Source organism: Staphylococcus pseudintermedius (assembly GCF_034042775.1).
Taxonomy (GTDB): Bacteria; Bacillota; Bacilli; order Staphylococcales; family Staphylococcaceae; genus Staphylococcus; species Staphylococcus pseudintermedius.
Map to the genome: position 1 here is coordinate 576,713 of NZ_CP120150.1, position 55,780 is coordinate 632,492.

Annotated in this window: 71 protein-coding genes and 1 pseudogene (1 of these 72 only partly in view); 61 read left to right on the top strand and 11 right to left on the bottom strand. The window is 38.9% G+C overall.

Annotated elements, in window-relative coordinates:
• Together P3U61_RS02375 and P3U61_RS02380 are read right to left on the bottom strand one after the other, a co-directional pair.
• Positions 1-433: the 5' portion of a sodium:solute symporter family protein gene (locus tag P3U61_RS02375; protein WP_014613174.1), read on the bottom strand. The gene continues 1,094 nt to the left of window position 1, outside the view; 433 of the gene's 1,527 nt are visible here — the first part of the coding sequence; it begins with the start codon at positions 431-433; its stop codon lies off the left edge, out of view.
• A gap of 141 nt (positions 434-574) precedes the next feature.
• Positions 575-1,456, bottom strand: coding sequence for an N-acetylneuraminate lyase (locus tag P3U61_RS02380; protein ID WP_014613175.1), 882 nt, complete (start codon positions 1,454-1,456; stop codon positions 575-577).
• 157 nt (positions 1,457-1,613) lie between these two features.
• Between P3U61_RS02380 and P3U61_RS02385 the strand changes: the two genes are divergently transcribed.
• From P3U61_RS02385 to P3U61_RS02400, 4 genes are all read left to right on the top strand, one after another.
• Positions 1,614-2,285, top strand: coding sequence for a FadR/GntR family transcriptional regulator (locus P3U61_RS02385; protein WP_014613176.1), 672 nt, complete (start codon positions 1,614-1,616; stop codon positions 2,283-2,285).
• Positions 2,266-3,129, top strand: a complete 864-nt coding sequence (locus tag P3U61_RS02390) for an ROK family protein (RefSeq protein WP_015729533.1) — start codon at positions 2,266-2,268, stop codon at positions 3,127-3,129. The genes P3U61_RS02385 and P3U61_RS02390 overlap by 20 nt, the downstream gene beginning before the upstream one ends.
• An 80-nt stretch (positions 3,130-3,209) precedes the next feature.
• Entirely contained in the window at positions 3,210-3,770 is a 561-nt protein-coding gene (locus P3U61_RS02395) for a biotin transporter BioY (RefSeq protein ID WP_015729532.1), read from the top strand.
• Positions 3,771-3,792: 22 nt separating this feature from the next.
• Complete coding sequence (locus P3U61_RS02400; RefSeq protein WP_131087677.1) at positions 3,793-4,566, top strand: GNAT family N-acetyltransferase; 774 nt, start codon at positions 3,793-3,795, stop codon at positions 4,564-4,566.
• A 77-nt stretch (positions 4,567-4,643) separates the two neighbouring features.
• On the opposite strand, the gene fdhD is transcribed toward P3U61_RS02400, so the two are convergent.
• Complete coding sequence (gene fdhD / locus P3U61_RS02405) at positions 4,644-5,441, bottom strand: formate dehydrogenase accessory sulfurtransferase FdhD (protein ID WP_015729530.1); 798 nt, start codon at positions 5,439-5,441, stop codon at positions 4,644-4,646.
• Positions 5,442-5,599: 158 nt separating this feature from the next.
• On the opposite strand from fdhD, the gene P3U61_RS02410 reads away from it, so the two are divergent.
• From P3U61_RS02410 to P3U61_RS02450, 9 genes are all read left to right on the top strand, one after another.
• Complete coding sequence (locus P3U61_RS02410) at positions 5,600-6,634, top strand: LacI family DNA-binding transcriptional regulator (RefSeq protein WP_140223492.1); 1,035 nt, start codon at positions 5,600-5,602, stop codon at positions 6,632-6,634.
• A gap of 42 nt (positions 6,635-6,676) precedes the next feature.
• Positions 6,677-7,843, top strand: coding sequence for a galactokinase (locus tag P3U61_RS02415; RefSeq protein ID WP_140223493.1), 1,167 nt, complete (start codon positions 6,677-6,679; stop codon positions 7,841-7,843).
• 15 nt (positions 7,844-7,858) lie between these two features.
• Positions 7,859-8,851, top strand: a complete 993-nt coding sequence (gene galE / locus P3U61_RS02420) for a UDP-glucose 4-epimerase GalE (RefSeq protein ID WP_096533492.1) — start codon at positions 7,859-7,861, stop codon at positions 8,849-8,851.
• A gap of 12 nt (positions 8,852-8,863) precedes the next feature.
• The gene (galT, locus tag P3U61_RS02425; RefSeq protein ID WP_065354085.1) at positions 8,864-10,363 is read left to right on the top strand and encodes a UDP-glucose--hexose-1-phosphate uridylyltransferase; all 1,500 of its coding nucleotides are present in this window, start codon (positions 8,864-8,866) and stop codon (positions 10,361-10,363) included.
• A 90-nt stretch (positions 10,364-10,453) separates the two neighbouring features.
• Positions 10,454-11,227 carry a molybdate ABC transporter substrate-binding protein gene (modA, locus tag P3U61_RS02430; protein ID WP_101457778.1) on the top strand — a complete coding sequence of 258 codons (774 nt, stop codon included), beginning with the start codon at positions 10,454-10,456 and terminating at the stop codon, positions 11,225-11,227.
• 9 nt (positions 11,228-11,236) lie between these two features.
• Positions 11,237-11,908: a molybdate ABC transporter permease subunit gene (modB, locus tag P3U61_RS02435; RefSeq protein ID WP_037542413.1), complete on the top strand. Its 672-nt coding sequence runs from the start codon at positions 11,237-11,239 to the stop codon at positions 11,906-11,908.
• Positions 11,909-12,514 (top strand): ATP-binding cassette domain-containing protein, encoded by a 606-nt coding sequence (locus P3U61_RS02440; protein WP_101457879.1) that lies wholly within the window; start codon positions 11,909-11,911, stop codon positions 12,512-12,514. It abuts the gene before it with no gap.
• Positions 12,515-12,805: 291 nt separating this feature from the next.
• Positions 12,806-13,810, top strand: a complete 1,005-nt coding sequence (locus P3U61_RS02445) for a ThiF family adenylyltransferase (protein WP_014613188.1) — start codon at positions 12,806-12,808, stop codon at positions 13,808-13,810.
• A gap of 15 nt (positions 13,811-13,825) precedes the next feature.
• Positions 13,826-14,326 carry a MogA/MoaB family molybdenum cofactor biosynthesis protein gene (locus P3U61_RS02450; RefSeq protein WP_014613189.1) on the top strand — a complete coding sequence of 167 codons (501 nt, stop codon included), beginning with the start codon at positions 13,826-13,828 and terminating at the stop codon, positions 14,324-14,326.
• Between the two features lie 259 nt (positions 14,327-14,585).
• Here the strand turns inward: P3U61_RS02450 and moaC are convergent, their stop codons facing one another.
• A complete protein-coding gene (gene moaC, locus P3U61_RS02455) occupies positions 14,586-15,071 on the bottom strand; it encodes a cyclic pyranopterin monophosphate synthase MoaC (protein ID WP_014613190.1) in 486 nt (161 codons plus the stop codon).
• Between the two features lie 70 nt (positions 15,072-15,141).
• Between moaC and P3U61_RS02460 the strand changes: the two genes are divergently transcribed.
• Genes P3U61_RS02460 through moaA form a run of 6 tightly spaced genes read left to right on the top strand, consistent with a single transcriptional unit; the run spans position 15,142 to position 19,222 of the window.
• Positions 15,142-16,401: a molybdopterin molybdotransferase MoeA gene (locus P3U61_RS02460; RefSeq protein WP_037542418.1), complete on the top strand. Its 1,260-nt coding sequence runs from the start codon at positions 15,142-15,144 to the stop codon at positions 16,399-16,401.
• On the top strand, positions 16,398-16,874 hold the full coding sequence (mobB, locus tag P3U61_RS02465; protein WP_101457264.1) for a molybdopterin-guanine dinucleotide biosynthesis protein B: 477 nt from the start codon (positions 16,398-16,400) through the stop codon (positions 16,872-16,874). Before P3U61_RS02460 ends, mobB begins: the two co-directional genes overlap by 4 nt.
• A 5-nt stretch (positions 16,875-16,879) precedes the next feature.
• Positions 16,880-17,338: a molybdenum cofactor biosynthesis protein MoaE gene (locus P3U61_RS02470; RefSeq protein ID WP_014613193.1), complete on the top strand. Its 459-nt coding sequence runs from the start codon at positions 16,880-16,882 to the stop codon at positions 17,336-17,338.
• On the top strand, positions 17,335-17,568 hold the full coding sequence (locus tag P3U61_RS02475; RefSeq protein WP_014613194.1) for a MoaD/ThiS family protein: 234 nt from the start codon (positions 17,335-17,337) through the stop codon (positions 17,566-17,568). Before P3U61_RS02470 ends, P3U61_RS02475 begins: the two co-directional genes overlap by 4 nt.
• A 9-nt stretch (positions 17,569-17,577) precedes the next feature.
• Positions 17,578-18,183, top strand: a complete 606-nt coding sequence (gene mobA / locus P3U61_RS02480; RefSeq protein WP_100007012.1) for a molybdenum cofactor guanylyltransferase MobA — start codon at positions 17,578-17,580, stop codon at positions 18,181-18,183.
• Between the two features lie 16 nt (positions 18,184-18,199).
• Positions 18,200-19,222 (top strand): GTP 3',8-cyclase MoaA, encoded by a 1,023-nt coding sequence (moaA, locus tag P3U61_RS02485; protein ID WP_037542424.1) that lies wholly within the window; start codon positions 18,200-18,202, stop codon positions 19,220-19,222.
• Positions 19,223-19,295: 73 nt separating this feature from the next.
• Here moaA and P3U61_RS02490 read toward each other — a convergent pair whose 3' ends face one another.
• The gene (locus P3U61_RS02490; RefSeq protein WP_096536404.1) at positions 19,296-21,167 is read right to left on the bottom strand and encodes a DUF8508 domain-containing protein; all 1,872 of its coding nucleotides are present in this window, start codon (positions 21,165-21,167) and stop codon (positions 19,296-19,298) included.
• 495 nt (positions 21,168-21,662) lie between these two features.
• Positions 21,663-22,109 (bottom strand): MarR family winged helix-turn-helix transcriptional regulator, encoded by a 447-nt coding sequence (locus P3U61_RS02495; protein ID WP_014613198.1) that lies wholly within the window; start codon positions 22,107-22,109, stop codon positions 21,663-21,665.
• Positions 22,110-22,282: 173 nt separating this feature from the next.
• Here P3U61_RS02495 and P3U61_RS02500 point away from each other — a divergent pair, with 173 nt between their 5' ends.
• Positions 22,283-23,050 carry a VOC family protein gene (locus tag P3U61_RS02500; RefSeq protein ID WP_014613199.1) on the top strand — a complete coding sequence of 256 codons (768 nt, stop codon included), beginning with the start codon at positions 22,283-22,285 and terminating at the stop codon, positions 23,048-23,050.
• Here the strand turns inward: P3U61_RS02500 and P3U61_RS02505 are convergent.
• Complete coding sequence (locus P3U61_RS02505) at positions 23,041-23,295, bottom strand: hypothetical protein (RefSeq protein WP_014613200.1); 255 nt, start codon at positions 23,293-23,295, stop codon at positions 23,041-23,043. The genes P3U61_RS02500 and P3U61_RS02505 overlap by 10 nt on opposite strands.
• A 116-nt stretch (positions 23,296-23,411) precedes the next feature.
• Here P3U61_RS02505 and P3U61_RS02510 point away from each other — a divergent pair, with 116 nt between their 5' ends.
• From P3U61_RS02510 to P3U61_RS02520, 3 genes are all read left to right on the top strand, one after another.
• Positions 23,412-24,692, top strand: coding sequence for a lipid II:glycine glycyltransferase FemX (locus tag P3U61_RS02510; protein ID WP_037542429.1), 1,281 nt, complete (start codon positions 23,412-23,414; stop codon positions 24,690-24,692).
• A gap of 218 nt (positions 24,693-24,910) precedes the next feature.
• Positions 24,911-28,063: an efflux RND transporter permease subunit gene (locus tag P3U61_RS02515; RefSeq protein WP_100007011.1), complete on the top strand. Its 3,153-nt coding sequence runs from the start codon at positions 24,911-24,913 to the stop codon at positions 28,061-28,063.
• A 203-nt stretch (positions 28,064-28,266) separates the two neighbouring features.
• The gene (locus tag P3U61_RS02520) at positions 28,267-29,424 is read left to right on the top strand and encodes an aminotransferase class I/II-fold pyridoxal phosphate-dependent enzyme (RefSeq protein ID WP_096636660.1); all 1,158 of its coding nucleotides are present in this window, start codon (positions 28,267-28,269) and stop codon (positions 29,422-29,424) included.
• A gap of 139 nt (positions 29,425-29,563) precedes the next feature.
• Here the strand turns inward: P3U61_RS02520 and mspA are convergent, their stop codons facing one another.
• Both mspA and P3U61_RS02530 read right to left on the bottom strand, forming a co-directional pair.
• Positions 29,564-29,881 (bottom strand): membrane stabilizing protein MspA, encoded by a 318-nt coding sequence (mspA, locus tag P3U61_RS02525; RefSeq protein ID WP_014613204.1) that lies wholly within the window; start codon positions 29,879-29,881, stop codon positions 29,564-29,566.
• Between the two features lie 69 nt (positions 29,882-29,950).
• The gene (locus P3U61_RS02530) at positions 29,951-30,121 is read right to left on the bottom strand and encodes an SE1832 family protein (RefSeq protein WP_014613205.1); all 171 of its coding nucleotides are present in this window, start codon (positions 30,119-30,121) and stop codon (positions 29,951-29,953) included.
• Between the two features lie 106 nt (positions 30,122-30,227).
• Between P3U61_RS02530 and P3U61_RS02535 the strand changes: the two genes are divergently transcribed.
• The gene (locus tag P3U61_RS02535; protein ID WP_096548263.1) at positions 30,228-31,136 is read left to right on the top strand and encodes an AEC family transporter; all 909 of its coding nucleotides are present in this window, start codon (positions 30,228-30,230) and stop codon (positions 31,134-31,136) included.
• An 81-nt stretch (positions 31,137-31,217) separates the two neighbouring features.
• Here P3U61_RS02535 and P3U61_RS02540 read toward each other — a convergent pair whose 3' ends face one another.
• Positions 31,218-32,078 carry a GNAT family N-acetyltransferase gene (locus P3U61_RS02540; RefSeq protein ID WP_014613207.1) on the bottom strand — a complete coding sequence of 287 codons (861 nt, stop codon included), beginning with the start codon at positions 32,076-32,078 and terminating at the stop codon, positions 31,218-31,220.
• A 140-nt stretch (positions 32,079-32,218) separates the two neighbouring features.
• On the opposite strand from P3U61_RS02540, the gene P3U61_RS02545 reads away from it, so the two are divergent.
• The 4 genes and pseudogenes from P3U61_RS02545 to P3U61_RS02560 all read left to right on the top strand — a co-directional run.
• Entirely contained in the window at positions 32,219-34,354 is a 2,136-nt protein-coding gene (locus tag P3U61_RS02545) for a DNA topoisomerase III (protein WP_063278957.1), read from the top strand.
• Positions 34,355-34,474: 120 nt separating this feature from the next.
• Complete coding sequence (locus tag P3U61_RS02550) at positions 34,475-35,809, top strand: NCS2 family permease (protein WP_014613209.1); 1,335 nt, start codon at positions 34,475-34,477, stop codon at positions 35,807-35,809.
• Positions 35,810-36,030: 221 nt separating this feature from the next.
• Positions 36,031-36,216 (top strand): hypothetical protein, encoded by a 186-nt coding sequence (locus P3U61_RS02555; RefSeq protein ID WP_233506538.1) that lies wholly within the window; start codon positions 36,031-36,033, stop codon positions 36,214-36,216.
• Positions 36,203-36,492: pseudogene (locus P3U61_RS02560) on the top strand (group II intron maturase-specific domain-containing protein); the annotation flags it as partial. The gene P3U61_RS02555 and the pseudogene P3U61_RS02560, both read left to right, overlap by 14 nt.
• 657 nt (positions 36,493-37,149) lie before the next feature.
• Here the strand turns inward: P3U61_RS02560 and P3U61_RS02565 are convergent.
• Positions 37,150-37,536 carry a hypothetical protein gene (locus tag P3U61_RS02565; RefSeq protein WP_014613210.1) on the bottom strand — a complete coding sequence of 129 codons (387 nt, stop codon included), beginning with the start codon at positions 37,534-37,536 and terminating at the stop codon, positions 37,150-37,152.
• 463 nt (positions 37,537-37,999) lie between these two features.
• Here P3U61_RS02565 and rpsJ point away from each other — a divergent pair, with 463 nt between their 5' ends.
• From rpsJ to truA, 33 genes are all read left to right on the top strand, one after another.
• Positions 38,000-38,308 (top strand): 30S ribosomal protein S10, encoded by a 309-nt coding sequence (rpsJ, locus tag P3U61_RS02570; RefSeq protein ID WP_014613211.1) that lies wholly within the window; start codon positions 38,000-38,002, stop codon positions 38,306-38,308.
• 27 nt (positions 38,309-38,335) lie between these two features.
• Positions 38,336-38,995: a 50S ribosomal protein L3 gene (rplC, locus tag P3U61_RS02575; protein ID WP_014613212.1), complete on the top strand. Its 660-nt coding sequence runs from the start codon at positions 38,336-38,338 to the stop codon at positions 38,993-38,995.
• 26 nt (positions 38,996-39,021) lie between these two features.
• On the top strand, positions 39,022-39,645 hold the full coding sequence (gene rplD / locus P3U61_RS02580; RefSeq protein WP_014613213.1) for a 50S ribosomal protein L4: 624 nt from the start codon (positions 39,022-39,024) through the stop codon (positions 39,643-39,645).
• Positions 39,645-39,920, top strand: a complete 276-nt coding sequence (gene rplW / locus P3U61_RS02585; protein WP_014613214.1) for a 50S ribosomal protein L23 — start codon at positions 39,645-39,647, stop codon at positions 39,918-39,920. Before rplD ends, rplW begins: the two co-directional genes overlap by 1 nt.
• A gap of 31 nt (positions 39,921-39,951) precedes the next feature.
• The gene (gene rplB / locus P3U61_RS02590; RefSeq protein WP_014613215.1) at positions 39,952-40,785 is read left to right on the top strand and encodes a 50S ribosomal protein L2; all 834 of its coding nucleotides are present in this window, start codon (positions 39,952-39,954) and stop codon (positions 40,783-40,785) included.
• Between the two features lie 64 nt (positions 40,786-40,849).
• Positions 40,850-41,128 carry a 30S ribosomal protein S19 gene (rpsS, locus tag P3U61_RS02595; protein ID WP_014613216.1) on the top strand — a complete coding sequence of 93 codons (279 nt, stop codon included), beginning with the start codon at positions 40,850-40,852 and terminating at the stop codon, positions 41,126-41,128.
• Between the two features lie 33 nt (positions 41,129-41,161).
• On the top strand, positions 41,162-41,515 hold the full coding sequence (gene rplV / locus P3U61_RS02600) for a 50S ribosomal protein L22 (RefSeq protein WP_014613217.1): 354 nt from the start codon (positions 41,162-41,164) through the stop codon (positions 41,513-41,515).
• Positions 41,516-41,538: 23 nt separating this feature from the next.
• A complete protein-coding gene (gene rpsC / locus P3U61_RS02605) occupies positions 41,539-42,192 on the top strand; it encodes a 30S ribosomal protein S3 (RefSeq protein WP_014613218.1) in 654 nt (217 codons plus the stop codon).
• Positions 42,193-42,194: 2 nt separating this feature from the next.
• On the top strand, positions 42,195-42,629 hold the full coding sequence (gene rplP / locus P3U61_RS02610; RefSeq protein ID WP_014613219.1) for a 50S ribosomal protein L16: 435 nt from the start codon (positions 42,195-42,197) through the stop codon (positions 42,627-42,629).
• Positions 42,619-42,828 (top strand): 50S ribosomal protein L29, encoded by a 210-nt coding sequence (gene rpmC / locus P3U61_RS02615; RefSeq protein ID WP_014613220.1) that lies wholly within the window; start codon positions 42,619-42,621, stop codon positions 42,826-42,828. Before rplP ends, rpmC begins: the two co-directional genes overlap by 11 nt.
• Before the next feature lie 25 nt (positions 42,829-42,853).
• Entirely contained in the window at positions 42,854-43,117 is a 264-nt protein-coding gene (rpsQ, locus tag P3U61_RS02620) for a 30S ribosomal protein S17 (RefSeq protein WP_014613221.1), read from the top strand.
• 28 nt (positions 43,118-43,145) lie between these two features.
• The gene (gene rplN, locus P3U61_RS02625) at positions 43,146-43,514 is read left to right on the top strand and encodes a 50S ribosomal protein L14 (protein ID WP_014613222.1); all 369 of its coding nucleotides are present in this window, start codon (positions 43,146-43,148) and stop codon (positions 43,512-43,514) included.
• A gap of 43 nt (positions 43,515-43,557) precedes the next feature.
• Complete coding sequence (rplX, locus tag P3U61_RS02630) at positions 43,558-43,872, top strand: 50S ribosomal protein L24 (protein WP_014613223.1); 315 nt, start codon at positions 43,558-43,560, stop codon at positions 43,870-43,872.
• Positions 43,873-43,897: 25 nt separating this feature from the next.
• The gene (gene rplE, locus P3U61_RS02635; RefSeq protein ID WP_014613224.1) at positions 43,898-44,437 is read left to right on the top strand and encodes a 50S ribosomal protein L5; all 540 of its coding nucleotides are present in this window, start codon (positions 43,898-43,900) and stop codon (positions 44,435-44,437) included.
• A 21-nt stretch (positions 44,438-44,458) separates the two neighbouring features.
• Complete coding sequence (locus tag P3U61_RS02640) at positions 44,459-44,644, top strand: type Z 30S ribosomal protein S14 (RefSeq protein ID WP_014613225.1); 186 nt, start codon at positions 44,459-44,461, stop codon at positions 44,642-44,644.
• Between the two features lie 30 nt (positions 44,645-44,674).
• Positions 44,675-45,073 (top strand): 30S ribosomal protein S8, encoded by a 399-nt coding sequence (rpsH, locus tag P3U61_RS02645; protein WP_014613226.1) that lies wholly within the window; start codon positions 44,675-44,677, stop codon positions 45,071-45,073.
• Between the two features lie 28 nt (positions 45,074-45,101).
• Complete coding sequence (gene rplF, locus P3U61_RS02650; protein WP_014613227.1) at positions 45,102-45,638, top strand: 50S ribosomal protein L6; 537 nt, start codon at positions 45,102-45,104, stop codon at positions 45,636-45,638.
• A gap of 31 nt (positions 45,639-45,669) precedes the next feature.
• The gene (rplR, locus tag P3U61_RS02655; protein WP_014613228.1) at positions 45,670-46,029 is read left to right on the top strand and encodes a 50S ribosomal protein L18; all 360 of its coding nucleotides are present in this window, start codon (positions 45,670-45,672) and stop codon (positions 46,027-46,029) included.
• A gap of 22 nt (positions 46,030-46,051) precedes the next feature.
• Positions 46,052-46,552 (top strand): 30S ribosomal protein S5, encoded by a 501-nt coding sequence (rpsE, locus tag P3U61_RS02660; protein ID WP_014613229.1) that lies wholly within the window; start codon positions 46,052-46,054, stop codon positions 46,550-46,552.
• A 16-nt stretch (positions 46,553-46,568) separates the two neighbouring features.
• Positions 46,569-46,748: a 50S ribosomal protein L30 gene (rpmD, locus tag P3U61_RS02665; RefSeq protein WP_014613230.1), complete on the top strand. Its 180-nt coding sequence runs from the start codon at positions 46,569-46,571 to the stop codon at positions 46,746-46,748.
• A 16-nt stretch (positions 46,749-46,764) separates the two neighbouring features.
• Positions 46,765-47,205: a 50S ribosomal protein L15 gene (rplO, locus tag P3U61_RS02670; RefSeq protein WP_014613231.1), complete on the top strand. Its 441-nt coding sequence runs from the start codon at positions 46,765-46,767 to the stop codon at positions 47,203-47,205.
• On the top strand, positions 47,205-48,497 hold the full coding sequence (gene secY, locus P3U61_RS02675; protein ID WP_014613232.1) for a preprotein translocase subunit SecY: 1,293 nt from the start codon (positions 47,205-47,207) through the stop codon (positions 48,495-48,497). The genes rplO and secY overlap by 1 nt, the downstream gene beginning before the upstream one ends.
• A 17-nt stretch (positions 48,498-48,514) precedes the next feature.
• The gene (locus P3U61_RS02680; RefSeq protein ID WP_014613233.1) at positions 48,515-49,168 is read left to right on the top strand and encodes an adenylate kinase; all 654 of its coding nucleotides are present in this window, start codon (positions 48,515-48,517) and stop codon (positions 49,166-49,168) included.
• Between the two features lie 166 nt (positions 49,169-49,334).
• Entirely contained in the window at positions 49,335-49,553 is a 219-nt protein-coding gene (infA, locus tag P3U61_RS02685) for a translation initiation factor IF-1 (RefSeq protein ID WP_001118443.1), read from the top strand.
• 31 nt (positions 49,554-49,584) lie between these two features.
• Positions 49,585-49,698, top strand: a complete 114-nt coding sequence (gene rpmJ / locus P3U61_RS02690; RefSeq protein ID WP_002509257.1) for a 50S ribosomal protein L36 — start codon at positions 49,585-49,587, stop codon at positions 49,696-49,698.
• A 23-nt stretch (positions 49,699-49,721) separates the two neighbouring features.
• Positions 49,722-50,087 carry a 30S ribosomal protein S13 gene (gene rpsM, locus P3U61_RS02695; protein WP_014613234.1) on the top strand — a complete coding sequence of 122 codons (366 nt, stop codon included), beginning with the start codon at positions 49,722-49,724 and terminating at the stop codon, positions 50,085-50,087.
• Positions 50,088-50,111: 24 nt separating this feature from the next.
• Positions 50,112-50,501, top strand: a complete 390-nt coding sequence (gene rpsK / locus P3U61_RS02700; RefSeq protein ID WP_014613235.1) for a 30S ribosomal protein S11 — start codon at positions 50,112-50,114, stop codon at positions 50,499-50,501.
• Between the two features lie 75 nt (positions 50,502-50,576).
• Positions 50,577-51,521 (top strand): DNA-directed RNA polymerase subunit alpha, encoded by a 945-nt coding sequence (locus P3U61_RS02705; protein ID WP_014613236.1) that lies wholly within the window; start codon positions 50,577-50,579, stop codon positions 51,519-51,521.
• A 16-nt stretch (positions 51,522-51,537) separates the two neighbouring features.
• Positions 51,538-51,906 carry a 50S ribosomal protein L17 gene (rplQ, locus tag P3U61_RS02710; RefSeq protein WP_014613237.1) on the top strand — a complete coding sequence of 123 codons (369 nt, stop codon included), beginning with the start codon at positions 51,538-51,540 and terminating at the stop codon, positions 51,904-51,906.
• A gap of 480 nt (positions 51,907-52,386) precedes the next feature.
• Positions 52,387-53,196, top strand: a complete 810-nt coding sequence (locus P3U61_RS02715; RefSeq protein WP_037542436.1) for an energy-coupling factor transporter ATPase — start codon at positions 52,387-52,389, stop codon at positions 53,194-53,196.
• A complete protein-coding gene (locus P3U61_RS02720; protein WP_199613445.1) occupies positions 53,193-54,059 on the top strand; it encodes an energy-coupling factor transporter ATPase in 867 nt (288 codons plus the stop codon). The genes P3U61_RS02715 and P3U61_RS02720 overlap by 4 nt, the downstream gene beginning before the upstream one ends.
• Complete coding sequence (locus P3U61_RS02725; RefSeq protein ID WP_014613240.1) at positions 54,049-54,852, top strand: energy-coupling factor transporter transmembrane component T family protein; 804 nt, start codon at positions 54,049-54,051, stop codon at positions 54,850-54,852. The genes P3U61_RS02720 and P3U61_RS02725 overlap by 11 nt, the downstream gene beginning before the upstream one ends.
• 15 nt (positions 54,853-54,867) lie before the next feature.
• Positions 54,868-55,671 (top strand): tRNA pseudouridine(38-40) synthase TruA, encoded by an 804-nt coding sequence (truA, locus tag P3U61_RS02730; protein WP_063284678.1) that lies wholly within the window; start codon positions 54,868-54,870, stop codon positions 55,669-55,671.
• Positions 55,672-55,780: the final 109 nt, after the last annotated feature.

A 55,780-nucleotide genomic window follows, 5' to 3' on the forward strand; every position in this document is an offset into this window, starting at 1 on the left:
TCGGTAAATAAATCACAATGGCTACACGGCCTAAATGAAATAATATAAATAGGACAGAACCTATCACACGTACTGCAGGGTTGAAGCGTGCTTCTAAATATTCATAAGCTGAAGTGATTTTAAGTTTTTTAAAGAATGGAATATAAAAATGAATGAGTAACGGAATAATAGCAACAATTGCGATGTTACCAGCTATGTAAGACCAATCCGTTAAATAAGACTTTTCTGGTGTTGACATAAACGTAATCGCACTTAAAGTTGTCGCATAAATAGAAAATCCAACGACCCATGACGGTAGACGGCCACTGGCTTTAAAAAAACTATCGGTATCTTTTCCTGCACGTTTCGTAAAATACGCCCCAACACCTAACATGATTAATAAGTATAGAATTAAAGCAATCCAGTTCCAAAAACCAAAGCCAATTGTTCCCATAAAAACAAACCCCTTTCAATGTTCAATATAAAGATTTTTTAGAAACCGCTTACAATATATAGCAAAGTAAAAGAGTGAAGCATAACTCTGTCTCTATTTATCGTTAGTACTTCACTCTTTTTAATTCAAAGTCTCATTATCTTAAAGTTGATATTGGTTGATCAATGTTTTCAATGCGTCGCGATGTGCTTCGTTAAACGGATGGAATGGTGCTTTTGGCACACCTGTATCAATCCCTTTTTCAGCTAAAATGGCTTTCAATGTTGGATATAAGCCCATGCTCAGCACCGTTTCGATAATATCATTCGTGTCATGTTGAATGCGATAAGCCTCTTCAACCGAGCCATTTTGAGCATGTTCAAAAATTTGACGAATGCGACGACCATTGACATTGAACGTCGAGCCGATTGCGCCATCAACGCCTGAAATCGCAGCTTGTACGAGCATTTCATCAAAACCAGAAAAAATCAACTTATCTGGGAAAGCTTGACGTAAGCGTTCGAGTAAATAAAAATCAGGTGCTGTATATTTGACGCCGATTACTTTATCGTTTTGGAAAAGCTCCTCAAATTGTTGGATTGAAATATTTACACCAGTTAATCCGGGAATAGAGTACACAATCATATTGTTTTGAGTCGCTTCAATAATAGCGAAATAATAGTCACGAATTTCTTCAAACGTGAATGGATAGTAAAATGGTGTAACTGCTGATAATGAATCATAACCGAGTTCTGTCGCATATTGACCCAATTCAATCGCTTCGTTTAAATCTAATGAACCGACTTGTGCAATTAAGCGAATATCGTCTTTTGCTTCATCTTTCGTAATGCGGAAAACTTCTTTCTTTTGTTCGGTATTCATTAAAAAGTTTTCGCCTGAGCTTCCGTTAACATATAAACCATCTAACTGTTGTTCGTCAATCGCGTTACGGATAATCGCTCTTAAACCTTGTTCTTTCACTTGTCCGTTTTCATCAAATGGGACGAGTAAAGCTGCATATAAACCTTTTAAATTTTCATGCATGGTACACCCTCCAATAAATCATCTGTTTGTAATATTGGTCTGACCAATTTATAATCTAATTGTAAGCGTTATCAATGAAGAGGTCAATATTTTTACAACGTGTCTCATCAATTATGTTAAACTGTACTAAACTGTACACAAGGAGTTAGTAAGGAGCATGGCAGAAATGTTAAGTCGTTCTGGTAAAAGTTTAAAGCAAACAGTCGTACAAAAGATTAAGGATTATATTATAGCAGAGTCATTACAGGTAGGGGATAAATTACCAACTGAACGCAAATTAGCCGAGTCGTATCAAGTGAGTCGCTCTGTAGTGCGAGAGGCTTTAAGTTATCTCGAAAACACTGGTGTGACTGAAAGTGTACAAGGGCGAGGCACATTAGTGAAAGCACAAGATATTACGCCACTGATTGAAGGGTTTTTATTTAGTTTTCAAGTCTCTCATGGTAATTTAAAAGATTTAATGATGTTACGGCTGACTTTCGAATTGGCAGCGATTGATATTATTGAACGTAAACAGGCACCATTAACTTCAATAGCGGAGTCACTTGTGGATGATGTGCAAGCGTTTAATGTATCTGCTGATCAAAAATTTCATGAAAGTATACTCACTGCAGTGGACTCATCATTATTTCAACAAATGAGTGCCGTGGTGCAAGCGTATTTTTATCAAACCCCTATCGAAACATCACACGAAGAAAATGTGCGGAGTATGACAGAACATCGTAATATTTATGAAGCATTGAAGGATGGAAATTTTTCGTTGGCTAAGGCATTGTTAACGCAACATCTCATGAGAGGGGCAGAGTTTTATGAAAAAAATAGCTTTTGACATTGGAGGGACTTATATTAAGTCAGCCATTATTGATGAAAATCGACAATTACAAGATTATGATAAAGTGCGTACACCCGTTAATGAAAATGACGCCATTATTAATTATGTTGAGGCAAGGTTACAACGTTATATTCAAGAACATCAACTACAAGCGGTCGCAGTAGGTATTTCAACAGCGGGGGCCGTAGATAGAAAGGCGCGTACGATTGCTTACGCCAACCCCAATATTTTGAATTATACAGGCACAAACTTTGTAGATAAACTAAGTGCCTATGTTCAAGAGCTCGTCGTCTATAACGATGTCGATGCAGCATTGTTAGGGGAGTTGGATGAAAGAGAAGTGGATTATGAGAGTGCGTTTTGTTTAACTTTAGGTACAGGCATTGGCGGCAGTTATTATCAACGCAATGTCGGATTATTAACGGGCATACGTCATCGTCCAAATCAAATTGGTTATTTATTATACGATCCAGAAACGAAGACACAATATGAACAGCGGGCCTCAACTGAAGCGTTAAAACAATTGTTAATGAGAGAAAACTATCCGCATCAAAATATTCAGCAACTGTTTGAAGAAGCGGAGAATGGAGACGCCACAGCACGACATTATATTCAGCAATGGGCGCGTGAAGTGGCACGAGGTATTGCGGAAATTCAAATTGTTTATGATCCGGAATTGATTATTATTGGTGGCGGAGTTTCTGCACAAGGTGACGTGTTATTACGTTATATTTTGCCGGAGTTGAAACGATATTTACCTGAAGATTACGGTCATGCCAAAGTTGAAGTCGCACAATTACAAAATCATGCCGCATTGCTCGGTGCAGTTGCTGAATTGTAAACAAGTATAGAAATCGTATTTACATTAATGCTATAATCTGGAATGAAATGTTTTTTATCATTTTTAGGAGGAAAAAGATTTTGAACACGAAATTTTTAGTTTATACAGCATTAATGACTGCCATTATCGCGGTCATGGGTTTTATTCCAGCTATTCCTTTACCATTTATCCCTGTACCGATTGTGCTCCAAAACGTTGGGATTTTTTTGGCAGGTATTTTGTTAGGACGCCGTTATGGCACATTAAGTGTTATCGTATTTTTATTACTTGTATTCATGGGTGCGCCATTGCTTTCAGGCGGACGTGGTGGTTATGGTGTCTTCGTTGGACCGAGTGTCGGCTTTTTAATCATGTATCCTATCGCCGCATTTTTAATTGGTTGGATGCGTGATAAATATTTTGAAACATTAGATTTTAAACGTACTTTTGCGATTATTGTTATCTTCGGGGTGGTGTTATTAGACTTAGTCGGTGCCATCGTGATGGGCTTTGTGATTCATATGCCATTGTCTAAAGCGATCTATTTATCATTAACATTTTTACCGGGTGACTTAGTTAAAGCAGCTATAGCATCACTCATTGCAATCGCACTGTTTAACAATCCTGTGGTGTCAAGAATTATGCAACAATTAGCAAAATAAACCTTGAAAGTAGGGGATGTAAATGGAAGTTCAGATGAGTGATATTTACAGTGAAGGGGATATTTATTCTAAAGATGACGACGTAACGATTTATATGACGCCAACGACACCTCTGACTTATGATAATAATAAGTGGGTATATCATCAAATGCCGGATGTGACTCAGTTTAAAGAAGATATGAAACGGCAACAATCACTTCATGCTGACCATGGTGTGTTGACACATCTCAAATTTGAATTTCCAGAAAACGTCAAACCGAACATAGATATCATGCAACTTTTACGTGCTGAAGGTTTTCAAGTCGGTAATCTTGAGCTGTATATGATTGAGGCAGCAGATTTACGTCAGTTGACTGGACCGAGTCTTGAGATAGAACCTGTGACAATAAAGAACATGGCAGATTACATGCACGTCTATGAGCCACTCTCTATTCAATTTGGCGCAGATTATATTAAAGAAAGTGCGCAGGCATTGCTAACGAATTTGAAAAAAGACACGCGTGCGCTCCAACCTTATATCGCTTATGAAAATGCACAACCTGTTGGCATTATGAATGTGATTGAAACGGAGCGAACGGTGGAACTGGATGGTTTTGCAGTAGCTGAAGCAGCGCGTGGACGTGGCGTGGGCTCACGGATGCAGGCGTTTATGGGGGAAATCGCGCGTGAACGTCCGGTCATTTTAGTTGCTGATGCTGAAGATACAGCGAGAGAAATGTATATGAAACAAGGTTATACATTTGTTAGTTTTCAGTATAGTGCCCTGAAGGAATTAACAGTTTCAGTATCGTATTGATGGGGGTACTCGCACATGACAACAGAAATGAAAATAAACAGGCGGATGGTGAGACAGCTCTCATCAGCGCCTGTTTTTTACATTTCTGCTTGTTTGACACGTTCTGGATGACTGTAAATGTTAAAGTAATCGTCACGCACGAAACCGATTGCAGTAATGTTTAGATCATGGGCAAGTTGCACTGCTAATGTCGTCGGGGCAGATTTAGAAATAATCATACCGACACCGATTTTAGCGGCTTTGATTAAAATTTCTGAGGAGATACGCCCGCTAAAAATGAGTACCTTATCCCGCACCCCAATATGTCGTTGAATACAGTAGCCGTAAAGTTTATCGAGTGCATTATGCCGCCCTATATCTTGACGATGAATGTAAAATGCATTGCCGTCACTAATGGCTGCGTTATGTAAGCCCCCTGTTGCTTTAAAGACACGACTTTGCGCTTGTAAACGTGCCATCATGCTTAAAATTTGAGAAGGTGTCAATTGAAGGTTGGACATTGATGTTTTCGCAATGGCGGCATCGTTTTGGAAATAAAACTCTCGGCTCTTCCCACAACATGAAGCGACAAGGCGTTTCGTTGAAAGTTGCACACGATCATGTATAGACGATGTGATTTCTACGTGCGCATACCCACGCCGTTCATCAATTTCAAGCGATTTTAACTCATCTCGCTTTAAAATGACCCCTTCAGAAGCGAGAAATCCGAGCACTAGTTCTTCCAATTGATTGGGGCTACAAATGACTGTCGCAAATTCTTCTCGGTTCACCATGATTGTGAGCGGCACCTCTGTCACATAATCATCTTCTGTTTCAAATAAAACACCATTTTCAAAACGTACAATCGGTTGGTTCGTTTTAAAGTCAGGACTCAATGGTACAACCTCCTTTCAAAAAACGTACAAATGCTTTTATGTATATTTCAATTTTAAACTTTCTGCAATGATATTAACAGAATTTGAAATATGAAGAGAGTTGAAAAGAAAAAACAAAAGAAGTAAACTGTAGTAAACAAATGAAGAGAGTAGGTTGAATGATGGCGAGTATTAGAGAGATTGCGAAAGAGGCAGGTGTAAGTCCTGGTACGGTGTCGCGTGTATTGAATGAGGATCCTTCGCTTTCTGTTGCAACAAAGACGAGACAGCGCATTATCGAAATTGCCAATGCACGTAATTATACAAAACAAAAGCGTCTGACACGGCAAATCCAAATTGTGACACATGCGTCAAAAGAAAAAGAAATGATTGACCCGTATTATCGAGAACTCCGATTAGCGATTGAAAAAGAAGTGAAGCATTTGAATTTAACGCTGAAGAAAACGATTCGAACGAATACATTGACGTCGATTGAACAACTGCAACAAGTGGAAAAGGCGGGGTCTGTAATTGTCATTGGACCATTTAAACAATCAGTGATTCAACAGCTTTATACATATAATGCACGGCTTATTTTAATTAATCAAATCGATGCACCGAACCATATCGATACGGTTTCTTCTGATTTATATGACAGCATGCAAGTGTTACTCGAATCACTTCAACAGCAACATGTCCGCAAAGTGGCATACGTTGGTGGAGAAACAAAGGTGCGTGATGTGGGTCAAACGCATGATACGGTTGCTGATGCGAGACAACGCGCCTATATTGATTGGTGTGCACAAACAAATGCAGAAGAACTTTATTATCCGTCAAATTGGGAGCGTCACAATGGCCTAGAAATAGGGCAACGAATTGCACAGTCTGGCGCGCTACCACAAGTCGTCATTACTGGCAATGATGTGCTTGCAGTAGGCGTATTGCAAGGGTTACAACAAGCGCAAATACGTGTACCTGAAGACGTACAACTAGTCAGCTTTAATGATTCTGAAATAACGCAATATACAGCGCCGATGATTTCAAGCGTTCGTATTCCTATTGAGGAGTTTGGCCGTCAAGCGGTGCGTTTAGCACAAGATCAAATGAAAGGACAACGTCAAGTCGCGATTCATATGCAGTTGAATACGTATTTAAACTATCGGGAAAGTTTTTTGAAAGCGGTCTCAGTTGACAGTCAAAAGGATAAACAGTAAACTGTATTTGTTGTTTACTATAAAGACTTTGGGGTGTGAGATATGCAAAACCTAACTCAAACATTTAAAAATATTTTTAACGGAGAACCAACATTGTCAGCTTTTGCACCAGGGCGTATCAATTTAATTGGCGAACATACAGATTACAATGGTGGCTTTGTATTTCCAGCAGCAATCGAATTAGGAACATATGGTGTTGGGCGTTTACGTGACGACCGTAAGATTCAACTTTACTCAGTGAATTTTGAATCAGCAGGTGTGATGGCGTTCGATCTAGACCATTTAGATTACAATGCTGAACATCAGTGGGCGAACTATCCAAAAGGAATGATTCGTTATTTAGTTGAGCAATTTCCGGAGATTAACCGTGGCTTTGACATCGTTGTTGAAGGTAACATCCCGAATGGCGCAAGTTTATCATCATCTGCGTCTATCGAGTTATTAACAGGACACCTTGTGACGACTTTATTCGGTATTGAAATGGAGCGCCTTGAACTCGTGAAAATGGGACAACGTGTCGAAAATGAATTTATCGGTGTGAATTCAGGGATTATGGATCAATTTATTGTCGGATTTGGTAAAAAGGACCATGCGATTTTGTTAGATACGAATACGTTAGAGTATCACTACGTACCGACAGAGTTTGGTGATTACAAAATCTCGATTATGAATACAAACAAACGCCGAGAACTTGCAGAGTCGAAATATAACGAACGTCGAAGTGAATGTGAGCGTGCATTAGCTCAATTACAAAATTATCTTGATGTGCAATCACTAGGTGAGATTTCAGTAGCACAATTTGAAAAATATGGAGACAAAATTGATGATGATGTGCTTCGACGCCGCGCGAAACATGCCATTTCAGAAAATGAACGTACAAAAAAAGCGTACGAAGTATTACAAGCACATGATTTCGAAGCGTTTGGTCAATTGTTAAATGCGTCTCATGCGTCACTAAAAGATGATTATGAAGTGACAGGATTAGAGTTAGATACATTAGCAGAAGCGGCACAACAAGTCGACGGTGTGTTAGGGGCACGTATGACAGGTGCAGGCTTTGCAGGATGTGCGATTGCGCTAGTACACAAAGATAAAATTGTTGACCTCGAAGCAAAGGTGACTAAAGTATATACGGAAACGGTAGGGTATGCACCGTCGTTCTATCATGTGGATATCGCAAACGGTGTACGTACTTTAGAGGAAAAATAAAGGAGTGTATGGAGTATGTCTATGCTTGTATTAGGTGGTGCGGGTTATATCGGAAGCCACTGTGTCGATCAATTAGTTGAAGCCGGTTATGATGTCGTTGTCGTTGATAATTTAGTCAAAGGACATCGTGAAGCGGTTCATGCAGATGCGCGTTTTTATGAAGGGGACGTCCGTAATCGCGAATTTTTAAATGACGTTTTCGAAAAAGAGGACATTGAGGGCGTGTTCCATTTCTGTGCCTATTCGTTAGTCGGTGAATCAGTAGAATATCCACTTGAATATTTCAACAACAATGTTTATGGATTGCAAGTGTTACTTGAAGTGATGCGAGAACATGATGTTCAACATATTATTTTTAGTTCAACAGCTGCAGTTTACGGGGAACCTGAAGCAGTTCCTATTGTTGAAACGTCACAAAAATTACCAACGAGTCCTTACGGTGAAAGTAAACTTGTGATGGAAAAAATGATGCGGTGGTGTCATGAAGCGTATGGTGTGAACTACGCTGCGTTACGTTACTTTAATGTTGCAGGGGCTAAAGAAAACGGTGCGATTGGTGAAGATCATCATCCAGAAACCCACCTCATTCCTGTTGTCCTTCAAGTCGCATTAGGTCAACGTGATGAATTGAAAATGTTTGGTGATGATTACGATACACCAGACGGAACGCCAATTCGAGACTATTTACATGTTACAGATTTAATTTCAGCACATATTTTGGCGTACGATTATTTAAAAGCGGGTGGTGAAAGTGGTGCGTTCAATTTAGGGACAAATCACGGATACTCAGTCAAAGAAATTTTAAATGCTGCACGCGAAGTGACGGGTCGAGACATTCCGGCAGTTGTTGCACCAAGACGTGCGGGTGATCCAAGTAAATTAGTCGCTTCAAGTGATAAAGCGAAAGCGTTATTGAAGTGGCAACCACAACATGATGATATTCATGAAATTATCCGTACTGCTTGGGAATGGCACCAAAAACACCCGAATGGCTACGAAAATGTCTAAAGGAGGTTCATTATGGCAAACGCAGCACATGTGTATCAATTTGCAGATGCTATTATTGCGTATGGTGACTATGAAGCGGGGGACCGTATTTATGTCGTCAACCAAATTTTGTCACGTTTAAAGGCAGACGATATTGCACTTTTAGACACTGAACATGACATTCAACCGCAAGCGCCGATTGAAATCGTGAATTTACTCATTGAAGATGCAATTGAGCGAGGAGCGTTTGAAGATATTTTGTCAGCGCGTGAACAGTTAGAAGCGACTTTGATGGATTTAATCACGCCGAAACCTTCGACAGTAAATCGTGAATTTTATAAGCGTTATCAACTTTCGCCAAAAGCAGCGACAGATTATTTTTATCAACTGAGCCATCTGAATCATTACATTAAAGAAGAAGCGATTGCGAAAAATATCGTTTATCACGTGCCGACAGCGTATGGTGATTTTGAGATTACGATCAATTTATCAAAACCTGAAAAAGATGCAAAACAAATTGAGCGAGAGAAAAATGCACCTGAGTCCTTTTATCCAAAGTGTGCGATTTGTATGGAAAATGAAGGCTACTATGGCACGATGACTTCTGCGGCACGTTCGAATCATCGTATTGTGCAAATGCAAATTAATGGTGAAGCATGGGGGTTTCAATATTCTCCGTATCTGTATTTTAATGAGCATAGCATTTTGTTATCTCGTGAACATACACCGATGTTAATCAATCAAGCAACATTTGAAAACTTGCTTGATTTCGTAAAGCAATTTCCACACTATACGATTGGATCGAATGCCGATATTCCTGTTGTTGGTGGTTCGATATTATCGCACAACCATTATCAAGCAGGACGCCATACTTTTCCAATGGCACTGGCACCAATCGAACGCGCCTTTGAATTAAAGGACTTTCCAACTGTACACGCTGGTATCGTCAAATGGCCGATGAGTGTCATTCGTTTAATGGCGACAGATACGGAACAGTTAATTGAGGCAAGCGAATGGATACGTCATCAATGGGAGAGTTACAGTGATGCGAGTGTGCAAGTGAAAGCGTATAGTGATTCAGGAGAACGTCATCATACGGTGACACCGATTGCGAGATTCCGTGATGGCCGATACGAAATGGATATCGTGTTACGTGATAATCAGCGTACAGAAGAGTTTCCGGACGGTCTATTCCATCCGCACCAAGATGTTCAACATATTAAAAAAGAGAACATTGGTTTAATCGAAGTGATGGGAACAGCGATTTTACCGGGACGTTTAAAAAATGAATTGCAAAATGTGATTGCATTTTTAAATGGCGATGAAACGGTAGACCTTGGTGTGCATACTGCATGGGCACAAGACATGAAAGAAGAGTATGACTTTGGTACGGATGATGCAGAAGCGATTGTGCGTCAAGAAGTCGGTTATAAATTTGAACGCGTCCTTCAAGATGCAGGGGTCTTTAAAAGAGATGAAGCGGGTCAAGTTGCCTTTCAACGTTTTATTGCAACGTTAAATGTTAAAAACTAAATAGGAATCGACTCAAAATACGTTCGAAATTTGATATACTGATTTCGAGCGTATTTTTAACGTAAAAAAGCAATTGAGGAGGTGCGACATATGAAAAGGTGGGTTGGCTTGTTAATGGTTATCGGGCTTTTCGCTGTCATTTTATCTGCGTGTGGGCAAAAAGGTACGCAGTCGGATGATAAAAAATCGACATCCGAACAACCATTGGTCATTTCTGCGGCAGCAAGTTTAACAGATGTAACGAAAGTATTAGAAAAAGAGTTCCACAAAGCACATCCCAACATTAGTGTGTCATTTAATTATGGTGGTTCTGGTGCATTACGTGAACAAATTGACAAAGGGGCGCCTGTGGACGTGTTCATGTCAGCGAATACGAAAGACGTCGATATGTTAAAAGAAAAAGGGAAAGTGCGACATACATATGATTACGCACATAACAAATTGGTATTAATCCGTCGCAAAGGCAGTGACATTCAAAGCATTGATCAACTGGGAGATAACGATCAGCTAGCAATCGGTGAGGTAAAATCCGTGCCAGCAGGGAAATATGCGAAAACCTATTTAGAAGATCAAAACAAGTGGTCATCAGTTGAAAATCATATCGTGTATGCGAAAGACGTGCGAGAAGTGTTAAACTATGTCAAGAAAGGAAATGCACAGCTCGGTTTTGTCTATCAAACAGATTTATACGTCGGTAAAACACCGCATGATGGCGTAGAAAAAGTTTTGGACGCGCCATTAAAGACACCAATTGTTTATCGCATGGGTACTGCGACTGATACTGAAGCGGCAAATGCTTGGTATGATTTTATGAAAAGTAACACTGCACAACGTATTTTAAAAGATTATCATTTTGAAAAATAGGTGATTGTTATGCCTGACTTAACGCCTTTTTGGATATCCATTAGAGTGGCTTTCGTGAGTACAGTTATCGTATTTATCCTTGGAATAACACTCGCACGTATCATGTATTATAGAAAATCGAAATGGACACATCTGATTGAAAGTATTATACTGCTACCTATCGTCTTACCACCGACCGTATTAGGCTTTTTACTACTCATGTTTTTTTCGGTGGACCATCCTGTGGGGCATCTCCTTACTGACATTTTAGGGATTAAAGTCGTGTTCACATGGGTTGGAGCTGTTGTGGCCTCAGTCATCGTCAGTTTCCCGCTCATGTATCAACATACGGTCCAAGGTTTTCGCAATATCAACCCGCGTATGCTGAATACTGCTCGAACGATGGGGGCTTCTGAACGAAAAATATTTTTCAAAATCACGTTACCTTTGTCGAAACGTGCCATCATTTCAGGAACGATGCTTGCCTTTGCACGTGCGATTGGTGAATTTGGGGCGACCCTCATGATTGCGGGATACATTCCTGGTAAAACCAATACGTTGCCGTTAGAAATATACTTTCTCGTTCAACAGGGTAGAGAACATCAAGCATGGCTATGGGTACTCGTTTTAGTGTCTTTTGCAATTAGTATCATAGGAACAATGAATATGATGAATCAAGAGCGTTATCGTGAGGTGGATTAATTGTTAAACCTTCAAATCAACATGACCATTAACGAACGTCACATCGGTATTCAAATTCAAAGTAATCAACCCAAAATTTATGCTATTCAAGGTGTGTCAGGGATTGGGAAAACGACTTTATTGAACGTCATTGCAGGTATTTGTAATCCAGATTATGGCAAAATTGAAATTAATGGACGTGTATTGACTGATACGGAGCAACAGCGACACGTTCCTATTCGCGAACGTCATATCGGTTATTTGTTTCAAGACTATCAATTGTTTCCGCATATGACCGTGTTGGACAATATTACCTTTATGACACGCTTGAACACACATATTGCAGATTTGATGAAACATTTGAATATCGAACATTTGAAGCATGTTTATCCAGAGCGTTGTTCGGGTGGGGAAAAGCAACGTGTCGCACTAGCAAGAGCATTAAGTATGCGCCCAGAAATATTATTATTAGACGAGCCATTTTCAAGTTTGGATGAAGGGACGCGCAAAGAAAGCATGGACTTGGTGAAGCAGGTTTTTGATGAGTGGCATATTCCAATCATTTTTGTGACACATTCGAAATGGGAGGCAGACACATTAGCTGATGAAGTCATTGTGATAGAATGAGACCCCCTGATGTCAACGTAGTACATGTGAAAATGTGGTAGATTTAGGAACTGCGAGGCTCAGTTGTTCAGATAAGACATCAACATAGTAGAAAATAAAAATCATTTTAAAAGCGGATCAAAGGCATGCTTGTAACTACTTTGGTTCGCTGCTTTAATATATAGGGAATCAGCACTTACGATTTCATCGTTTTACCTTGCGATGAATAGGGGAATCAGCCGTTTCAATCCGTTGAGTCCCTTTCGAAAAATCCGTATAATTGAAAATAGTATTGTGGAGAGGATTATGATGATGGGTGAAGAACGATATTCTAGGCAAGTTTTATACAAAGGAATAGGGCCGGGGGGGCAACAGAAAATCAATGCGAAAGCTATACTCATTATAGGTATGGGCGCATTAGGCACACATCTTGCGGAAGGATTAGTGCGCGCAGGAATCGGGAAGCTCATCATTGTGGATCGTGACTATATCGAGCATTCTAATTTACAACGGCAGACGTTATTTACGGAACGTGATGCGGATGAAAGTGTACCGAAAGTGATGGCCGCAAAAGACATGCTCCAAGCGATACGTCGTGATGTACACATTGAGGCTTACATTGCACATGTGGATCGTGATTTTTTAGAAACACATGTGCCGACAGTTGATTTAATTTTGGATGCGACAGACAATTTTGAAACACGCATGCTCATCAATGACGCAGCGTATTATTATCGGGTGCCTTGGATTTATGGCGGCGTCGTACAAAGTACCTATGTTTCAGCACCATTTATTCCTGGACAAACGCCTTGTTTTCAATGTTTAGTTCCACAAATACCCTCTCTCAACCTCACTTGTGATACGGTAGGGGTCATTCAACCAGCTGTCACGATGACGACAAGTTTTCAGTTGAGAGACGCCTTTAAAATTTTAACCGAGACTCCATTTGAACCTAAATTAACTTATGGCGATATATGGGAGGGGACACATTTTGCGTTTGGCATGCGACGGTTGCAGCGTGAAGCTTGCCCAACGTGTGGTCATCAACCGAGCTATCCGTATTTAAATGCACGAACGTCTACTTATGCCGCTTTATGTGGTCGCGATACGATACAATATCATCATCCAGAACTGACGTTTGAACGATTAAAGTCATTTTTAGATGCGCGAGAGATGCCCTACAAGTCCAACGGCTATTTATTACAATTTAAATTTGAAAATTCACGTATTGTCGCTTTTCAAGATGGTCGTCTGCTCATTCACGGTTTAAAAGATATTGACGCAGCACAAGTGATGATACATAAATTATTCGGCTAATGAAGGAGTGATTCCATGCATACGAACGTTAAACTAGAGCGACCTATCCGTTGTGCAGTATTGACCGTTTCCGATACACGAACGACTGAGACAGATAAAGGCGGTCAAAGCGTTCAAACATTATTACAAACGGCAGATTTTGAAGTGGAAATTCAACATTATATGATTGTTAAAGATGAACTGACTGCCATTCAGTCAACAGTGCAACAATGGCTTACGGGAGATGTCGATGTCATTGTGACGACTGGCGGAACAGGAATTGCACCGAGAGATGTGACGATTGAAGCAGTCACACCTTTATTAGATAAGGAAATTGAAGGATTTGGTGAGTTGTTTCGTTATTTAAGCTTTACAGAAGATGTCGGGACACGTGCCTTGTTATCTCGAGCTGTTGCAGGTACAGCGAAACGAACGTTAATCTTTTGCTTGCCAGGATCAACAGGTGCTGTAAAATTAGCGCTGAATCGACTCATATTACCAGAACTCACACATTTAGTTTATGAAATGAATAAATAAAGGCATGCCCTTATTGACAACTATTTTGAATGCTACAAATGCCACTATAGATACGTATTCCATCAAGAATCTCGCCCATTTTAGCAATTGAATATCAAAAACTGTAAATCAATTAGGGCAAACTTTTGAAAAGAAAAAACGACAAAAATTTCAGCCTAATCATATCGTATTTGATTTTTCATTCCATATAGCACTTTTCATTTAGCATAGTAAAGTTGCAAAAGTAATGATGTCCCGTCCGTTTACAGATGGATGCGATTTAGTCGGATGTGCGATTGAAGTCGGATTTACCGCCCGTTTTTTGAACCAGGTAAGTTTCACCGATGACCATTCCCTTATCAACGGCTTTACACATATCATAAATGGTTAACGCAGTGACAGAAGCGGCAGTTAAGGCTTCCATTTCCACACCGGTTTTGCCGTTTGTAGACACTGTCGTTGTAATGTGCAAAATGTATTGCTTTTCAGAAGTGTCCCAATCAAAATCGACATCAATCCCTGTCAGTGCTAACGGATGGCACATTGGAATAATAGACGACGTATTTTTAGCTGCCATAATCCCTGCGATTTGTGCGGTATTTAAAACATTTCCTTTTTTGTTAGTATTTTGCGTAATTTGTTCATAAATCGTGGTATTAACTTGAATGCTTGAACGTGCGATGGCTGTACGTTTCGTGACTTGTTTGTCAGAAACATCTACCATTTTTGCATGACCTTGTGCATTAAGGTGTGTAAATTCAGACATGTTATTCCTCCTTACTTGAATGCAAGGATAGTATAGCATGAATTTTTCATTTTGTTAGGAGTGGTTCATCATGCCAGTAGAAAAAAGACATCCTATCCCCGTGTCGGAAGCGATACAACGTGTTATGAAACAAAATATCGAGATGAAAACGACGACAGTGAACATCTATGAAAGTGAAGGTTACATACTCGCCGAAGATATCGTTGCCACATATGATATTCCGCGTTTTGATAAATCCCCTTACGATGGTTTTGCGGTGAGAAGTGTCGATACTGTCGGTGCTTCGAGTGACAACCGTATCCAATTTAAAGTAATTGACCATATCGGTGCAGGTAGTGTGTCGACGAAGCAACTTGAAGCAGGACAAGCCGTACGTATCATGACAGGTGCTGAAATGCCACAAGGTGCAGATGCCGTTATCATGCTCGAACAAACGGTGGAAACTGCAGAAGGTTTTACGATTCGTAAGCCGTTTGAGTCACTCGAAAATGTGTCAATAAAAGGTGAAGAAACTGCGACGGGTGATGTTGTTTTAACGAAAGGTCAACGGATTAATGCGGGCGTTGTTGCAGTTCTGGCCACTTTTGGTTATGTTGACGTTCCTGTATTTCAAAAACCGACAGTAGCCATCATTGCGACGGGTAGCGAACTCGTTGATATCGATGCTCCGTTAGAACCAGGTAAAATTCGTAATTCAAACGGACCGATGATTGATGCATTATTGCGTAAAGAACGTATTGAAGCTGAACTATATAAAATTCAACAAGATGACTTTGACAGTAGTTTAGCTGTCGTCAAAAAAGCATTTGATGAACACGATATTGTCATAACAACAGGTGGTGTGTCGGTAGGAGATTTTGATTATTTACCAGATATTTATAAGGCATTAAACGCTGATGTGTTATTTAATAAAGTTGCGATGAGACCAGGTAGTGTAACGACTGTCGCAGTATCAGAAGGCAAATATTTATTCGGCTTGTCGGGAAATCCTTCAGCTTGTTATTCTGGCTTTGAATTATTTGTTAAACCAGCAATGTACCACATGATGCATGCTGAAAAATGTTATCCAAGTATGGTGCGTGCGACGTTGATGGAAGACTTTAAAAAGGCGAATCCATTTACACGTTTTATTCGTGCCAATGTAGTACTCACAGGACGTGAAGCGACAGTACGTCCATCAGGTTTCAACAAGTCAGGTGCAGTTGTGTCCATTGCGCATAGTAATGCCATGATTGTTTTACCAGGAGGTACACGTGGATTTGAACAAGGTCATGACGTACAAGTGATATTAACATCATCAGAAGCGTATCAACGTGAGAGTAGCTTATGATTATACAAGTGGTAGGGTTTAAAGATGTTGGTAAAACCACGCTTATGGAAAAGTTAGTGGCATATGTGAAACGTTTAGGCTATGCTGTGGTAACGATCAAACACCATGGTCATGCTGGAGAGGACATTAAGTTGCCGGCTGACCATTTGGATCATATGCGCCATTTTAATGCTGGAGCGGATCAAAGTATTGTGCAAGGCCACCGGTATATTGAAAGTGTCCAAAGTGCTGATGAAATGCCGTTACGGACTTTAATTGATGAATGTGTTACCATTAAAAAAAGTATCATATTCGTTGAAGGTTACAAACATGAACATTACGATAAAGTGATTGTGTATCGCAATGAAGCAGAATATGCGCAACTTCAACAGTTGTCGAATGTGAAATTTGCAATTAAAAGAGATGCTACAACGTCAGATGAGCATGCGTTATTTGCGTGGCTCACTGAGTGGATAGAAATGAACGAAGGGTGATTGGGTTGAAACAATTTGAAGTGACAACACAACCGTTAGAACCAGAAAAATACCGCGCATACACATTAAATGAAAAACAAGGCGCGGTGGTTGTGTTTACAGGGCATGTCCGTGAATGGACGAAAGGTGTCCGCACAGAGTATTTAGAATATGAAGCGTATGTTCCTATGGCTGAAAAGAAACTAGCGCAAATTGGTGATGAAATAACGGAGCGTTGGCCTGGTACCATCATTGCGATAGGTCATCGTATTGGTGCGCTTCAAATTTCTGATATTGCAGTTTGTATTAGCGTATCATCACCTCACCGTAAAGATGCCTATGCTGCAAATGAATATGCGATTGAACGGATTAAAGAGGTCGTCCCAATTTGGAAAAAAGAAATTTGGGAAGATGGCGCAGAATGGCAAGGTCATCAACGTGGTTATCACGACGATGCTGTCAATAAAGGAGGACTTTCAACGTGAAGGTGTTATACTTTGCAGAAATTAAAGAACTTGTGAATCGCTCAGAAGATGTATTTCATTTTGATTATGCGGTGCCTGTTGCTGATTTAACAACACTTTTATACCAAACCTATCCCGTCATTCAAGGGAAAAAATTTCAAGTTGCAATCAATGAAGAGTTTGCACGCGCGGAAGATCTCATTCAGCCATACGACGTGGTTGCACTGATTCCGCCAGTCAGTGGAGGTTGAACATTAGTCATGAAAGCTATTATACTCGCAGGTGGGCATTCAGAGAGATTTGGCTCACCGAAAGCATTTGCGAAAATTAATGGGACGACGTTTTATCATAAACTTGTCCAAACGTTACAAGCGACGAACATGTTCAATGAGATTTTAATTAGTACGAATGAACAACTATTTTCTCAATTTCAACATGACACGGTCGTTGTAGATGAACCGAAACACCGAGATAAAGGACCACTCGCCGGTATTTATAGTGTGATGTCCCGTGATACAGATGAGGATCTTTATTTTGTCATTTCTGTTGATACGCCGATGGTCACACAAAAAGCAATCAGCCATCTGTATCAGTTTATGGTTGCAAATCTCATTGAAGAACATTTAGACGTCGCCGGTTTTATGGATGATGCACGTCCGATACCGACCATTGCTTTTTATCATAAACGTGTGTTGCCTATTATTGAAAATGTTTTACAGTCGGATGATCTGAGTATGAAACATGTGTATGATCAAGTATCAACAGATTGGTTAGAGGCGAATACGATTGGGAGTCCGCGCTATTGGTATCAAAATGTGAATTATCAACAAGATTTGGCAGCATTAGAAGCAGAACTAGCGAAATAAGAAAAGGAGGCGCAATATGGCAGACCAAATACTAGATAAATTGGGCAGACCCATTCGCGATTTGCGCATTTCCGTAACTGATAGATGTAATTTTCGTTGCGATTATTGCATGCCAAAAGAAATTTTCGGTGACGATTATGTATTTTTGCCGAAAAATCAATTGTTATCTTTTGAAGAAATTGTACGTATCACAAAGTTATATGCACAATTAGGTGTTAAAAAAGTGAGGATTACGGGTGGTGAACCGCTACTACGTCGTGACCTCCATCAATTAATCGCCCAAATTACACAGATTGAAGGCATTGAAGATATAGGATTGACGACGAATGGCTTATTATTGAAAAAGCACGGTCAAAAACTGTATGATGCTGGGTTACGTCGCATTAATGTCAGTTTAGATGCAATTGAAGATCGTGTATTTCAAGCGATTAACAACCGTGATATTAAGGCGACGACAGTGCTTGAACAAATCGATTATGCCATCAGTATTGGTTTGAAAGTTAAAATTAACGTTGTCGTTCAAAAAGGTGTCAACGATCATCAAATTTTGCCAATGGTCCGTTATTTTAAAGATAAAGCCGTCACGATTCGCTTTATTGAATTTATGGATGTGGGTAATGATAACGGTTGGGATTTTAGTAAAGTTGTCACTAAAGATGAGATGTTGGCGATGATTGCGAGTGAATTTGACATCGAACCGGTATCTCCAAAATATTATGGTGAAGTCGCACAATATTATCGCCATGTCGGAAGTCAAGCTCAGTTTGGACTGATTACAAGTGTATCGGATTCATTTTGTTCGAGCTGTACGCGAGCACGTCTATCCTCAGATGGTAAATTTTATGGTTGCTTATTCAGTACCGGAAGCGGCTTTGATATTCGAGGGCTATTGAGAAGTGGGATGGATGATGCCGAAATTTTGTCACAATTGAAAGCATTGTGGCATATTCGCGACGATCGTTATTCTGATGAACGAACAGCAGAAACAGTAGCAAAGAGACAGCAGAAGAAGATTAATATGAATTATATAGGTGGATAAACTTTAGAACATCCGTTGATATAAGTAGAAAAAGCTGGGAATTTCATCGTCCCAGCTTTTTTTGCATCAATGGTTACTTCTGTTTTTTCTGCTTGTTAATTTGCTTAGTAAAGTCAATTTGAGCGAGGATTGGGTCGTGATCACTTGCACGGCCAGCCATATCAGTGAAGTCGCTATTTACGTGAATCATATCAAGTTTCGTCTGGCGTTTTAAATGTTCCGATACTAAAATGTGATCGAGCGTTTGCGTATTACCTTGATAGACATATGAATAGCGCTTGTTTTTAGGTACATCTTTTACCTTGTTCGTTAAACCATATGACTCAAAAGTTTTAAGTGGTTTTGACCATTGGAAATCATTATAATCGCCTACTGAAATAATGGCGGCGTTAGGGTTTTGTTGTTGAACTTGCGCTGTAAATTCACCAATACGATGTGCGATTTCTACGCGTTGTGGTTCGGAAGTTAATCGAACCGGTTGATGACTGCCGAATAAACCATCATCTCCACGTTTTGATTTCCAATGGTTAGCAATCGCAATGACTTGTTGACCTTTAAAGTCAAATTGAGCAGCTAATGATTTACGTACATCTTCAAAAGCAGGATCTTGAGGAGCGATACGACCGGGATTTCGTGTAAGTTGGTTGTTTTCATACGCGACGCTCGTTGTGGCATCACCCGCTGGAATGTGGTCATTAAATGTTACGCGCTCAGGATTGTATAAAAAGCCGACACGAATATTAGCATCAGGTTGACCGCCATCTACATTGTTTTCGGGATCGATATTGACATAACGATATGTCGGACCACCAGCATCTTTAATAGCTTGAATGAGACGTTTATATGAAGCAGAGGCATCAGAACTGCCTTTATTCGGTCCGTTGTTATCTTGAACCTCTGTGACGCCGACAATGTCAGGTTGTTTCATATGGTTAACGATACCATTTGCGAGTTTCTGTGCCTTATCATCACTTGAACTTTTAACGTCATTTGAAAAGTTTTCTAAGTTGTATGATGCTACAGTCAGTTTATTTTCGGACGGTTTCAATGTCGTTCCTTTAGGTTGTGCTTTCCCTTTAACATACGCTTGTTGCATCTCTTTTAAATCGATATTGACTTTATAATTTTGAAAACCGTAGTTCACATAACCAATTAAAGGCCCTTTGAAGCGATCCCCCGTCACAATGTTAAAATCTTGTGCGCGCTTGTTGTCATCATTCATTTTAAAGGCGATACGTTGACCATTGGCATTATCAGGCTTTAATAATATACCACCATTTTTCGTTTCTCGACGAGTTTGATTGAGCACTGTAAACACTTCGCCGTGGTCTTGAGGACCAACACTGCGGACATCGCCAAACTCTACACGCATGCCTTCTAAAGCTTCCCAAAAATCAACTGCATATGTATCCGGTTTGAAAACAGAAAAATGTTGAGGAGAAGCGATTTGTTGCGGGATTTTTTTGATTTTTACCGGTTGAGGTAAAGGTTGATGCGTTTTTTGAACGGTGATTTGGCCCGCTTGATCTGGACGTGCATCAATTTCAGTCAATGGTAAATCTGTTTGTTGTTTTTCCGCGTAACCTTCAATCGCATATTCGCGGACCGTACCTGAAACATGAATCAGATCACCGACTTTAACGTTAGGTTTCTCTTTACCGGCAAAGACGATAATGCCTTCAGAAGTTGCAGGATTGTTGTCTTTTTGCGCGTCTGGTGTTTGGAGATGGAAATAATAGGAGTTGTTGGCCTTATAAATATAAGTCACAATACCTGGTACTTTTTCAACGCGTTGATCTTTCAAAGGTGATGTATGACCCGCACCTTGAATATCATGAATCAGTGTTGAGGATGTCGTTTCAGCTTGTGCAGCCAAATCTTGGAATATTGTGCCTGTCGTGAGAAGACCTAAAACTAAAGTTGAAGTTATTAATTTGCTTTTCAATAGATTGCCTCCTTAAAAATATTGTTTACGCGTTAAGTATACCAAAACAACTATAACAATATTGTAAAAATTTGATGAATTGATAAAAAAGACAATAGCGTGAAAAGACGATGGCGTTGAGGGGTTAAAATAATGACGATTTTCGATAAACAGCAAAAAAAGAAAGGGTATGACATCATCTAAGCCGTTGAAAAAAGATGAGACATCAAGTTTACCCGATAGCTAGCTACTTTTTTGTTTTTACTTTATACTAATCAACTCATCGAAAATGAGGATGAATAAGACAAAAAAATTGATGCTATTGTTTTTCATGGTTTCATAAAGTTGCCCTTACTTTCCTGGATTTAATGTGAGATTCCCCGGAAGGCTGAGACTCCTGTGGGAATTCGTGTACACGGCTAGCAGTCACTTCTTGAATTCAATAATGAGGGCAAGTTTAACAAGAATTCTGCATCAATAGCATCAAAAATTTTTGTATCTCATTCCAAAGTCATATTACATTTCATCATTTTGAAGTTGTGCGAGTAACGACTGATACAACTGTTCTAAAATATCTGTTGCACGTGCAATCTCATCGTCCGAAAGTTGGAGCGGTTCGATTACTTGTTGCTGAAGTTGGCCAATCTGTAACTTTAACTTTTGATGGATCGCTTGACCGGATTCAGATAAATAGAGATGCTTTTCTCGCTTATCCATTTCACCTGGGCGAATCAATAACCAACCTTGTGCATCTAACGCTTTTAAAATTTTTCGCGTCGTCGGTTTTTCAATCGAACGGCGTTTTGAAATTTGAACGAGTGTTGTACCAGGATTGATTGCGATATCTTTCATCACTAACCATTGTGCGGGATAGAGTTGGTGTTCATCAAGTAATGGGTGGACGAGTTTAATATAGGGACGGTAAAGTTTGGTGAAATGATCAAATAATATTGAAGGTTCCATACGAGACTCCTTTCTGAATAGGTTCTTAAAGCATATTATAACATTTCATGTGAAAGTTGTTGGATAAATGCCTGCTTGTCAAAGCAAAAATGCAGTGCGTGTTATATCGAGATTTCACAACAAATATTTGGTAAAATAATATTATGGCATGAGAATTGGGAGTGAGCGCATAAATGATAGATATAGAATTTGATCACGTGATTCATTACATTGATGGATTAAATCAGTTCGAGTTTCCTGGGAAATATTTGGAAATTCAACCAGGTGGTCAACATGAAAATTTAGGGACTTATAATCGTCTCGTCCAAATCGATTTATCTTATATTGAATTGATAGATATATATCATCAAGGGAAAATGAAACAACAGTCTAAAACAGATGTCGGCAAGCACTCGTTTGCGACGTCGATTATGGAAAATGGTTATCGACAAGGATTTAAAAAGATTTGTTTTAGAACGCACGATATTGAACAATTAAAAGCACAATTTGAAGCGCGAGGGCTTGAAACGGTAGGGCCGGTTGAAATGACGAGAGAGAATAAAAAGGGACAAACGATTCAATGGCGACTGTTGTATGTAGCCAACCATCAGTTCGATGTAATCATGCCCTTTTTTATAGAGTGGCACGCGTCAGATGAAACACGAGAAGCTGATTTACAAGAGCATTTTCATCAGCATTTGACTTTAGATATGATTACAGTCAATACATATCAACGCCAAACAATGGTGGATCATTGGAAGCAATGGTTTGATATGGAAGAAGTTGAATCTTCAGACCGCTACACAATCCTCCAAACCCCTGCGAAAAAAATCAAGTTTAAAGTGATGGAAGATAAAGAAGACGGCATAGAAGCTGTTCAATTTATCGATCAAACCATTGATGCACCTATCGCTTTTCGTACAAGAGGCGCAAGATATCAGTTTATTCCACCTCACGCATAAACAACGCTGTATACGGCACTAATGATGAGCACAATATGCAACAGTGCAATGATGGCTTCTATGACTGATAGCAAGAGTTGTTGTTTCGTTTCATGGAGTAGCACACTGTATATCCCAACAACTAATGAAAACGCGACAAAGATAATGCGTAAACTTAAGTAGTCGATACCGATATGAAATACAAATGTGTAAACGATAAAGATGATATTAATGATAGAGAGTAAGAGTAAAATCAATTGACGCATAACGAGACCTCCAGTTTGGATTAATACATCTGTTCTGTAACGTTTCAATCGGATGTGTCATTGATTATACTAGAAAATAAGAGTAGACGATAACTAAAAGGAGTTTTAAACGAGAAATGAAACGCATGAATATAACCGATCAAGAACATGATGCATTTGTTAAAGCGCATCCGAATGGTGATTTACTACAATTGACAAAATGGGGCGATACGAAAAAATTAACAGGTTGGTATGCGAAACGTATTGCTGTAGGAGAAAACGGTGAGTTGAAAGGTGTGGGACAATTACTCTTTAAAAAGATTCCTCGCACACCTTTTACGCTTTGTTATGCTTCACGCGGTTTCGTTGTGGATTATACGAATACCGTCGCGGTGAAGGCGTTACTATCCGAAGCGATTCAAGTTGCTCAAAGTGAAAAAGCGTACACGATTAAAATTGACCCAGATGTAGAAGTTGATCAAGGGATGACAGTTGTACAAGATTTATTAAAAATGGGCTTCAAACATAAAGGGTTTAAAGAGGGCTTGGCTAAAGATTACATTCAACCACGTATGACGATGATTACCCCAATTAATCAGTCAGATGAAGCGTTAATTCAAAGCTTTGAAAACCGCAATCGCTCAAAAGTGAGACTGGCATTGAAGCGTGGAACGAAAGTGGAACGTAAAGGTCGCGAAGACTTGAAAATATTTGCGGATTTAATGAAAGAAACAGGTGAGCGTGATGGCTTCTTAACACGTGATGTTTCTTATTTTGAAACGATTTATGATGCGCTTCATCCCGACGGTGACGCGGAATTGTTCTTAGTGAAACTTGAACCGACACCTGTCTTAGCCGAGTTAAAGGTAGAACAACAACACTTACAAACTGAAATGGATACGTTAGCCGAAAAAGATCAAAACAATAAAAAAGTTCAAAATAAGTTAAAAGATGCAGTGCAAAAAATGAATAAAAACCAAGCACTCATTGACGATATGACACAACTTGAACGGACGCATCCAGAGGGCATTTATTTATCAGGGGCATTACTGATGTTTGCGGGCCACAAAGCGTATTATCTTTACGGTGCTTCATCTAACCATTATCGTGACTTTTTACCCAACCATCACATGCAGTTTAAAATGATGCAATTTGCGCGTGAAAAAGGTGCGACGACTTATGATTTTGGAGGGACAGATCATAATCCAGACAAAGATTCAAGTCATTACGGTTTGTGGGCGTTTAAAAAGGCATGGGGTACACGTTTGAGCGAGAAAATTGGGGAATTTGACTATGTACTCAACCCTATTGTGTATAAAGCGGTCGAACAATTTAAACCGCAATTGACACAATTTAAAATTAAATTGGTGCGTCAAATCAAATCGATACAACAACGTAAAGGACAAAAGAACGCATAAATAAGTTAAACGTGGTGTAATTCCAAAGTGTACAACAAAGGAAAACAGAGAAGGTGGGACGTTATGCATTTACATATCTCGTAGGTGCTTATTCGTGTCACCTTTTAAGTGTGATAGAACGAAACGTGTCGTTGTATCATATATATTCAATGGAAAGGTTACATTTTTACGAACTGAAATAATGATGTAGCAAAGTCATTTCAAAGGGAGAGATACGTGTGGTTAAAAAATTAATCGATTTCTCGTTATCGAACAAGTTTGCCATTTTATTGATGGTATTCCTTGTCATACTCGGAGGCGTCTATGCAAGTTTTAAAATGAGGTTAGAATTGTTGCCTGATACTGAACCACCGATGTTGACGATTACAACACCGATGCCGGGTGCCACTTCTGAAACCGTCATGAAAGAAATCAGTGACCCGATTGATGAAGAAATACGGGGGATGGCAGGGGTCACAAGTGTTAAAACACAATCTTTATCTAACGCCTCCATGGTTACGGTCAATTTTGATGAAAGTACGGATATGGATAAAGCGGAACAAGATATCGAAAAAGCGCTGAAAAAGGTGGGTTTACCAGACGAGGCACAAACGTCAGACATTAAACGTAATTCAATGAATGCTTTCCCTGTCGTGGCGTACTCGATTTTACATGACAAAGACGATGTGAAAGTAAGTACCAAAGCTGTTAAAGAACAGTTGATTCCGAAATTACAAATGATTGACGGGGTGCAACGTGCCACAGTGAATGGGCAAATCGAGCGTAAAGTGACGATAAAGTTCGATGATGCGAAACTCCAAAAGGCAGGGCTCAATGCGAAACAAGTGTCTGACTATATTGAAGGTGCGACAAAAGAATCTCCATTAGGTTTATTCCAATTTGGTGATACAGAAAAGTCTGTCGTCGTTGATGGGCAATATGCTTCCGTTGACGCACTCAAAAATATGCAAATTCCGTTAGCACTTGCATCACAGTCTTCAGGTAATAGCGCACAAGGACAACAAGACGGGGGTGCATCAGAGAGGGGGCGTGCAACGTCAGGTCAAGTATCTTTAAACAATCCACAAAGTGCACAAGCGGTTGCGTTAAGTGATCTTGCCGAAGTGAAGTTATCAGATGAGCGTGAATCGATTTCTAGAACGAACGGTCAAGATGCTGTCGATGTTCAAATCGTTAAAACGCAAGGGGCCAATACGGTTGCAGTCGCTAACGATGTAAACCAAACGATACAAGATTTCGTGAAAGCACATCCAGAACTTAAATCGGTCAAAATTATGGATACTTCTAAGCCGATTAAAGATTCACTAAATACTATGATTGAAAAAGCGCTCCTCGGATCTATCGTGGCAGTGATTGTCATCATGTTGTTCTTAAGAAATGTACGTATGACAGCGATTTCGATTGTTTCGATTCCATTGTCTTTACTCATCGCAATGGTGGCATTAAAATTGACAGATGTCTCATTAAACATACTGACATTAGGTGCGCTTACAGTTGCGATTGGTCGTGTCATTGATGATTCTATTGTCGTCATCGAAAATATCTATCGCCGACTGTCACGTCAAGACGAATCATTATCAGGAGATGGGCTCATCGTATCTGCGACGAAAGAAGTGTTCATTCCGATTATGTCATCCACATTAGTGACAATCGTCGTATTTGCACCACTTGCATTTGTGACAGGTTCGGTTGGCGAAATGTTTAGACCGTTTGCTTACGCGATTACGTTTAGTTTACTTGCTTCATTACTTGTATCAATTACAATCGTGCCAGTACTCGGTTCCATTTTCTTTAAACATGGCTTGAAACGTAAACCGAAATCTGAGCTCGGTACAGTTGGACGAGGATATCGAAAAGTATTGAATTGGAGTTTAAACCATAAATGGACTGTTATCATTTTAAGTACAGTCATTTTAATTGGTAGTATTGCATTAGGGAGTATGAAAATTGGAACGAGCTTCATTAGTACGGGTGAAGATAAGTTTATGGCATTAACCTATACACCTAAACCAGGTGAAACGAAGCAAAAAGTATTATCACATGCAGAAGAAGTCGAAAAATATTTGCTCGGCAATCAACATGTTCGTCACGTGCAATATTCCGTGGGTGGCGCATCACCTGTTGACCCCACTGGCTCTACGAATAACATGGCGTTAATGGTCGAGTACGATTCTGATACACCGAACTTTGATCAAGAACCTGAACGCGTGTTGAAACATATTAAGACATATCATCATGACGGTGAATGGAAAAACTTAGATATGGGTACAGGGGCGACGTCAAACACGTTAAATGTAGAAGTGACAGGACCGTCTACTGCAGCGATTGAAGGCACAGTGAAGGCGATTCAACAAAAAATGTCTCAAGTGCCTGGTTTAACGAATGTGAAGTCGGATTTAACAGAAACGTATCAACAATATGAAGTGAAAGTGAATCCAAATGAAGCGGCAAAAACAGGGATGACAGCGGGTCAACTGGCAATGATGCTCAATCAAAACATCCCAGATATGACGGTTTCGAAAGTGAAAGATCAAAACCAAACTTATGATGTCGTTGTCCAACAAGAAAAAGACACGGATTGGACGAAAGAAAAGTTAGAAAATACGCCGATTCCTTCTCCAACTGGGGATAATCGTAAGTTGAGTGACATTGCGACGTTAAAAACGACATCCACACCGAATGCACTCGTGAAAAAAGGTGGCGATTATGTCAGCACTGTTTCGGCGACGATTTCTGGTGAAGATGTTGGCTCGATTTCTCAAAAAGTGATGAAACAGTTAAATGAACTTGATAAACCAAGTGATGTGCATACGTCATTAGGTGGGACGAATGAGGATATTCAAGAGGCCTTTTCACAATTGATGATAGCGATGTTAGCGGCAATCATTATCGTCTATCTCGTACTTGTTCTGACATTCAAAGGGGCCCTTGCACCATTTACGATTTTATTCGCACTGCCATACACGGTTATTGGTGTCGTTTTGGCGTTAATTATAACTGGTGAAACATTATCTGTACCAAGTATGATTGGTCTACTTATGTTAATTGGTATCGTTGTGACAAACGCGATTGTCCTTATTGACCGTGTCATTACAAATGAAAAAGCCGGTTTACCTATGAAAGAAGCGCTATTAGAAGCGGGCGGCACACGGATACGGCCTATTTTAATGACAGCGATAGCGACAATTGGTGCATTAATTCCGTTGTTATTCGGTCAAGACAGTTCTGTGCTTATTTCGAAAGGACTTGCGGCGACAGTTATCGGTGGTTTGTTATCATCAACATTGCTCACACTTATTGTCGTGCCTGTTATTTATGAAATTTTGTTTACGTTAAAAGCGAAGTTAACACGACGTAAAAAGAAGGCATAAACCATTGACGTAAAGCGGTTCATTATGTAAGATGAAACCATTATCCTCAATAAAATAAGTCGGTTCGTCAGGCAAGACACGGAGTACCTTAAACATAAGCAAGAGGGTTGAGACAGGATATGTATATGACTTTGTCTCAGCCCTTTCTCTTTATAGGTATAACGATTTCCATATAAAAATAAAGATTTGTAAGGAGGAAGACGATGGCATATACAACAATTTTGAGTGAAATACCGGACAGTTATTTTGGCAAAACAGTAGGACAAAAAATTGAACATGGGCCATTACCATTGATTAATTTGGCAGTTGGTATACCTGATGGCGACACACCCCCTGAAATTATAAAAGCGTTACAGGAAGCGATTGTGAAGCCCGCCAATCAAAAATATTTAGCCTTTCAAGGGAAAGACGCCTTTAGACAAGCGATTGTTGATTTTTATCAACGGCAATTCAATGTTACTTTGGATCCGGACAAAGAAGTTTGTTTGTTGTATGGCACCAAAAATGGGCTTGTTGCATTGCCGACGTGTGTCATTGAGCCAGGTGACGAAGTGTTATTACCCGATCCAGGCTACACAGATTATGATGCAGGCGTGCGACTCGCAAGGGGAATACCTAAACCATTAAAATTATCACCTGAACGTCATTACATACCAGATTGGAATGAAGTGGATACTACAAATACAAAACTCATCTATTTAACGTATCCGAACAATCCGACTGGTTCTGTCGCAACGCTTGAGTTTTTCCAAGAGACGATTGACCGTTTTAAAAACACTTCTATCAAAATTGTGCATGATTTTGCGTATCAAGCATTTGGATTCGATCAACCGAACCCGAGTATTCTTCAAGCAGACGGTGCGAAATCATCTGCTATAGAGGTTTTTTCATTTTCAAAAGGTTATAATATGTCCGGGTATCGTGTTGGTTTTGCGGTCGGTAACGAGGAAATGATTGCGAATCTTCGGAAGTATCACACACATACCCAAGCCGGCATGTACGGGGCGTTACAAGATGCATGTACGGTCGCATTAAATGCATGTGATTATGAACTGAAAAAACAAAATGACATATTTAGGAAAAGACGCGATAAAATAGAAGCAGCTTTGAATGAAGCAGCCATCCCGCATGAACCCATTAAAGGGGGTATTTTCTTATGGTTGCAATGTCCAGAAGGTTTTTCCAGCGATGCCTTTATTCAACATTTATTGCAAGAACAATCTATTTTGGCAGCACCGGGGCATCCTTTTGGTGAAGAAGGGGAGGGCTATGTGCGGTTATCTTTTGCGATTGATGAAATACAATTAGATGAAGCCATTGCGCGACTCGTCTCATTGAAGCCACTTTATCATCAAGCATAGAAAAAAGAGGGCTGGTGACATGACATAATGTCACATCGGTCCTTTTTGTTTAGTTATATACAAAAAACTAACGGTGCGCTATGACTGAGACGCAACGTTAGCTCTTCATGGACATGATATGCATATGTAAGTGGCAGTTTTAAATAAAAACTGCAACCAGTACGATATAAATAACGAGAATGAAAAGACTCATCATATTTAAAATACGTACACCTTTTTCATCATTTTTAGAATGTTTGAATGCTGTAATTTCAACATTACCGATTAATAAAATTAAGACAACAAATACCCACCAGGTTGATGCAGGATAATAGACGAGTGAAGTCGCAACGACAATGATGAGTAATAGCCCCATAATTACTCTTAATAACTTCGGCATCATAATACGCATTTTAAAAATGCTAATATAGGCAACAACCAAATACATGAGGGGTAATAAGATTAAGTAAGCTAACATGAAGTACATCCTTTCTATATCTTGCTAGTGAAGTCAAATGTTGATTAAGTTAGAGTTGAATGGCTCCTTTTAAAGATTTTCTCGAAGTTGCCTACGTACTTCAGCAATTTGTTGTTCAATTTGTTCAAGTTGTTGAATCAGTGGATCGACTTGTTGAGATGTGGACTCGCGTTTTTCCAAATCACCTTGTAATCGTACGTAGTCCATTTTAAGCTCTTGTAATTGCTGTTCTAAATCCATAGGGCACCTCCTTATATCAATCCTTTTTATTATAGCACGTTAACATTGCTTAATTAAAACGTTTTACAGTAATATAAAAGCAAGTTGTTTCAAAGGGGGATGTATCATGACAGAGAATTTTTTGATGATATTATTATTAATTGCACTAGGGTACATCCTAAAGCGCATCGGTTATATTAATGGGAAGGACAGTCGCGTGATTTCGACGTTAGTGCTCAATGTGACCTTGCCGTCTGTCGTTATCGTCAATTTAAATCATGTTAATTTGACGCCATCACTCGTCGTATTACCTGTGATGATGATTTTATATGGTGTTGTGACAAAAGTGCTTATTGTACTCATGTTCATAAAATATAGTAATGAAGTGCGGGGAACTGTCGCAATGATGATGGCAGCACTCAACATTGGTATTTTTGCATATCCGTTAGTCCAACAAATTTGGCCTGAGCAAGGGTTGTTGTATTTTGGGATGGCCGATATCGGTGGGGCAATCGTGATGTTTGGCCTCACGTATTTCGCTGCGAGTTATTTCAAACAAGTAGGTGGCGGTTTTAATCCTAAGCAAATCTTATGGAACATGTTGAAATCTGTTCCGTTGATGACATATATTATCATGTTAGTACTCAATATTCTTCAATGGCATTTACCCCACACAGCAATTCGTTTCTTCGACATTTTAGGCCATGCCAACTTACCACTTTCGATGATTTTACTTGGTGTTTTAATGGACTTTAGATTAGAACGTCGCTTTTTGCCGTTAACACTTAAATATCTCGTGTTACATTATGGTTTTGGTGCACTATTCGGAACGCTCGTCTATTTCTTCTTACCCGTAGATGATGCGATGATCAAAACGACATTACAGCTCATTTGGTTGTTACCTGTTGGGGTTGCATCACTGTCATATGCGGTTCAGTTTAAATATCGGACGTTACCGGTGATTGCGATGGCGAGTAACGTTACGATTGTAATCAGTATAGTGATTTTATATTTGTATCAATTTTGGTTCGTATAAAAAAGAGGCTTGGGAAATCAGTGTCCCTGCCTCTTTCTTCATCGCCACCATTGTTCGAACCTGTCGATACATGCCCGACGACTATTTATAAATTTTAAACTTCTGATATTCAGATGAGATGTTAAAGCCGAGCTCATGAAAACGTTCGACCAGTTTGTGATTTTTGCTACGGATTTTAAAATAGACACGTTCGATCTCAGGTCTCGTTAACGCACGGTGAATCGCATGCTGAATTAAGTCGAACGCAATACCCTTTAAGCGATAGTCTGCATGGCTTGAGAAATACTTAATCTCTGCATGACGCTCTGACTCATCATATATTAAGTACAAGTACCCTTTTAAAATACCCTCTGCCATATACAAAACAAGTTCATGTTGATCGTCTAGTGATGTCACAATTTCATTTGCAGTCATCGCATTGTGCGTAAATGTATCTTCGTGTAACCGTTGAAAATAGCGATAATACGCTTTACTATAGGGAATCATATGATGTAAGTTTTGTGTTTCGCCCAAATCTTGACTTGTTTCCAGGTGATAATCTGTAAATGTGTACGATGCGCCAATAGTTTTCATAAACGTTTTAATCAGTGCGTGTTGAGCTGTAAATGCAAAATAATATGTCGATGGTTGGTAATGTTGTGCTGTGATAGCATCGAACAGTTGTTTGAACGTCTCTTTCGTTGGTTCATAACCGTTTTTTACAATCGGACCAATCACTTTATAACGGTCTTCAGAATAAGAAATACAGAGTAACAGCATTTGAATTTCATCGGCTTCTTCAACGACAAATAGCCCTGTTTCATCTGCAGCTTCTTCTAAAAATGTAAAGAGTGCTTGTTCATCATCTAATGGCAACTTATTCGTATAGGAAGGACGTTCTGACACATACGTTTGAATAAATGACGCAATAGTTGGATTGGGAGTAACTTGAGATATCTTCATCATGCGCCTCCTTAATGATATACTTAGCTTAATTATAAGTTTTTTTGATATGAAATGAAAGCAACTTGTGAAGCATTCAACTGGGATTTAAAGAGTTGTTTTTTGATAAATAATTGGAATGAAATATGGAGGAATGAATCATGAGTAAAGCACTGATATTAGCAGAAAAGCCATCAGTGGGGCGTGATATTGCCAATGCTTTAAATGTAGGGTCACGCAAAGAAGGTTATTTTGAAAACCAACAATATATCGTCACATGGGCGCTCGGGCATCTAGTGACAAATGCAACACCTGAACAATACGATAAAAAGTATCAACAATGGGTGTTAGAGGATTTGCCAATTATACCGAAACAAATGAAATCCGTCGTAATCAGTAAGACACGGAAGCAATTTAATACAATTCAGAATTTAATGAAGCGCAGTGACGTCAAAGAGTTGATTATTGCAACGGATGCTGGACGAGAAGGAGAACTGGTTGCACGTTTGATTATTGAAAAAGCGCATGTGAAAAAGCCGATTAAACGATTATGGATCAGCTCCGTCACACCGAAAGCAATTAAAGAAGGTTTCAAAAAGCTAAAAGATGGGCGTGCGTATCAACATTTATACGAAGCTGCGTTAGCGAGAAGTGAAGCGGACTGGATTGTCGGGATTAACGCCACACGAGCATTGACGACGAAATATGATGCGCAATTATCACTTGGACGTGTACAAACACCAACGATTCAACTTGTAGCAATGCGCCAAGAACAGATTAAAAATTTCAAACCGCAACAGTATTATACTTTAGAAGCAGAAGTAAATGGCGTGATAATGACCTATCAACATGACGGACGCGTTTATCAGAAAGAAAAGTTAGAGGCCATTGTGAATACATTGCAAAATAAGCAAGCACAAGTCAACAGTGTGCATGAAAAAGAGAAAAAAGTTTATCCGCAACCGTTATTTAATTTAACTGATTTACAACAAGCAGCTTATCAAAAATATCATTTAGGTGCTAAGCAAACCTTAAATACGTTACAACAATTGTACGAACGACACAAATTAGTGACCTATCCACGTACAGATTCGAATTATCTGACGACAGATATGGTGGACACATTGAAAGAACGTGTACAAGCAACGATGGGAACGGAGTTGATGCCGTATGCGCGCGAGATTTTAAAGCAACCATTAGCGAAAAAATTATCATTTGTGAACAATCAAAAAGTTTCGGATCACCATGCGATTATTCCGACAGAAGTGCGTGCGGACGTTGCGTCATTATCACCGAATGAGCAGAAAATTTATACGATGATTGCACAGCGCTATTTAGAAGTGTTGATGCCACCATATCGTTATCGTGCACAACATGTTGAAGTGAACATCGGTAAACATGTATTCACATACCAATCACAAGTTCCGATAGAGTTAGGTTTTAAAAAGTTACAACAAGACCGCGCGCAAACAGAACGAGCAGTGTCATTTAAACAAGGTGAGACATTCGATGTAGGACAACTACAGATTGTGGCACATGAAACGACACCACCTGCGTATTTTAATGAAGGTACATTACTTAAAGCGATGGAAAGACCTGATAAGTTTTTCGACTTAAAAGATAAAAAGTCCGCACAAACGCTAAAATCAACAGGCGGGATTGGTACGGTTGCGACACGTGCAGACATTATCGATAAGTTGTTTAATGTGAATGCGATCGAAAGTCATGACGGTAAAATTAAAGTCACTTCTAAAGGAAAACAAATTTTAGACCTCGCGCCACCTGCATTAACTTCACCACGTCTCACGGCTGAATGGGAAGATAAATTGATGAAAATTGAAAAAGGGCAGTACAAAGCGCACCAATTTATGCAAGAAATGAAACAGTTTACGCATGAGATTATTCATACGATTAAATCGAGTGAGCAAAAATACAAACATGATAACTTAACATCTGCCCAATGTCCAACGTGTGGCAAATTTATGTTAAGAGTGAATACGAAAAATGGCTCGATGCTCGTTTGTCAAGATCCATCATGTAAAACGAAGAAAGATGTAAAAACGAAAACGAATGCGAGATGCCCACAATGTAAGAAACGATTGACGAAATTCGGTACAGGTAAAAAAGCGACGTATCGCTGTGTCTGTGGTTATACCGAAACGCAAGAACATATGGATCAACGCTTTAAAAATAAAGGTAAAGACAAAGTGTCGAAGCGAGAAATGAAGAAATATATGAAAGAAGACGAGTTGGAGAACAATCCATTTAAAGATGCATTAAAAGGATTAAACTTGTAAGATGCTTATAAATATCGAACGAAATATAGTTTTTCGTATACAAAGTTCGGAAAAATTGTTGAAATTCACCCGTAATCGTATTAGACTATTGGAGTATTTCATTTAAAGGAGAAAATTAAAGTGAAAAAATATTTCCGATTTGACGAAAACCAAACGAGTTATCGTCGCGAAATTTTAGGTGGCTTAACAACGTTTCTGTCGATGGCATACATTTTAGCTGTCAATCCACAAATATTGAGTCTTGCAGGTGTTGAAGGGGTACCTGATGCACTTAAAATGGACCAAGGTGCCGTGTTCGTTGCGACAGCACTTGCTGCATTTGTCGGCTGTTTATTTATGGGCTTGATAGCGAAATATCCTATTGCACTCGCACCAGGTATGGGGTTGAATGCATTTTTCGCATTTACAGTCGTATTAACGATGGGGATTCCGTGGCAAACCGGCTTAACAGGGGTCTTTTTCTCAGGATTAATCTTCTCGATATTAACAGTTACCGGTTTGAGGGAAACCATTATTAACGCGATTCCATTTGAAATGAAAATGGCCGTTTCAGCGGGGATAGGTTTATTTATCACCTTTGTCGGCTTACAAGGTTCAGGAATTATTAAAAATGAAGAAGCGACACTTGTAACTTTAGGGAAAATTACAGATCCCGGTGTATTATTAGCAGTGTTCGGTATTATCATTACAGTTGTGTTATACGCGAAGAAAATTCCGGGTGCTATCTTTATTGGGATGGTTGCGACATCAATCGTTGGTTTATTGACGCAACAAATTGCACCGCCAAACGCGATTATAGGTAAAGTGCCAAGTATCGCACCGACATTTGGGGCAGCGTTTGAATCACTCCAAGATCCGTCACAACTGTTTACGATTCAGTTTTTAATTGTCATTTTAACATTTCTATTCATCGACTTCTTTGACACAGCAGGGACAATCGTTGCGGTTGCATCTCAAGCGGGCATGATGAAAGACAACAAATTACCACGTGCAGGACGTGCGTTGTTCTCAGACTCATTAGCAACAATGGTGGGGGCAGTCTTCGGTACAACAACGACGACGTCTTACATTGAATCAACTTCAGGTGTGGCAGTTGGCGCACGTACAGGTTTTGCTAGTATTGTGACAGGGGTCTGTTTCTTGCTCGCATTATTCTTCAATCCGTTAATGGCAGTGGTTACGCCAGCAGTAACGACACCTGCACTAGTCGTTGTTGGCGTATTAATGGCTTCGAATTTAGCGGAAATCAGCTGGAAACGTTTTGAAGTGGCAGTACCAGCATTTATTACGATTATTATGATGCCACTTTCATATTCAATTGCAACAGGGATTGCATGTGGCTTTATTTTTTATCCAATTACAATGGTCTTAACAAAACGTCATAAAGAAGTACATCCAATTATGTATGGTTTAATGGTAATCTTTATTTTATATTTCGCATTTGTACATGGTTAAAATCACTTTAATGAAGCTCGAGTAGTGTGTCATGCACTATTCGGGCTTTTTTAGGGTGCGCTCGAAATGGGTAACATCTTGACGGTGAAAGTCCATTACAGGCTTCGTAGTAGGAACTGTTAGCGAAAAACAAGGGAGTCCATTGCGAAGTGAAATCTGAAGGAAGTCGGACGCAAACACTCGCACCGACGAACAGAAACATCATACTAAGGCTATGTAGAATGGATGAATCTGCATCACTGATGGAGCTTGTTGTAAGACCTGAAAATATAGAAAATGCTATCAAGAAGGTTAAGAAAAATAAAGGCGCTCTTGGAATTGACAGTATGAAAGTCAGTGAACTTCTTGTCCACTTTTTGCAGTACTTTTTACAGATAACGAAAAAACTGCTTGGAAGAGAAAAGTAAAGTAGGAGCAGTCACACGCTTAAAGTTCTTGAGTTGTCTAATAACCAAGGTAATGGGGTTTGTCGTTTTAGACCGACCACGGAAGCAAAAAGAAATTTAATACGCACCTTAAGGGAAATAACAAAACGAAATAGACCTGGAACATTTAAAGACATTATCACTAAAATTAACCAAGTGACGCGAGGTTGGATAAAATACTTTGGTAGAGGTTTTATCAGAGAATTTATTGAAACCACACAATCTTGGTTAAACCGACGAATTAGACAACTCATTCTTAATGGGCTTAGGCAAGATATTGAACCGTCGAGTAAGTAACCGTGTGAGAGGACGAATAGTAGGATAACGGTTATTCTCCTACTCGATTGTTAAAGGCGATTGGGATGGATCAGCCAAAAGGAAACAAAGGGTGGGGCATAGAAAAATTTATTCATCAATCCATTCATAGATTTATGATTCAATAATGATTTTAAACGGTAGCCAAATGAGGGGGAATGGGATATTAAAAAATGATACTATCGTTTTCTTGCTTTTATTAACTTGCCCTCAAAATGATTACTGTAAGATTGCCCAGAAGGCTGAGTCGTCTGTGGGAATGACTGTATACTGCTAGCAGTTACTTCTTTACTTTAAAAGTGGTTACAGTTTATCGCAGTAGTGGTTTGGCTTCTCAATGCGCTCTCTTTTGTGAAGTCTAGTCATCATTGCGGGGGCAGTAAAATGAAATCTTTGTGACACAGGAGATTTCTGTACTGCTCCCAAAATCTCATTCGACTTCCATCTCATGTGTGCTTCAATCAAGCAGAATTGAATTGAAGGGCCAGTCCCCCGGAAAGCGAAGACGAAAACGTAATCAAAGTCAGAAATCATTGAGAACAAGTTAAACAAACTGCTGCAACAATAGCATCAATATTTTTTCAATCCCCATGAAATAATTTAATAACGTTTATGATCACGTTCAGAATGCGTATAACGCGTATATGAAGCTTTAAGATAAACAGGGGTTACGAATAATACAATCAGTAAGAAGATCATTAATACGAACATAATCCAATGCAAAATCATACCTACAAAAGGAATCACCGCAAGGGCACTTGCAATGATACCGCCAGCTGGGATAAGTAGCATAGGACGAATCGTATTTTGGCGATTGAAAATAAAGATAAGCACCATAATTAAATAGATAAATGCATTAAATGCGAGTGGCTGCCAACCTAGTGCAAGAACATACCAACCACCTAGAAGGGGAAAGCCAGTAATGAACTCAGAAACAAGTGCAATGATAGATAGTATAACTAAAGCTGTTTTAGAATTTCTCGTCAAAATAAGCAACTCCTTAATGATTTAATCAAACGCCTAAAACGACGCTTGCGATGTGGGGATACATTGTAACTATTCTACACTATATAATATAGAAAGTTTTAATGCAGTGCCTCAACATTTTGTCGGATTATCATATCACAATGGAAAAAAGATTTACCATTATTATAATTGTTTAAATGATAAGAAACAAAATGTAAGATTAAATTTGAAAAAATCTCTCTAAGCTATTGAACTTAAAGCATATATCAAGTAAAATGATGAGGTATGTGAATTAGACATAAAAAAACTTTGTATAAATAGTTGCGAAGTGAACACATTTCATGTATCATGTCTAATGTTGGACTTTTAATGCGATGAAGCGAAAGGTTACTGACACACCCGGCCGCTTTGCCATGGCGTTGTGTGAGATAGTTTTCGTGGAGAAGTCTATCACTTTAATGAAGACGAATAAGGAGGGTAAATCATGGCAAAACAAAAAATCAGAATTAGATTAAAAGCTTATGATCACCGTGTTATCGATCAATCAGCAGAAAAAATTGTTGAAACTGCAAAACGTTCTGGAGCGGATGTTTCTGGTCCAATTCCATTACCAACTGAAAAAGCAGTTTACACAATCATTCGTGCGGTTCATAAGTACAAAGATTCTCGTGAGCAATTCGAACAACGTACACATAAACGTTTAATCGACATTGTAAATCCTACGCCAAAAACAGTTGACGCGCTTATGGGCTTAAACTTACCATCAGGTGTAGACATCGAAATTAAATTATAATAGAAAATTTTAGGAGGTGGACTTTCGATGACCAAAGGAATCTTAGGAAGAAAAATCGGGATGACTCAAGTGTTCGGTGAGAACGGTGAATTAATCCCAGTTACAGTAGTAGAAGCTAAAGAAAACGTAGTATTACAAAAGAAAACTGTAGAGGTTGACGGTTACAACGCAATCCAAATTGGTTTTGAAAACAAAGAAGCATACAAAAAAGGTAGAAAAACTAATAAATATGCGACTAAAGCAGCTGAAGGTCATGCTAAAAAGGCTGACGCAGCACCTAAGCGCTTCATTCGTGAATTCAGAAACGTTAATGTTGATGATTACGAAGTAGGTCAAGAAGTCTCAGTAGATACATTTGAAGTTGGCGACATTATTGACGTAACAGGAACTTCAAAAGGTAAAGGTTTCCAAGGTGCAATCAAACGTCATAACCAATCACGTGGACCTATGTCTCATGGTTCTCATTTCCACAGAGCACCAGGTTCTATCGGGATGGCATCAGATGCATCACGCGTATTCAAAGGGCAAAAATTACCAGGTCGTATGGGTGGTAATACAGTAACTGTTCAAAACTTAGAAGTTGTTCAAGTTGATACGGAAAACAACGTAATTTTAGTTAAAGGTAATGTACCTGGACCTAAAAAAGGTTTTGTACAAATCCAATCAGCAATCAAAGCTAACAAATAATTAGTAGCGAAAGGAGGAAATGCATAATGGCAAATTATGATGTATATAAAGTTGACGGTTCAAAAGCTGGTACAGTAGAACTTAGCGACTCAGTATTCGGGATTGAACCAAATAATGATGTTTTATTCGAAGCAATTAACTTACAACGTGCTTCATTACGCCAAGGTACACACGCGGTAAAAAACCGTTCAGCTGTTCGTGGCGGTGGACGTAAACCATGGAGACAAAAAGGTACAGGACGTGCGCGTCAAGGTACAATCCGTGCGCCACAATGGCGTGGTGGTGGTATCGTATTCGGTCCAACACCAAGAAGCTATGGCTACAAAATGCCTAAGAAAATGCGTCGTTTAGCATTACGTTCTGCACTTTCTTACAAAGTACAAGAAAATGGATTCAAAATTGTTGATAGTTTTAACTTAGAAGCACCAAAAACAAAAGAATTCAAAACAACTTTAACAAACTTAGAATTACCTAAAAAAGTGTTAGTTGTAACAGTTGGGGAAGATGTAAATGTTGAATTATCAGCACGTAACATTCCAGGTGTAACAATCACAACACCAGAAGGTTTAAACGTATTAGAGTTAACTCACGCAGACAGCGTATTAATCACTCAAGAAGCAGCTAAAAAAGTTGAGGAGGTGCTCGGATAATGGAAGCTAGAGACATTCTAAAGCGCCCCGTAATCACTGAGAAATCATCTGCAGCTATGGCTGAAGATAAATACACTTTTGATGTAGACGTACGTGCTAACAAAACAGAAGTGAAAAAAGCAGTAGAAGAAATCTTTGAAGTAAAAGTTGCTAATGTCAACATTATCAACTATAAACCAAAGAAAAAACGTATGGGCCGTTATCAAGGCTATACAAACAAACGTCGTAAAGCGATTGTGACATTAAAAGAAGGTCAAATCGACTTATTTAACTAAAAACTAAATACCAATAAGGAGGTAAGCGACAATGGCTCTTAAACATTACAAGCCAATTACAAATGGTCGTCGTAATATGACTACATTAGATTTTGCTGAGATCACAAAATCTGAGCCTGAAAAGTCATTATTACAACCGCTACCGAAAAAAGCGGGTCGTAATAACCAAGGTAAATTGACTGTACGTCATCATGGTGGCGGACACAAACGTCAATACCGTGTTATTGATTTCAAACGTAATAAAGATGGAATTCCTGGTAAAGTGGATTCAATCCAATATGATCCAAACAGATCAGCAAACATTGCATTAATCGTATATGCAGATGGTGAAAAACGCTACATCATTGCACCTAAAGGCTTAGAAGTAGGTCAAATCATTGAAAGTGGTTCTGAGGCAGACATTAAAGTCGGAAACGCACTTCCATTAAAAGACATTCCTGTAGGTTCAGTTATCCACAATATCGAATTAAAACCTGGTCGTGGCGGACAGCTTGCACGTTCAGCAGGTGCTAGCGCGCAAGTATTAGGTAAAGAAGGTAAATATGTACTTGTAAGACTTCGTTCTGGTGAAGTACGTATGATTCTTTCAACTTGCCGTGCTACTATTGGTCAAGTTGGTAACTTACAACACGAACTTGTTAACATTGGTAAAGCGGGTAAATCTAGATGGTTAGGTAAACGCCCAACAGTCCGTGGTTCTGTAATGAACCCTAATGATCACCCACACGGTGGTGGTGAAGGTCGTGCGCCAATCGGACGTCCATCTCCAATGTCACCATGGGGTAAACCAACGCTTGGTAAGAAAACTCGTCGTGGTAAAAAACGTTCAGATAAACTTATCGTACGTGGACGCAAGAGAAAATAAAAATAGCTTATTTGGGTGTGCGGCGTAATCGCTGCACGCACATAATAAGAAAGGAGGCGCCAATATGGCTCGTAGTATTAAAAAGGGACCTTTCGTCGATGATCACTTAATGAAAAAGGTTGAGGCTCAAGGCGATAGCGAGAAAAAGCAAGTAATTAAAACATGGTCACGTCGTTCAACGATTTTCCCAAACTTTATTGGACACACATTCGCAGTATATGACGGACGTAAACATGTACCTGTATATGTAACTGAAGATATGGTTGGACACAAATTAGGTGAATTTGCTCCAACACGTACTTTCAAAGGACATGCTGCAGACGACAAGAAAACAAGAAGATAATACCATTTCTAGTAAGTAGAGGAGGAAATACGAATGGAAGCAAAAGCGGTTGCTAGAACTATCAGAATCGCACCTCGTAAAGTTCGATTAGTATTGGATCTCATTCGAGGTAAAGACGTAAGAGAAGCAGTAGCTATTTTGAAATTAACAAATAAAGCTTCTTCTCCAGTAGTAGAAAAATTATTAATGTCCGCTTTAGCTAATGCAGAGCACAACTATGGTATGAACACTGATCAATTAGTTGTTAAAGAAGCATACGCTAACGAAGGACCAACATTGAAACGTTTCCGTCCACGTGCACAAGGACGTGCAAGCGCAATTAACAAAAGAACAAGTCATATCACTATCGTAGTAAGTGATGGACAAGAGGAAGCTCAAGAAGCTTAATCAAATTTTAAGGAGGGAATACCGTGGGTCAAAAAATTAATCCAATCGGACTTCGTGTTGGTGTAATCCGTGACTGGGACGCGAAATGGTACGCTGAAAAAGATTTCGCATCACTTTTACATGAAGACTTAAAAATTCGTAAATTTATTGATAAAGCATTGAAAGACGCATCAGTATCTCACGTTGAGATTGAGCGTGCTGCTAACCGCATCAACATTGCTATTCACACTGGTAAACCAGGTATGGTAATTGGTAAAGGCGGTTCAGAAATCGAAAAACTTCGCAACAAATTAAATCAACTTACTGACAAAAAAGTTCACATTAACGTAGTTGAAATCAAGAAAGTTGACCTTGATGCACGTTTAGTTGCTGAAAACATTGCACGTCAATTAGAAAATCGTGCTTCATTCCGTCGTGTTCAAAAACAAGCGATCGGTAGAGCAATGAAATTAGGTGCTAAAGGTATCAAAACACAAGTTTCAGGTCGTTTAGGCGGTGCAGACATCGCGCGTGCTGAACAATATTCAGAAGGAACTGTACCACTTCATACTTTACGTGCAGACATCGATTATGCACATGCAGAAGCTGACACAACTTATGGTAAGTTAGGTGTTAAAGTGTGGATCTATCGTGGTGAAGTTCTTCCTACTAAGAAAAATAGTGAAGGAGGAAAATAATTATGTTACTACCAAAGCGTGTAAAATATCGTCGTCAACATCGTCCTGATACAAAAGGTCGTTCAAAAGGCGGTAACTTTGTAACATTTGGTGAGTATGGTATTCAAGCTACAACAACATCTTGGATTACTTCTCGTCAAATCGAATCAGCTCGTATTGCTATGACACGTTACATGAAACGTGGCGGGAAAGTTTGGATTAAAATCTTCCCTCACACACCATACACACAAAAACCTTTAGAAGTACGTATGGGTGCTGGTAAAGGTGCGGTTGAAGGCTGGATCGCAGTTGTTAAACCAGGTCGTATTTTATTTGAAGTTGCTGGCGTATCTGAAGAAGTTGCGCGTGAAGCATTACGTTTAGCGAGTCACAAACTTCCAGTTAAAACGAAGTTTGTAAAACGTGAAGAATTGGGTGGTGAAACAAATGAAAGCTAAGGAAATTAGAGACTTAACCACTTCAGAAATCGAAGAGCAAATCAAATCTTCAAAAGAAGAGCTTTTTAACCTACGCTTTCAATTAGCTACAGGTCAATTAGAAGAGACTGCAAGAATTAAAACAGTAAGAAAAACAATTGCACGTCTAAAAACTGTTGCACGTGAAAGAGAATTAGAACAAGGTAAAGCAAATCAATAATTGATTGAAAGAGGAGGTTACTAAAGTGAGCGAAAGAAATGATCGTAAAGTTTACGTTGGTAAAGTTGTTTCAGACAAAATGGACAAAACAGTGACTGTTTTAGTTGAAACATACAAAACGCACAAACTATATGGCAAGCGTGTAAAATACTCTAAAAAGTATAAAGCACATGACGAAAACAATTCAGCTAAATTCGGAGATATCGTTAAAATTCAAGAAACTCGTCCTTTATCAGCGACAAAACGTTTCCGTTTAGTAGAAATCGTCGAAGAATCAGTAATCATTTAATGACTATAAAGATAAGGGAGGTTTAATCATGATCCAACAAGAAACACGTTTAAAAGTAGCAGACAACTCTGGTGCTCGTGAAGTACTTACAATCAAAGTATTAGGTGGATCTGGCCGCAAAACTGCTAACATCGGTGACGTCATCGTAGCAACTGTTAAAAATGCTACACCTGGAGGCGTTGTTAAGAAAGGCGATGTTGTTAAGGCTGTCGTTGTACGTACGAAATCAGGTGTACGTCGTAAAGACGGTTCTTACATCAAATTTGATGAAAATGCATGTGTTATCATTCGTGATGACAAAGGACCACGTGGTACACGTATCTTCGGACCAGTAGCACGTGAATTACGTGAAGGAAACTTTATGAAAATCGTTTCCTTAGCACCAGAAGTACTATAATCGATCGTAAATCATAAATAATAAATTCCAAGGAGGTGCCCACATGCATATCAAAAAAGGTGACAACGTAATCGTTATCGCAGGTAAAGACAAAGGTAAAACAGGTAAAGTTGTAGCAACTCAACCTAAAAAAGACCGCGTCGTTGTGGAAGGTGTGAACATCGTTAAAAAACACCAAAAACCAACTCAAATGAATCCTGAAGGTGGAATCTTAGAAACTGAAGCAGCAATTCATGTTTCTAACGTACAAATATTAGATCCTAAAACAAACGAACCTACACGTGTAGGCTACAAATTTGTTGATGGTAAAAAAGTAAGAATCGCTAAAAAATCAGGCGAAGAAATTAAGTCTAATTAATATCTAGTTGAAAGGAGGATCCACTTTGAACCGTTTAAAAGAAAAATTTAATTCAGAAGTTACACAAAACTTAGTTAAAAAGTTTAACTACAGCTCAGTAATGGAAGTACCTAGAATCGATAAAATTGTTGTGAACATGGGTGTAGGTGACGCAGTACAAAACTCAAAAGTATTAGATAACGCTGTTGAAGAATTAACTGCAATCACTGGTCAAAAACCATTAATCACTAAAGCGAAAAAATCAGTTGCGACATTCCGTTTACGTGAAGGTATGCCAATTGGTGCTAAAGTAACATTACGTGGCGAAAGAATGTATGAATTCTTAGATAAATTAATCTCAGTTTCATTACCACGTGTACGTGACTTCCGCGGTGTATCTAAAAATGCATTCGACGGTCGCGGTAACTACACATTAGGTGTTAAAGAACAATTAATCTTCCCTGAGATTGACTATGATAAAGTATCAAAAGTACGTGGTATGGATATCGTTATCGTTACTACTGCTAACACAGATGAAGAAGCGCGTGAATTATTAACTCAATTCGGTATGCCGTTTCAAAAATAATCTCTAAAGGAGGCGAATTAGATGGCTAAAAAATCAATGGTTGTTAAGCAACAACGTAAACAAAAATTCCAAGTCCGTGAATATACACGTTGCGATCGTTGTGGTCGTCCACATTCTGTATATCGTAAATTTAAACTTTGCCGTATTTGTTTCCGTGAATTAGCTTACAAAGGTCAAATTCCTGGCGTACGTAAAGCTAGCTGGTAAAAATTTAACTCTTGAAAGGAGGCAACAACTATGACATTGTCAGATCCAATTGCAGATATGCTTACTCGTGTAAGAAACGCAAACATGGTGCGTCACGAAAAATTAGAATTACCTGCATCAAACATTAAAAAAGAAATTGCTGAAATCCTTAAAAATGAAGGTTTCATCAAAAATGTAGAATATATCGAAGATGATAAACAAGGTGTTATCCGTTTATTCTTAAAATATGGTTCAAATAACGAACGTGTTATTACTGGTCTTAAACGTATTTCAAAACCTGGTTTACGTGTTTATGCTAAAGCAAACGAAGTGCCTAAAGTATTAAACGGTTTAGGTATTGCATTAGTTTCAACTTCTGAAGGTGTAATCACTGATAAAGAAGCTAGAAAACGTAACGTAGGCGGAGAAGTATTAGCTTACATTTGGTAATATTAAATAAATAAGGAGGTGCCAGAACATGAGCCGTGTTGGTAAAAAAATTATCGAAATCCCTAGCGATGTCACTGTAACGATCGAAGGAAATACAGTTTCAGTAAAAGGGCCTAAAGGTGAATTATCACAAACTTTAAATGAAGAAATGACTTACAAACAAGATGAAAACACACTTGAAGTTGTTAGACCATCAGATTCTAAAGAACATAGAACAATTCATGGTACAACTCGTGCGTTAATCAATAACATGGTACAAGGTGTATCTAAAGGATACGAAAAAACACTTGAACTTATCGGTGTTGGTTACCGTGCACAAGTTCAAGGTAGCAAACTTGTATTAAACGTAGGTTACTCTCACCCAGTTGAATTTGAAGCTGCTGAAGGAATCACTTTCTCAGTAGAAAAAAATACGACAGTTAAAGTTGAAGGAATCGACAAAGAATTAGTAGGTGCAACAGCATCAAAAATTCGTGACGTTCGTCCTCCAGAGCCTTACAAAGGTAAAGGTATCCGTTACCAAGGTGAATATGTACGTCGTAAAGAAGGTAAAACTGGTAAATAATAAATCACTCTAATAAGAAAGGAGTATTGACATGATCAGCAAAATTGATAAAAATAAAGTACGTTTAAAAAGACATGCACGTGTTCGTACGAAATTGTCAGGTACTAGCGAAAAGCCACGTCTAAACGTATATCGTTCAAACAAACACATCTATGCACAAATCATCGACGATACTAAAGGCGTTACTTTAGTTCAAGCTTCAACTAAAGATAGCGAAGTAGATGCTTCTACAACAAAAGTTGAAATGGCATCTAAAGTCGGCGAAGTAATTGCTAAGAAAGCAAATGAAAAAGGCATCGAAGCAGTTGTATTTGATCGTGGAGGATACTTATTCCACGGACGTGTGAAAGCACTAGCAGATGCAGCTCGCGAAAATGGACTTCAATTTTAATTTAAAAGGAGGGACAATATAAATGGCTCGTAGAGAAGAAGAAGTTAAAGAATTTGAAGAACGCGTTGTTACGATTAACCGTGTTGCTAAAGTTGTAAAAGGTGGACGTCGTTTCCGTTTTACTGCACTTGTAGTAGTAGGTGACAAAAATGGTCGCGTTGGATTCGGTACTGGTAAAGCACAAGAGGTACCTGAGGCAATCAAAAAAGCAGTAGAAGCTGCGAAAAAAGATTTAATTACAGTTACTCGTGTTGACGGTACTACACCACACACAATCACTGGACGTTTCGGTTCAGGAAGTGTTTTAATGAAACCAGCAGCACCTGGTACAGGTGTTATCGCAGGTGGACCAGTTCGTGCCGTATTAGAGCTTGCAGGTATCACTGATATCTTAAGTAAATCATTAGGTTCAAATACACCAATCAACATGGTTCGTGCGACAATCAATGGTTTGAAAAACTTAAAAAATGCTGAAGATGTTGCGCGTTTACGCGGCAAAACAGTAGAAGAATTATACAATTAAGGAGGGAAACAGATAAATGGCTAAATTACAAATCACCCTCACTAAAAGCGTTATTGGGCGTCCAGAAACACAACGTAAAACAGTTAAAGCACTTGGCCTAGGTAAGGTCAATTCATCTGTTACAGTTGAAGACAACGCAGCAATTCGTGGACAAATTAACAAAGTAAGTCACTTAGTATCAGTAGAAGAAAAATAATTAAGGAGGTGCCAAAATGAAATTACATGAATTAAAACCATCAGAAGGATCACGTAAATTACGTAACCGTGTCGGCCGTGGCGCAGGTACTGGTAACGGTAAAACAAGTGGTCGTGGTCAAAAAGGTCAAAAAGCACGTTCAGGTGGTGGCGTAAGACCAGGTTTCGAAGGTGGTCAATTACCATTATTCCGTCGTATTCCAAAACGTGGTTTCACAAACATCAACCGTAAAGAATACGCTATCGTTAACTTGGACCAACTTAATCAATTTGAAGATGGTACTGAGGTAACACCTGAGTTATTAATCGAAACAGGCGTAGTTAAGAATGAAAAAGCTGGCATTAAAGTTTTAGGTAATGGTTCATTAGAAAAGAAATTAACTGTTAAAGCACACAAATTCTCAGCTTCAGCTAAAGCCGCTATTGAAGCGAAAGGCGGAGCACAAGAGGTGATCTAATGTTTCACACGCTTGTGAACTTTTTTAAAACAAAAGAAGTTCGTAACAAGATACTTTTTACTCTTGCAATGTTAGTCATTTTCAAAATAGGTACGTATATCCCAGCACCTGGTGTTAATCCAGCAGCATTTGATAATCGACAAGGTTCTCAAGGCGTCACTGACTTGTTAAACACGTTTGGTGGCGGAGCCTTGAAGAACTTTTCCATTTTTGCTATGGGAATCATGCCCTACATCACTGCTTCAATTGTTATGCAACTATTGCAAATGGATATTGTACCTAAGTTTACTGAATGGGCAAAGCAAGGTGAAACTGGTCGTAAGAAGTTAAACAACTTCACACGTTATTTCACAATTGTTTTAGCATTTATTCAATCGATTGGTATGTCGTTCCAATTCAATAATTATTTGGACGGGGCACTTATCAAAGAACAAAATGTTTGGTCGTATTTGTTAATTGCAATAGTACTTACGTCAGGAACTGCATTTTTAATGTGGTTAGGTGAACAGATCACGCAATATGGTGTTGGTAATGGTATTTCTATTATCATCTTTGCAGGTATTTTATCTACATTACCGTCTGGACTCATGCAATTTTACCAACAGGAGTTTATCGGACAAGATGATGTTACTTTCGCTTGGTTGAAAGTCGCTGGACTCGTTGTCGGTATGATTTTATTAACTGTCGGCGCGGTATATGTATTACAAGCGATTCGTAAAATACCTATTCAATATGCAAAGAAACAATCTCATATGCGTCTTGGTTCACAAGCAACATACTTACCATTAAAAGTTAACTCAGCTGGTGTGATTCCAGTCATCTTTTCAATGGCATTCTTTTTATTACCGAGAACATTATCATTGTTCTTCCCGGATGCCGACTGGGCACAAAAGCTAGGAAATTACGCTGACCCATCTCATAATATGGGTATGGTAGTTTATGTTGTCTTGATTATTGCATTTACTTATTTCTATGCATTTGTTCAAGTCAACCCTGAAAAGATGGCAGAAAATCTTAAGAAGCAAGGCAGTTACGTTCCAGGGATTCGTCCTGGTGAACAAACGAAAAAATATATCACTAAAGTCTTATATCGCTTAACGTTTGTAGGTTCAATTTTCTTAGCGGTCATTGCGATTTTACCAATTATCGCAACTAAATTTATGAACTTACCACAAGCAATTCAATTGGGTGGTACAAGCTTACTCATCGTTATCGGTGTTGCCATTGAAACAATGAAAAGTTTAGAAGCTCAAGTGAATGAAAAAGAATATAAAGGCTTTGGTAGACGATAATTTGTAGGAGGGCACTTATGAACATTATCTTAATGGGATTGCCTGGTGCTGGTAAAGGAACTCAAGCGAGTGAAATCATTAAAAAGTACCCTATTCCTCACATTTCAACGGGGGATATGTTCAGAAAAGCGATTAAAGATGAAACTGAACTAGGTAAAGAAGCGAAATCCTATATGGATCGTGGTGAACTTGTACCAGACGAGGTTACAGTTGGGATTGTAAAAGAACGTATCTCTGAAGACGATGCAAAAAAAGGTTTCTTATTAGACGGATTTCCTCGTACGATTGAGCAAGCAGAAGCATTAAATTCAATCCTAGAAGAACTTGGAAGAACGATTGATGCAGTTGTGAATATCGAGGTGCCAGAAGAAGAACTCATGAATCGTCTAACAGGTCGTCGTATTTGCGAGACTTGTGGCACAACATATCATCTTGTTTTCAATCCTCCAAAAGTTGAAGGTATTTGTGATATTGATGGTGGTAAGCTTTATCAACGTGAAGACGACAACCCTGAAACTGTTGCGAACCGTTTAGAAGTGAATGTAAAGCAATCTAAACCTATTTTAGAGTTTTACAATCAAAAAGGTCTTTTGAAAAACATCGACGGGTCAAAACACATTGATGAAGTTACATCAGATGTGATTGAAATTTTAGAGTCACTTAAATCATAACGGCTTGGTGAGATCATTTTGAATCAGTCGTTAACTTTGATAGCATAAATTGATTTTTATGGTGACAAGGCTTTATAACGATTGTGTAAAAGTGAGTATAACTAAAGTAGACCGTTCATGAATAAATATTCTATATCCTTACAACAAAAGGGAGGCGTTATTCCAAATGGCAAAACAAGACGTTATCGAACTTGAAGGTACAGTATTAGATACTTTACCAAATGCAATGTTTAAAGTAGAATTAGAAAATGGTCATGAAATTCTAGCACATGTGAGTGGTAAAATTCGAATGAACTATATCCGTATTCTACCTGGCGACAAAGTAACAGTAGAAATGTCTCCGTATGATTTAACACGCGGAAGAATCACATATCGTTATAAATAATTGTCACTCCAACATTGAAGGAGGTATAAAAATGAAAGTAAGACCATCAGTAAAACCTATTTGCGAAAAATGTAAAGTCATTAAACGTAAAGGTAAAGTCATGGTAATCTGTGAAAACCCTAAGCATAAACAAAAACAAGGTTAATTAAAAGAGAGGTGTAAATTATAATGGCACGTATTGCAGGAATTGATATCCCACGTGATAAACGCGTAGTAATCTCATTAACTTATATCTACGGTATCGGTAAAACATCAGCACAAAAGATCCTTTCAGAAGCAAACGTTTCAGAAGATACACGTGTTAAAGACCTTACTGACGATGAGTTAGGTCGTATTCGTGAAGTTGTAGACGGTTATAAAGTTGAAGGTGACTTACGCCGTGAAACAAACTTAAACATCAAACGTTTGATGGAAATCTCATCTTACCGTGGTATCCGCCACCGTCGTGGTTTACCAGTTAACGGTCAAAAAACTAAAAACAACGCTCGTACGCGTAAAGGCCCAGTTAAAACTGTAGCTAACAAGAAAAAATAATAGGTAAAGGAGGCAAATTATACTATGGCACGTAAACAAGTATCACGTAAACGTAGAGTGAAAAAGAATATTGAAAACGGTGTGGCTCATATCCGTTCAACATTCAATAATACAATCGTAACAATTACAGATGAATTCGGTAATGCTTTATCATGGTCATCTGCAGGTGCGCTTGGTTTTAAAGGTTCTAAAAAATCTACACCATTCGCAGCACAAATGGCTTCTGAAACAGCTTCAAAAGCAGCGATGGAGCATGGTTTAAAATCAGTTGAAGTAACTGTAAAAGGCCCTGGCCCAGGTCGTGAGTCAGCGATCCGTGCGTTACAATCAGCAGGTTTAGAAGTAACAGCGATTAAAGACGTTACTCCAGTTCCACATAATGGTTGCCGTCCACCAAAACGTCGTCGCGTATAATTAAATTTTCGTTTTGTCACAAATCACTTGAATTTAAAGTTTATGCAAGTCGACGTACTTAAGGAGGATATGTAAATGATTGAAATTGAGAAACCTAGAATTGAGACAATTGAAGTTAGTGATGATGCTAAATTCGGTAAGTTCGTTGTTGAACCATTAGAGCGTGGTTATGGTACTACACTAGGAAACTCCTTACGTCGTATCCTACTATCATCATTACCAGGTGCGGCTGTGAAGTATATCGAAATTGAAGGTGTGTTACACGAATTCTCTGCAATTGATCATGTCGTTGAAGATGTTTCTACAATTGTGATGAATATTAAAAAGTTAGCACTTAAGATTTATTCTGAAGAGGATAAAACACTTGAAATCGATATTAAAGAAGAAGGCGAAGTCACTGCAAAAGATATCATGCATGACAGTGATGTTGAAATTTTGAACCCTGATCTTAAAATTGCGACAGTGTCTAAAGGTGGTCACCTTAAGTTACGTTTAGTTGCGAATACAGGACGTGGGTATGCATTAGCTGATCAAAATAACTCAAGTGATCTTCCAATTGGTGTGATTCCAGTAGATTCATTATACTCTCCAGTAGAGCGTGTGAATTATACAGTTGAAAATACACGTGTGGGACAAAGTTCTGACTTCGACAAATTGACATTAGACGTATGGACTGATGGCTCAATTACACCGCAAGAGTCAGTATCTTTAGCTGCTAAAATTATGACTGAGCATTTAAACATCTTTGTTGGCTTAACTGACGAAGCACAAAATGCAGAAATCATGATTGAAAAAGAAGAAGATCAAAAAGAAAAAGTATTAGAAATGTCTATTGAAGAATTAGACTTATCTGTACGTTCATACAACTGTCTTAAACGTGCGGGTATTAACTCAGTACAAGAACTCGCTGACAAATCAGAGGCTGATATGATGAAAGTTCGTAACTTAGGTCGTAAGTCTCTTGAAGAAGTAAAATACAAATTAGAAGACTTAGGTTTAGGTCTAAGAAAAGAAGATTGATAAAGGAGGTTAACTCATGGGTTACAGAAAATTAGGTCGTACTTCAGATCAACGTAAAGCAATGTTACGTGACTTAGCAACATCATTAATCGTTAGCGAACGCATCGAAACGACTGAAGCACGTGCGAAAGAACTTCGTAGCGTAGTTGAAAAATTGATTACTTTAGGTAAAAAAGGTGACTTAGCTTCTCGTCGTAATGCTGCTAAAACATTACGTAACGTTCAAATCTTAAACGAAGATGAAACGACTCAAACTGCACTTCAAAAATTATTCGGTGAAATCGCTGAACGTTACCAAGAGCGTCAAGGTGGTTACACTCGTATTCTTAAAGTTGCTCCACGCCAAGGCGATGGCGCATTAAAAGTAATCATTGAATTAGTATAATTGATACACACTACTACATGAAAGCAAATGAGTGCAACGATAATGTTTGCCACATACAAATATTGTCTAGCTCAGAGTACCCCATCTAACTTAATATTGACGACAAAGCGTGAACTCAATTCAGATGGGGTGCGCGCTTTTTTATGTCAATGTTGGATGGGTCGGGACGTCAAACTTTTGTGTTCCAATCGTCCTCATTTTTTTGACTGCTTTATCATTATTGATTGAAAATAAGACTATGAGAAGATCAAGACTGTGAAAACTTAGATGTGTCTCAGTCTGACAATAATAGACAAGGGTGTGAGATGATGGTTGATTGTCTCATACCCTTTTTTTAATGGGACGATAAGCGTTAAGTCAAGTCAGAAACGCTAATGGCATACGATGGGATTGAATCGCAGGCAAACATTTCCGATACATATACAAATGGCGTTGTTTTTTGTAAAATAGTCATATTAGCACATAAAGGAGGCACTAGAAATGGAACACGAGCACTTGATAGAATTTGATCACGTTTCATTTCAATATCATGAGGATCAACCGAAAGTTTTAAATGATATCCAATTCAAAGTGAACAAAGGTGAATGGTTATCTATTGTCGGTCATAACGGTTCGGGTAAATCAACATTAGCGAAACTGCTCACAGGTATTGAACAAAATTATCAAGGCGATATTCGTATTAACGGCAGTTCGATTAAAGGTGTCGATCGTTCAGCTTTTGAACATCATATTGGCATCGTGTTTCAAAATCCTGAAAATCAATTTGTAGGATCAACAGTAAGCTATGATGTGGCTTTTGGTTTAGAGAATAAAGGATTGTCCTACAATGAGATGCATGACATTGTGCCTTTAGTCCTTAAAGATGTAGATATGTATGATAAACAGCATCATGAACCTACTGCGCTTTCTGGTGGTCAAAAACAGCGTGTCGCGATTGCGAGTGTTTTAGCTTTAGAACCGCAATTGATTATTTTAGATGAAGCGACGGCGATGTTGGACCCAGAAGGTAAGCGTGATATACTAGCGATGGTGAAAGCACTCAATCGACATAAAGGTGTTACGGTCATTGCGATTACACATGACCTTTCAGAAGTCGTGTCGTCAGATCGTGTGATTGTGATGAATCGCGGCGAAGTGTTTTTAGAAGGAACGGTTGAAAAGATTTTTGAGAAAGGTGAAGCGTTAGTAGAAATTGGTTTGGATTTGCCCTTTGAGATGCGCATGGCTCAAAAGTTAAATCTTAGCCAATCGTTTATAACGTATGAAGGATTATTGGAGCGGTTGACATGATTAAATTTGAAGAAGTTTCCTATACGTATCAAAAGAATACACCTTATGAATATCAAGCGTTAAATCAAATCTCAACAGAGTTTTTACCTGGACGTTATTATGCGATTATCGGTAAAACGGGGTCTGGCAAGTCCACATTGATTCAACATTTCAATGGTTTAGTGAAACCGACCCGTGGCAAGGTTCAAGTGCTAGATGTCATCGTCAACCGAAAAACGAAAGATAAACATCTGAAATCGATTCGTCAACGGATAGGTATGGTTTTTCAATTTCCGGAGTCCCAGTTATTTGAGGAAACTGTCGAAAAGGAAGTATTGTTCGGACCACGTAATTATGGGCTTGACATAGAAGAGGCACGTGACAAAGCAATGACGTTGCTTGGTGAACTCGGTTTTGATGCAGAAAAAGTGATGCAGCAGTCTCCGTTTCTACTCTCAGGAGGGCAAATGCGTAAAATTGCGCTCGCTGCCATATTAGCGATGGACCCGGATATTTTAATTTTAGACGAACCGACAGCGGGTTTAGATCCACGAAGTAAAGCTCAAGTGATGGCGTTGTTTAAGAAACTACAGTTGGAAGAAGGGAAAACGATTATTTTAGTGACACACGATATGAACGATGTCGCTGAATTTGCGGATGAAATTAAAATCATGCAAGGTGGAACTTTAATAGAATCCACGACGCCGTATGACTTTTTCCAACGCCCTGATGACGTCAATGCTTTGCACTTATGCCTTCCTGACATTGTGCGGTTACAGCGTGATGTTGAGGCGAAATTGGGCGTACAGTTCGACAAGTTGGCATTAACAGAAGCATCGTTTGTAGCGATTTATGAAGAATGGAGGCAACGTCATGAAGGATAAGCTAATTATTGGACGTTTTCTTCCGCTCGATACCGTCATACATCGATTGGACCCGCGCGCGAAACTGATTTTTGTATTTTTGTTTATTATCATTATTTTTTTTAGTCACGCGCCTTTAAGTTATTTGTGGCTTGCACTTATATTACTCACAGTTACTAAACTTGCACGTATTCCATTATGGTTTCTTATCAAAGGACTCTTACCGGTATTCTTCTTTTTAATTTTAACCTTTATGATGCATCTGTTTCTCACTAAAGGTGGAACACGTTTGATTGAATGGGGCTTCATTACTATTGATTCAAACGGGATTAGAGAAGGGATACTTATCATGCTTCGACTCGGATTCATTATGATTGTCTCAACGATTTTGACATTAACGACGAGTCCGCTCAATTTGACAGATGCATTTGATCGTCTGTTTAAACCGTTAAAATACATTAAAATTCCTGTGGCAGCATTAAGTATGATGATGTCGATTGCCTTACGTTTTATTCCGACATTAATGGAAGAATTGGATAAAATCATTTTATCTCAAAAATCACGGGGCTCTGACATTAGCTCAGGTTCATTGGCTGCGAGAATTAAAGCATTTATTCCATTACTCATTCCATTGTTTATTTCTGCGTTTCAACGTGCAGAAGAACTTGCGATTGCGATGGAAGTGAGAGGTTACGATGCCAATGCAGAACGAACGAGTTATCGCATTTTAAAATGGCAGCTGAAAGACACATTATTAATTATCAGCCTCGTTCCTATTGCAGCGGTTTCTCTATGGTTAGGCCATACTTTTTAAAGAAAGGACGATATTATGCAGCGTGTCCTCGTTAAAATCAGTTATAACGGTGCACAATTTTTAGGATTTCAAATTCAAAATCAAGGGCGAACAATTCAAGGCTACTTTGAAAAAATATTAAAACGCATGCATCAGCAACATGTACGCATTCATCCATCCAGTCGAACGGACCGTGGTGTACATGCTAAAGCACAATATTTTCATTTTGATACGCATTTAAACATTACGCCCGAACGCTGGCAACATGCGATGAATAGTGCATTGCCTGATGATATTTATGTTCATGACGTTTCTTTTATTGATCAAGACTTTCATTGTCGCTATGACTGTGTCGGGAAACGTTATCGCTATAGCATTTATCAAGCTGAACATCGCAACCCGTTTTGGTCACAATTGAAAACATTCGAGCCAAAAGCATTGGATATTGAAGCAATGCAACGTGCGGCTCAGTATTTTGTCGGTACACATAATTTTACGACGTTCTGTTCACAAAAAACAGAAGTTGAAAGCAAAGAACGTACGATATATGAAAGTCGTATTGAACAGACTGCAGACGGTATCGATTTCGTGATTACAGGATCAGGATTTTTGTACAATATGGTGCGTGTCATTATGGCATATCTATTAGAAGTCGGCAAAGGGAAACGTTCAGCAGACGATGTTCCCAACTTGTTAGCCCAGCAAGATAGAAATCTTGTTCCTCATACAGCACCCGCAGAAGGACTGTATTTGGAGAAGATTTATTTAGCGCCAGAGCAGTTAACAGCGGACTTTGGAGATCACATTCAAATTCACTCTAAAAAATCAACACAAATTTAACGAAACACATTGACTTTATGCGCTAAAACCTATATCATAGTTAACGGTATTGTTTTATATCACCCCACGATAAGCCCCGGAAACTTATTGTGTTACAAGATATATAAGC

Bases quoted from the DNA above. Each gene is read 5' to 3' on its own strand.
- rplC (WP_014613212.1), top strand. From the start codon at position 38,336: ATGACCAAAGGAATCTTAGGAAGAAAAATCGGGATGACTCAAGTGTTC.
- rpmC (WP_014613220.1), top strand. From the start codon at position 42,619: ATGAAAGCTAAGGAAATTAGAGACTTAACCACTTCAGAAATCGAAGAG.
- rpsH (WP_014613226.1), top strand. From the start codon at position 44,675: ATGACATTGTCAGATCCAATTGCAGATATGCTTACTCGTGTAAGAAAC.
- rplQ (WP_014613237.1), top strand. From the start codon at position 51,538: ATGGGTTACAGAAAATTAGGTCGTACTTCAGATCAACGTAAAGCAATG.
- mspA (WP_014613204.1), bottom strand. From the start codon at position 29,881: ATGTTAGCTTACTTAATCTTATTACCCCTCATGTATTTGGTTGTTGCC.
- P3U61_RS02500 (WP_014613199.1), top strand. From the start codon at position 22,283: ATGATAGATATAGAATTTGATCACGTGATTCATTACATTGATGGATTA.
- rplX (WP_014613223.1), top strand. From the start codon at position 43,558: ATGCATATCAAAAAAGGTGACAACGTAATCGTTATCGCAGGTAAAGAC.
- P3U61_RS02705 (WP_014613236.1), top strand. From the start codon at position 50,577: ATGATTGAAATTGAGAAACCTAGAATTGAGACAATTGAAGTTAGTGAT.
- rplW (WP_014613214.1), top strand. From the start codon at position 39,645: ATGGAAGCTAGAGACATTCTAAAGCGCCCCGTAATCACTGAGAAATCA.
- rplB (WP_014613215.1), top strand. From the start codon at position 39,952: ATGGCTCTTAAACATTACAAGCCAATTACAAATGGTCGTCGTAATATG.
- P3U61_RS02390 (WP_015729533.1), top strand. From the start codon at position 2,266: ATGAAAAAAATAGCTTTTGACATTGGAGGGACTTATATTAAGTCAGCC.
- mobA (WP_100007012.1), top strand. From the start codon at position 17,578: ATGAAAGCTATTATACTCGCAGGTGGGCATTCAGAGAGATTTGGCTCA.
- P3U61_RS02680 (WP_014613233.1), top strand. From the start codon at position 48,515: ATGAACATTATCTTAATGGGATTGCCTGGTGCTGGTAAAGGAACTCAA.
- P3U61_RS02640 (WP_014613225.1), top strand. From the start codon at position 44,459: ATGGCTAAAAAATCAATGGTTGTTAAGCAACAACGTAAACAAAAATTC.
- galT (WP_065354085.1), top strand. From the start codon at position 8,864: ATGGCAAACGCAGCACATGTGTATCAATTTGCAGATGCTATTATTGCG.
- P3U61_RS02400 (WP_131087677.1), top strand. From the start codon at position 3,793: ATGGAAGTTCAGATGAGTGATATTTACAGTGAAGGGGATATTTATTCT.
- rplD (WP_014613213.1), top strand. From the start codon at position 39,022: ATGGCAAATTATGATGTATATAAAGTTGACGGTTCAAAAGCTGGTACA.
- rpsK (WP_014613235.1), top strand. From the start codon at position 50,112: ATGGCACGTAAACAAGTATCACGTAAACGTAGAGTGAAAAAGAATATT.
- P3U61_RS02380 (WP_014613175.1), bottom strand. From the start codon at position 1,456: ATGCATGAAAATTTAAAAGGTTTATATGCAGCTTTACTCGTCCCATTT.
- P3U61_RS02545 (WP_063278957.1), top strand. From the start codon at position 32,219: ATGAGTAAAGCACTGATATTAGCAGAAAAGCCATCAGTGGGGCGTGAT.
- rpsE (WP_014613229.1), top strand. From the start codon at position 46,052: ATGGCTCGTAGAGAAGAAGAAGTTAAAGAATTTGAAGAACGCGTTGTT.
- P3U61_RS02445 (WP_014613188.1), top strand. From the start codon at position 12,806: ATGGGTGAAGAACGATATTCTAGGCAAGTTTTATACAAAGGAATAGGG.
- moaC (WP_014613190.1), bottom strand. From the start codon at position 15,071: ATGTCTGAATTTACACACCTTAATGCACAAGGTCATGCAAAAATGGTA.
- P3U61_RS02415 (WP_140223493.1), top strand. From the start codon at position 6,677: ATGCAAAACCTAACTCAAACATTTAAAAATATTTTTAACGGAGAACCA.
- modA (WP_101457778.1), top strand. From the start codon at position 10,454: ATGAAAAGGTGGGTTGGCTTGTTAATGGTTATCGGGCTTTTCGCTGTC.
- rplV (WP_014613217.1), top strand. From the start codon at position 41,162: ATGGAAGCAAAAGCGGTTGCTAGAACTATCAGAATCGCACCTCGTAAA.
- P3U61_RS02460 (WP_037542418.1), top strand. From the start codon at position 15,142: ATGCCAGTAGAAAAAAGACATCCTATCCCCGTGTCGGAAGCGATACAA.
- P3U61_RS02495 (WP_014613198.1), bottom strand. From the start codon at position 22,109: ATGGAACCTTCAATATTATTTGATCATTTCACCAAACTTTACCGTCCC.
- mobB (WP_101457264.1), top strand. From the start codon at position 16,398: ATGATTATACAAGTGGTAGGGTTTAAAGATGTTGGTAAAACCACGCTT.
- P3U61_RS02520 (WP_096636660.1), top strand. From the start codon at position 28,267: ATGGCATATACAACAATTTTGAGTGAAATACCGGACAGTTATTTTGGC.
- rplP (WP_014613219.1), top strand. From the start codon at position 42,195: ATGTTACTACCAAAGCGTGTAAAATATCGTCGTCAACATCGTCCTGAT.
- P3U61_RS02530 (WP_014613205.1), bottom strand. From the start codon at position 30,121: ATGGATTTAGAACAGCAATTACAAGAGCTTAAAATGGACTACGTACGA.
- rpmD (WP_014613230.1), top strand. From the start codon at position 46,569: ATGGCTAAATTACAAATCACCCTCACTAAAAGCGTTATTGGGCGTCCA.
- rpsS (WP_014613216.1), top strand. From the start codon at position 40,850: ATGGCTCGTAGTATTAAAAAGGGACCTTTCGTCGATGATCACTTAATG.
- P3U61_RS02540 (WP_014613207.1), bottom strand. From the start codon at position 32,078: ATGAAGATATCTCAAGTTACTCCCAATCCAACTATTGCGTCATTTATT.
- rpsM (WP_014613234.1), top strand. From the start codon at position 49,722: ATGGCACGTATTGCAGGAATTGATATCCCACGTGATAAACGCGTAGTA.
- rplR (WP_014613228.1), top strand. From the start codon at position 45,670: ATGATCAGCAAAATTGATAAAAATAAAGTACGTTTAAAAAGACATGCA.
- P3U61_RS02510 (WP_037542429.1), top strand. From the start codon at position 23,412: ATGAAACGCATGAATATAACCGATCAAGAACATGATGCATTTGTTAAA.
- P3U61_RS02720 (WP_199613445.1), top strand. From the start codon at position 53,193: ATGATTAAATTTGAAGAAGTTTCCTATACGTATCAAAAGAATACACCT.
- rplF (WP_014613227.1), top strand. From the start codon at position 45,102: ATGAGCCGTGTTGGTAAAAAAATTATCGAAATCCCTAGCGATGTCACT.
- truA (WP_063284678.1), top strand. From the start codon at position 54,868: ATGCAGCGTGTCCTCGTTAAAATCAGTTATAACGGTGCACAATTTTTA.
- P3U61_RS02385 (WP_014613176.1), top strand. From the start codon at position 1,614: ATGGCAGAAATGTTAAGTCGTTCTGGTAAAAGTTTAAAGCAAACAGTC.
- P3U61_RS02725 (WP_014613240.1), top strand. From the start codon at position 54,049: ATGAAGGATAAGCTAATTATTGGACGTTTTCTTCCGCTCGATACCGTC.
- P3U61_RS02410 (WP_140223492.1), top strand. From the start codon at position 5,600: ATGATGGCGAGTATTAGAGAGATTGCGAAAGAGGCAGGTGTAAGTCCT.
- moaA (WP_037542424.1), top strand. From the start codon at position 18,200: ATGGCAGACCAAATACTAGATAAATTGGGCAGACCCATTCGCGATTTG.
- infA (WP_001118443.1), top strand. From the start codon at position 49,335: ATGGCAAAACAAGACGTTATCGAACTTGAAGGTACAGTATTAGATACT.
- P3U61_RS02555 (WP_233506538.1), top strand. From the start codon at position 36,031: ATGGATGAATCTGCATCACTGATGGAGCTTGTTGTAAGACCTGAAAAT.
- galE (WP_096533492.1), top strand. From the start codon at position 7,859: ATGTCTATGCTTGTATTAGGTGGTGCGGGTTATATCGGAAGCCACTGT.
- secY (WP_014613232.1), top strand. From the start codon at position 47,205: ATGTTTCACACGCTTGTGAACTTTTTTAAAACAAAAGAAGTTCGTAAC.
- P3U61_RS02535 (WP_096548263.1), top strand. From the start codon at position 30,228: ATGACAGAGAATTTTTTGATGATATTATTATTAATTGCACTAGGGTAC.
- rpsJ (WP_014613211.1), top strand. From the start codon at position 38,000: ATGGCAAAACAAAAAATCAGAATTAGATTAAAAGCTTATGATCACCGT.
- P3U61_RS02450 (WP_014613189.1), top strand. From the start codon at position 13,826: ATGCATACGAACGTTAAACTAGAGCGACCTATCCGTTGTGCAGTATTG.
- modB (WP_037542413.1), top strand. From the start codon at position 11,237: ATGCCTGACTTAACGCCTTTTTGGATATCCATTAGAGTGGCTTTCGTG.
- rplO (WP_014613231.1), top strand. From the start codon at position 46,765: ATGAAATTACATGAATTAAAACCATCAGAAGGATCACGTAAATTACGT.
- rpmJ (WP_002509257.1), top strand. From the start codon at position 49,585: ATGAAAGTAAGACCATCAGTAAAACCTATTTGCGAAAAATGTAAAGTC.
- rplN (WP_014613222.1), top strand. From the start codon at position 43,146: ATGATCCAACAAGAAACACGTTTAAAAGTAGCAGACAACTCTGGTGCT.
- P3U61_RS02715 (WP_037542436.1), top strand. From the start codon at position 52,387: ATGGAACACGAGCACTTGATAGAATTTGATCACGTTTCATTTCAATAT.
- P3U61_RS02505 (WP_014613200.1), bottom strand. From the start codon at position 23,295: ATGCGTCAATTGATTTTACTCTTACTCTCTATCATTAATATCATCTTT.